Genomic DNA, 55812 nt, shown 5'->3' on the forward strand with positions numbered 1-55812 from the left:
GAGCCGGGGGGGACGGCCGCGACCGTGGCGCACACTGTCACGGCCTGGCCGCAGACGGACGGGTTGGGTGTGGCCGTCACAGCCGTGGTGGTGGCGGCCTCGTTGACGGTCACCGTGGCGGTGCCGACGGAGCCGAGGAAGCAGGTGTCCTCACCGTTGTAGGTGGCGGTGATCGTGCCCGAGGACAGCGTGCTCGTGGTGAAACATGCTTGTCCCGCGTCGAGGGTGATGGTCTGGTTGAGTCCGCCCGGTCCGGTGAAGGTGACCGTGCCGGTCGGCGTTCCCGATCCCGGAGGGGTCGCCGTCACGGTCGCGCACACGGTCACCGCCTCGCCGCACACCGACGGATCGGGCGTCACCGTCACCGTGGTCGACGTCGACGCTTCGTTCACCGTTACGTCGGCCGTGCCGGACGACGTCGCGGCGCAGGTGTCGCCGTTGTAGGTGGCGGTCACCGTTCCGGAGGTCAGCGTGGTGACGGCGGTGGTACAGGCCTGGCCCGCGCCGTTGAGGGCGACGGTCTGGTTGAGCCCGCCGGGTCCTGTGAAGGTCACCGTGCCGGTCGGTGTCCCCGATCCCGGTGCCTCGATGGTCACCGTGGCGCACACGGTCACCGATTCACCGCACACCGAAGGATCCGGGGTCACCGTCACGGCCGTGGCGGTCGTCGCCTGATTGACGGTCAGGGTGGTGAGACCTGAGCCGGATCCGTTGAAGTTGGAGTCACCGCCGTACGAGGCGGCGGCCAGATGGCTTCCCACCGTTAGGCCCGTCACGGTGACCTGGGCCTGGCCGGAGCCGTTCACGGGCGCCGTCAGGGCCGGTCCGTCGGCACTGATGATGAACGTGACCACGCCGGTCGGGGTGCCCGCTCCGGGCGGCACGGGGGTGACTTGCGCGGTGAGGGTGACGGCCTCGCCGCAGACCGACGGCTCGGGGCTGGAGGTCAACGTGGTGGTGGTCGACGCCGGTGTGACTTGCTGGGTGTCCGTCCCCTGGGAGGGGTCCAGATTTGCGTCGCCGCTGTAGTCCGCTGTGGCGTTGTGGGTTCCGGTGGTCGCGAACGAGGTGGTGAGGGTGGCCTGCCCGCCACCGTCCAGCCCTACGGTCACGGGTGCTCCGCCGTCGATGACGAAGTCGACGGTGCCGGTTGGCGTGAACGCTCCGGGCGGTACTGACTGGACGGTGGCGGTGAAGGTCACCGACTGACCGGTGACCGACGGATCGGGTGCCGATGTGAGTGTGGTGGTCGAACTGGCCATGTTGCGGCCCCTTTCAGGGATCCACAGATGGGGTGGGCCGACCCGCCCCCCGCGGAGCGGTCGCAGCACGGACCGCCCTCCCTGTCACAGGGAGTAGGTAACCCACGGGTCGATGTCAGCAGTAGGCATCGGCGCAGCCCCTTTGGGCCAGATGGATGGACGCGATGTCCCCCGGTTGGCGCAGCGCACATACGCGTGAAGGGCGCAGGGCGGTGTGATCCGCACGGCGCGCCCGCGCATCGCACCGTCACCCGATGGCACAGTGGCGTAGGGCGGGTACGGCTGTTGCAGTGTGCCCCGATCGGCTGAGGGCAACGGGTGGGCGCGTCAGGCCCATCACGCATAGTGATGGGGCGCCCGTTAAAAATTTGGTCATGCGCTCTGTGCGCGGTCGTCGTGCGGCCGTTCGCGCCCCCGTGTCGGCGCTGAACGCGGCCTCGTCGCGGATCATGTGGTGGCGAACGGCGGTTGGTGCAGGCCGCCGCGGGTGCCACGTACTGTAACCGCTTCCGCCTGAACGGCCACTTCTCTCGGCATATCGCGTCGCCCGGCGGTGAGGGAGGCTGCCAACGGCAGCCGCACGCCCCACCATTGCCTCTTCACCACCGGACCCGACCCTGCCCAGGAGTTCGAGTGGGCCCGAGTGGGGCGGGCAACGGCAGCGGGAAACCGGCCGGCCGTGAGGGGAGACGCCACGGGCCCGGCACTCGAGTGCCGGGCCCGTATTCGCAGTAGCGGGGACAGGATTTGAACCTGCGACCTCTGGGTTATGAGCCCAGCGAGCTACCGAGCTGCTCCACCCCGCGTCGGTGAACGCAACCCTACGCCATCCGCGGGGGTGCTCCCGACCATCGCCGCCCGATTGCCCCGCGCAGGCGCCTCCCCTTGCCGCGAGGCAGCCCGCCGACAGCCCCGCCGGGGAAGCGGGTGGCGCTTGAGGACTACCCCGGTGACTCCTCTCCCACGGGGACGACGGAACGCGATCCACTGCCTGGCGCCCGACGTGAGAACGCCTGCCCCCGCCTCCCACGACCACCACCGGCGCCCCCTGGCGCCGCTCCTCGCACTTGCCGGTAACTGCCGGTAAGTGATCAGGCTCACGGAGTCAATGCGTCCGCGTCCGGTTCGGGAGCGCTCCGGCGAGCAAGGATCACTATCAGCACCGGCGTTCGTCGGAGAGTGCCGCAACGTCAGGCGGAGTGTCAGCGGAAGTCAGGGAAGAGTCAGGGTGGGAAGAGTCAGGGGTGGGGCGTGAGAGGGTCTTGGTCGCCGCCGGCAGGCGCATCGCGGTGGGGGAGGCGGCCGTTGCCCGTGGCGGCCCTGGTCGCCGCACTGCTGGGATTGCTGCTCACGGGGTCGGTCACGTGGCCGGACAGGGCGGCCGCGCGAGAGGCTTCGGCCTACCCAATGGTTCTCGATGTGGATCTGACGCCCAATCCGGTGTGCACCGGACCGGTGCACGGGCGGCTGCATGTCTACTACCCCCAGGGCGTCGACGCGGGCGCCGCGGTGGAGTGGCGGGTGATGGCCGACGACCGGCGGCTGGCCAGTGGCAGCGTCGTCATGGAGGGGACCGTCGCGACGGCGCGGTTCACCGTGCCGCCCTCGCGGGTGCCCGCCCACGCCGTGGAGTTGAGGGTGGAGGCCAGGGTCGCGCACTCGTCCTCCGGCGGCGGGCCCGGCACCTACGGCAAGCCCTGGCGGGACCAGCTGAGCCGGGGCTGCGACCCCGTGCGGGTGGCGTCCGTCGGTGACTCGGTGGTCTGGGGCCAAGGGCTCGACCACGACCGCAAGTTCCCCTACCTCACCGGTGAACTCCTCGGCGAGGCCGCCGGACGAGGGCACGAGCACTTCGACTACTCCATATCCGGCGCGGTGCTCGACGCCCCGGAGCTCCCGGCGGGCAATGACGACTCCGCGTGCCTCGACCGCAGGGACACACAGGACCCGGACGGCGACGGCGAGATGGAGTTCGGCGAGGTCACCCAGCAGATGCCGGATGTGTTCTGCCAGTTGGAGCGGGCCGGGGCGCAGGCGCGCGCCGGAGGGTACGGCCTCGACCTGGTGGTCATCAATGGCTGCATCAACGACCTGGACCCGTTCCTCGGCATCCCCGTCGGTGTGACTCCGGGCTCCGAGGATCTGCCCAAAGCGGTCACCCGTGAGTGCTCGGGGATAGGCGCGGCACCCGAGAACCCGGCCAAGAATGTGCCCTGGTTCAGCGGAGCCAAGGTCGGATACGGCGGGCGCGGGATGCTGGACGCGATCGAGAAGGCGCACTCCCTGCCCGGCCGGCCGAAGGTCCTCGTCGCCGACTTCTACTACGCCCTGAGCCGCAGCAGTTCCCCGATCCTCGCCAGGACCTGCGCCGTCCCCGGGCTGGCCGGCCCCAGCCTCAGCAAGTGCAGGGGCGCTCTCGGCGGCGCCGCGGAGCGGTACGAGCAGTACACCCAACTCGCCGACGAGGCCTACCGGCAGGCCGCCCAGGCGGCCAACAAGGCGTCGGCGGACGGTCCCTACGCCGTTGCCGCAGACGGCCTGTTCACGCTCGACAACGCCGTCCTCGCCCCCGCTTCCAAGGTCTGGGCGAACCCGCTGGCCGACCAGGCGCACGAACTGCGCGAACACGCCTGCCCGGAGCTGAGCGCCACACCGGCCCAGTGCCTGTCCGCGGCGTTGGCCCATCCGGATGTCGAAGGGGCACGGCAGTATGCCGAGAGCTTTCTGCTGAACCCGCGGGTGCGCGAGTGGTTCGGACTTCCTGATACGGGGACCGGCATGACTTTGGAGACGCCGGAGGGAAGGCCGGGGAGCGGGACCGCGGTGCGGCTCGCCGTTGCCACGCCGGACGGACCGCCCGGCCCCGGCCACCGCTACCACTGGTACTTCGGTGACGGCACCTCTGTCGAGACGGCGGAGGCGAGCACGACGCATGCCTACTACCGCGAGGGCCCCTATCTGCCACGGGTCGTGGTCACCGAGGCCAAGGGCGGGCGCGCCCTGGTCGAGGCCGCGAAGCCGGTGACGGTCGGCGAGTCGCCCGCGGACTGACGGCCGGGCCCTGAGACGAGCGCCGCGTCGCCCACCCTCGCATGGGGCGGGCGACGCGGGCGCGGGCTCTCGATCCGGCAGGAGTCGCTGTGAGGAACTGCTGTCCGGAGCCGCTGTCCGGAGCCGCTGTGAGGAACTGCTGTGAGGAACTGCTGTGAGGAACTGCTGTGAGGGACTGGCGTCAGGAGGCGGGGAGCTTGCCGTGGTTGGCTCCGCGCCTGCGACGTGCCTTCCTCTTGCGCCTGCGCTTGGACGACATCACGTCACTCCTCTCGGTGCTCACAGCCATCGGTCGGCCATCGTTTTGATTTGCCCCATTTTATTCCATGAAGGCGTAGCATTCCCTTCGGTAGCCGTCGCCCGGCCGTCAGGGGTGCGGCAGGTTGCGCGGCGCCGCTGCAGCCGTGCTCCGGTCCGCCCTCCTGCGCCTGTTCCAACCAGGAAGCCCCTGTGTCTCTTGCTGTGAAAGGCAGGTCATGACTCGTCACGGCTCCTCGGCCGCGCGGTTCTCGCTGCGTGCGGCCGCCGCAATGGGCGCTCTCGTGCTGATCGGTTCCATCGGTGGAGCGACCGCGAGCGCGCAGGGCGCGGAAGGCGACGGCGAGGCGGCCGCGTCCTCGCCGTTCCCGGTTCCGGTCGAAGTGGGCAATGCCCGTCAGGTCGTCACCGTGAAGGCGACGGGTTCGTACGCCGTCGTCGCCGCCTGGCGCAAGCGCGGCTCGTCCTGGGCCAAGGACTTCTCGGCGAACGGGCGGGTCGGGGCCAAGGGAGTGGTCGACGGCGACATCCGCAAGCAGGGCACGTTCACCACGCCGGGTGGGACCTTCACCCTTACGGAGGGCTTCGGCGTCGTCTCGTCGAGCACGGCGATGCCCTACCACCGGGTGAACAAGGGGGACTGGTGGGTCGAGGACCCGCAGTCCAGGTTCTACAACTCGAGGCACTCCGACAAGGGCGCCGACTTCCCGCTCACGGAGAAGGGCGACCGCGGCAGCGAGCACCTCATCAACTACCCGGTGCAGTACGCCAAGGCGCTGGTCATCGACTTCAACCGGTGGCCGGCGGTGCCCGGCAGGGGCGCGGGCATCTTCCTGCACGTGAACGGCCGGGGGGCGACCGCGGGATGCGTCTCCGTTCCCCGCGCGACCATGGACAAGATCATGAAGTGGGCCGAGCCGGGGCGGCACCCGCGCATCGCTATCGCCTGACCCATCGCCTGACCGCCGCCTGACCGTGCCGGACGTCCTCCGGGGCGGAACCGGGCCCGGGTCCGGGTTCGAGTCCGGGTTCGAGTCCGGGTCCGGATCGACCGGATGAGGTACGTCACACCGGCCGGCAGTGAGAAATGCGGCATATCGCGCATTCCGCTTGCACTATTGCGCCAAATGCCTGATATGCCGGGATGGTTTACGCGCTTGATCTTGTGATGAGCCCCCGTGGCGGTTGGCTCCGCGGACTGACGCTTCCTCGGCCGTACCTGCCTTTGGTACACACGTCTGATTCGTCCCCGATCAGGAGAGCGCCGCGCCATGAGCCAGGACAGCGTCCCCACCAGCCACGTCTTCGAGATCGACCTCACGCTCGAGGAGGCTCGCCGACGGGCCGAGGTCGTGGCTGCCCTGGGCCCGGACTGGGACCCGCCGGCCGCCCTGCGGGCGGAGGAGGAGGCCCACCGCCTCCTGTACTCCGGGCTCGACGAGCGGCAGCAGGAGACGTTCGACATGCTCGTGGAGGCGGGAGTGCTGCCTCCTGAGGAGGGGAGCGGCCGTGCTGCCGCTTGATCCCTCCGCCGACATCGCGCGCAAGGCGTGGATCCCCTGCCCCCGCTGCCAGGACGACTCGGACTGCGGGACCTGCCTGGCGGGGCGCAACTGCCCGGACCACTGGCGCTACCTGCTGTCCAGCACGGCGAATGTCCTCCACGTCCAGTGTCCCGGCTGCACCCACCTGTGGTCCGAGAGGACGGCCTTCGGGACCGGCGGGGCGTGACCGGCCCCCGCCGGTCCCGACGGCCTCGGATCACCGTCCGGCCGCGGCCTTGAGCTTGTCCGCCTGCTTGGCCAGGATCTTCCGCGGCAACTCGGCGCGGTTGGTGCTGCGGATGTCGAAGGTGAGGAACATCGAGAGCGTCGAGCCGACCCGGGTGTGGATCGTCCTGACGGTGAAGGTCTCGCCGTCGCTGGTCGTCGTCATGTTCAGGAGCACCGATTCGTCCCCGAGGGCCGGTGCCTTCTCCGTGGTGACCTTCACGGTGCTGACGGTCCCGTCGGAGGTGTCCTTGGACGTGTACGAGGGGCAGGACTCGGCGGCGTCCTTGAGGTCGGCCATGGCCTTTTGGGCGTTGCCGCCCGAGTACGCCGCGATGCGGCTGAACAGCAGCGCGCTCGGCTTGGCGGACTGCGGGTAGTTCTGGTCCACGACGGCCGTCGGCCGGACGGAGTCCTTGCCCGCGCCCATGTCCTGGAGCGGCTGGCAGCGGGACGGCGTGGCGGTGGCCGTCGTGCCGAACAGGTCGTCGGCGCCCTTGGGCTTGACCACCTTGTAGCCCGCGGGAAGGTCCTGGGCGGTGAGTGCGGCGGCGGTGAGCTGTGCCTTGGTCAGCGCCGCCGCGGCCTTGCCGCCGCTGGACGCCGGGGCCGAAGCGGAGCCCTTGGAACGGCCTTTGCCCTTGCCCTCGGCCTTGCTGTCGTCGTCACCGCCGCACGCGGTGAGACCCAGCGCCATGACCGGGACGAGGGCAGCGCTGATGACGATGGGACGGGAAGCGAAACGCACGAACAACCCCTGATTTCGTTCGACTGACCGGATCACCTTAGGGGAGGGACACCGGCATGGACATGCCGGGGAGGCGAAAGGGATTCCGGGCAGGTCAGTAGCGGCGCACGGCGGCCTGCCGTGGATCGGGGGGCGGCACCGTGTTGGCCCGGAGCGGCAGCGCCATCAGCACCCCGAACACAAAACCGGCGACGTGCGCCACATAGGCGACGGTCCCGGCCGCCGAGACGCCGTACCCGGCCGAGTAGAACGCCTGGAGGACGAACCACAGCCCCAGCACCACCCACGCGGGCAGCCGCAGCGGGATGAAGAACAGGAAGGGCACCAGGACCCAGACCTTCACCCGCGGGTAGAGCACCAGGTAGGCGCCCAGGACGCCCGCGATCGCTCCGGACGCGCCGATGAGCGGGTCGCTGGAGTCGGGGTGGGCCAGCGCGAAGACGTACGCGGCCACGTATCCGCTCGCGAGGTAGAACAGCAGGTGGCGGACGTGGCCGAGCCGGTCCTCGATGTTGTTGCCGAAGATCCACAGGAACAGCATGTTGCCCAGCAGATGGAGCCAGCTGCCGTGCAGGAACATGGCGGTCAGCACCGACAGCGGCGGTGACTTCGTGTAGCCCGGCTGGCCGATCAGGCACCCGGCGGCGCCATTGGGGCCGACCGCGGCGTGCCCGGTGGGGACCAGTCGCGGCGGACGGTTGTTGATCAGCTCATCGGGGACCGCGCCCCAGTGCTCGAGGAATGCCTGGAGGTGGCACAGCTGCGCCAGGCTGCTGTCGCCCGTCACGGAGGTCGCGGCCACCGGCATCCGCAGGAACACCACGATGTTCGCCAGGATGAGCGCGTACGTGACCCAGGGAGTGCGCCGCACCGGGTTCACGTCGTGCACGGGAATGACCACGACAGCCCCCTGCCCGCCGGGGACACGGGCGAATCGGGCCGAACGGCGAACGCCGCTCAGAGGCGGATCCGGATCCGCCGTCCGGCCTTCACCCGGACGGCGGCCTCACCGCGCGCGGTGCAGTACCGCCTCCAGCACCTCGGTCAGCATCCGCTCGGGGTCCGCCGCCGCCCCCGGGGACCGCCAGGCGACGAACCCGTCGGGGCGCACCAGGACCGCGCCGTCTTCGCCCGTGCCGTGGATCTCGGACCAGTCGGCGCCGAGCTCGGGAACGAGGTCGAGGCCGTCGCCGACGCGGTAGCGGTCCAGCGGCACGGCCAGGCGGTCCGCGACCTGCCGGCCCGCGAGGTGCCAGGCCTGCCCGCCGGGGCCGCTGAGCAGGACGGGGGAGTTCTCGTAGAGGTCCAGCGTGGACATCCGCTCGCCGTCGCGGTGCACCCACATGTGCGGGGCCCGGCTGCCCGGCTCGGCGGTGACCCGGAAGCGCTCGGGCACCGTGGGGGTGCCGCGGTCCGCGCCGACGACCGAGCCGGAGGCGTACCGGTAGCCCAGGACCACGGGCATCATGTTGCGCTGCCTGCCGCTGCCCGAGGGAGCGTCGTATCCGGGGTGCCGGTGCTCGGCCGATCGTGCGGTGGCGCGGGCGCTCGTGGCCCTGGCCACGGGCTGCCGCTCCTCGCCGTACGTCTCGAGCAGCCCCGGGCCCGCCCAGCCCTCCAGGACGGCGGCGAGCTTCCACGCCAGGTTGTGCGCGTCCTGGATCCCGGTGTTCGAGCCGAACGCGCCCGTGGGGGACATCTCGTGGGCGGAGTCGCCGACGAGGAAGACCCTGCCCGCCGAGTACCGGTCCGCGACCCGCTCGGCCGCGTGCCACGGCGCCCTGCCGGTGACCTCCACCTCCATCTCGGGGGCTCCCACCGCGGCGCGGATGTGCCGTACGCACCGCTCGTCGGTGAAGTCCTCGAGCGTCTCCCCGCGGTCGGGGTGCCAGGGGATGTGGAAGACCCAGTGCTCGCGGTTGTCCACCGGCAGGAGCGTGCCCTCGCCCTCGGCGCCGGTCACGTAGCAGGCGATGAAGCGGCGGTCGCCGACCACGTCGGCCAGCCGCTTGGCCCGGAAGGTGACACTCACATTGTGGAAGAGGTCCCCCGGCCCGGACTGGCCGATGCCCAGACGCTCCCTCACGGGGCTGCGGGGACCGTCGGCGGCCACGAGGTAGTCGGCGCGCACCGTACGGCACTCCTCGGTGCGCCGGTCGCGCACCACGGCGGTCACCCCGTCGCCGTCCTGTTCGAACGACATCAGCTCGGTGCCGAAACGCAGATCGGCGCCGAGGTCGCGGGCACACCGCAGCAGGACGGGCTCGAGGTCGTTCTGGCTGCACAGGCACCAGCTCGAGGGGCTGATCCGGGCGAGCGAGCCACCCGGGTCGATCTCCTTGAACAGCCACTCCTGGTTGGTCCCGGACAGCGTCTCGGCCTGCAGGATGCCGTGGTTGTGGGCCAGGACGGAGGCCGCCCGGCGGATCCCCGGCTCGGCGCCCGCCACCCGGTACAGCTCCATCGTGCGCACGTTGTTCCCGCGTCCGCGAGGGTGGTGCGAGGTGCCCGAGTGCTTCTCGACCAGCAGGGGGCGGATGCCCAGGCGCCCGAGGAACAGCGCGGAGGACAGGCCCACGAGTGAGCCGCCCGTGATGAGGACCGGTACCCGGTCGTCGACCTTGGGGTTCATCGATTGCTCCAGCCCGTACGGGGATGCGGGGCGTGACCGGTCCCGCCAGGGACAGCGGCGGGACACGGTCAGCAACGTCCCCGATTCGCTCCTCTTTATCCACCTGTTCACCCATATGGACCGCAGCGCTCGCAGGCTTGGTGCGGCCGGGCCACGATCAGTGTCGGGCGTCGGTCCCGATACCGTCCCAGCCGCCCGTGCGGACAGGACCCGTGGAAAGCGGGACCCGGCCCGCGGGATCCGGGACCGGGTAGTCCCCGGCCCTACTGGGGCCCAGGGGCCGTTCGCCCCCGAAGGAGGAGTGAACATGACCACCCTGTCCGAGATGCAGCAGTCGTCCGCCTACACCTCCAGGCTCCGCGTCGTGCTGATGCTTGACGTCCAGGAGGGCAAGGAACAGCGCTTCCTCGACGTCTACGAGCAGCTGCGCCACAGCGTGGCCTCAGTGCCGGGCCATGTCAGCGACCAGCTGTGCCAGTCGATCGAGGATCCCTCCCAGTGGCTGATCACCAGCGAGTGGGAGAGCGCCGCGCCGTTCCTGTCCTGGGTGAACAGCCCGGAGCACCGCGAGATGGTCAAGCCCATGCACGGATGCGTCAGTGACACACGGTCGCTGAGGTACACCGTGCTTCGCGAGACCACCACGTCCCCGTCCCCCAACGGGAACGGGCACTCCACGGCCGCGCGCGATCCTCAGGCCTCCGGGCAGAAGGGGATGCCGACGGCCGCTCCGGCCCGCGACGGCCTCGTGCGGCACGCCCTGACCTTCACGGTCACGCCCGGCAGCGAGCAGAAGGTCGCCGAGATCCTGGCCGGGTACACCTCCCCGGCGGCACGGGTCGACGCCATCACCCGGCTGTACCGGACATCGCTGTTCATGCACGGCAACCGCGTCGTGCGGGCGGTCGAGGTCATCGGCGACCTCGGGGCCGCGCTGCGGTACGTCGCCATGCAGCCCGAGGTCAGGGCGGTCGAGGAGGCGGTGAACCCCTATCTGGAGGAGGACCGCGACCTGGGCAACCCCGAGTCCGCACGCGGGTTCTTCTTCCGGGCGTCGCTGCCGGCCCGGCACCACCAGTCGCAGGACGGCCCGCTGCCCGAGGACGTGGACCGGGTGGCCCTGCTGTACCCGGCGCGGCCGGGGTGCGGTGAGGCGGTCGCGCGTCTGCTGGCCCGTCAGGACCAGCTCGCGTCAACGGACCCGGCGTTCCCGTTCGCGAGCAGCACCATCTTCCAGAGTGACGACAACGTTGTCAGAATGGTCGATCTCCGTGCCCCCCTGGAGCAGGAGCCCGCCATGGCGGTCGGGGTCGGCGGACCGCGCAAGGCAGCCATGCTCGCCCGGCTCATCGACCTCGGCGAGGACGGGGACCTGACCAGCGAGGACGGGCTCCGGCGATTCCTCGGCGACTGGCGGATGACCCTCGTCACCGACCGCCGGGCGCTGGACTCCTGACCGCCCGTACGCCGGTCGCAGAGGCGGACCGCCGCAATGTCACTTGGAGGTGGCAACCATGACCACGCACTCCCCACGCATCGTGGACCTCGCCGAGACCCCGCCCAACCGCAGGCGCGGCGGCGACCTTCGCGCCATGCTCACCCCCACCGCCGTGGGGGCCACCAGCGGCTTCATGGGCCTGGCCATCGTGCCGCCCGGTGAGCGCATCGGCGAGCACTACCACCCGTACTCCGAGGAGTTCGTGTACGTGGTGTGCGGCCGGCTCGAGGTGGACCTGGACGGCGAACCCCACCCCCTGCGGCCCGAGCAGGGGCTGATGATCCCGCCCTACATGCGCCACCGCTTCCGCAACACGGGGCGGACCGAGGTCCGCATGGTCTTCCACCTCGGCCCGCTGGCCCCGCGCCCGGAGCTCGGCCACGTCGACACCGAGGACACCGCGCAGGCCGGGCCTCCCGAACCCGCGGGGGCGACGTCATGAGGCGCCGAATAGCCGTCACCGGCCTCGGGATCGTGGCCCCGGGGGGCGTGGGAACACGCGCCTTCTGGGACATGCTCACCGCCGGCCGGACAGCGACCCGCGGCATCACCCTCTTCGATCCGGCGGGCTTCCGCTCGAGGATCGCGGCCGAGGTCGACTTCGACCCCGCGGCCTGCGGCCTCGACGCCGAGCAGACCCGGCGCGCCGACCGGTATGTGCAGTTCGCCATGGTGGCCGCGGCCGAGGCCGTCGCCGACTCCGGCCTCGACCTCGACGTCAAGGACCCGTGGCGGATCGGGGTGTCCCTGGGCACGGCCGTCGGCGGGACCACCCGCCTGGAGCACGACTACACCGAGGTCAGCGACTCCGGTGAACGCTGGGACGTGGATCACCTGAAGGCGGGCCCCCACCTGCACCGGGCGTTCTCACCCAGCGCTCTGGCCTCCGAGGTGGCAGAGCTGACCGGCGCCCACGGCCCCGTGCAGACCGTCTCCACGGGCTGCACCTCCGGGCTCGACGCCATCGGGTACGCCTTCCAGGCCATCGAGGAGGACAAGGCCGACATCTTCATCGCCGGCGCCTCCGACTCCCCGATCTCCCCCATCACCGTGGCGTGCTTCGACGCCATCAAGGCGACCTCGCCGAACAACGACGACCCCGCCCATGCCTCCCGGCCCTTCGACGCCGACCGGGACGGATTCGTCATGGGAGAGGGCGGCGCGGTGCTCGTGCTGGAGGAACTGGAGCACGCCCGCAACCGAGGTGCCCGTATCTACTGCGAGATCGGCGGCTTCGCCACCTTCGGCAACGCCTACCACATGACCGGTCTGACCCGTGAGGGCCTGGAGATGTCCCATGCGATCGACCGTGCGCTGGAGCACGCCCGGGTCCACGGCAGCGACATCGACTACGTCAACGCGCACGGCTCCGGCACCCAGCAGAACGACCGCCACGAGACCGCGGCGGTCAAGCGGTCGCTGGGCGCCCACGCGTACGCCACCCCCATGAGCTCGATCAAGTCGATGGTGGGGCACTCGCTGGGCGCGATCGGAGCGATAGAGGTCGTGGCGTGCAGCCTGGCCCTGGCCGAGGGCGTGGTGCCGCCGACCGCGAACTACGAGACCCCGGACCCTGAGTGCGACCTCGACTACGTCCCGCGGACCGCCCGCTCCATGCGGCTGCGCAACGTCCTTTCGGTCGGCAGCGGGTTCGGCGGGTTCCAGTCCGCGGTCGTGCTCAGCCGCGCAGGCGGGAGTACACGATGAGTGCACACAAGCGCCGGCGTGCGGTCGTCACGGGTCTCGGCGTGATCGCGCCGAACGGTGTCGGCACGGACGCCTTCTGGAAGGCGACCAAGGAGGGGATCGGCGTCCTGGACCTGATCTCCCGCGAAGGGTGCCGGCACCTGCCGCTGCGGGTCGCCGGAGAGGTCCGGGGATTCGATCCCACGACGATGGTCGAGGAGCGCTTCGTCGTCCAGACCGACCGGTTCACGCACTTCGCCATGGCGGCGGCCGGACTCGCGCTCAAGGACGCCGAGTTCGACATCGCAGACCGCTCCGCGTTCGGCGTGGGCGTGGTCACCGCGTCCGGTTCCGGCGGTGGCGAGTTCGGCCAGCGGGAACTTCAGCGCCTGTGGGGACAGGGACCTTCCTTCGTCGGCCCCTACCAGTCCATCGCCTGGTTCTACGCCGCCAGCACCGGCCAGATCTCCATCCGCGGCGGCTTCAAGGGCCCCTGCGGTGTCGTGTGCAGTGACGAGGCCGGCGGCCTGGACGCCCTCGCCCACGCCTGCCGCGGCATCAGGGGCGGGACCCACGCCGTCGTCGTGGGCTCCGCCGAAGCGCCCCTTGCCCCCTACTCCATGGTCTGCCAGCTCGGCTACCCCGAGGTGAGCCTCGCCGACGACCCGGAACGGGCCTACCTGCCGTTCACCGCCGACGCCCGCGGATTCGTCCCGGCCGAGGGCGGCGCGATGCTCATGGTCGAGGAGGAGTCGGCCGCCCGGCGCCGAGGCGCCAGGGACCGGGCCCTCCTGGCCGGACACGCCGCCACCTTCACCGGCACCTCCGGCTGGGAGAAGTCCCGTCAGGGGCTCGCCCACGCGATCCGAGGCGCCCTGGAGGAGGCGCGGTGCGCACCCGAGGAGATCGACGTGGTCTTCGCCGACGCCCTCGGCGTGCCCGAGGCGGACCGCGCCGAGGCGCTGGCCATCGCCGACGCGCTGGGCCCCCACGCCGCCCGCGTCCCGGTGACCGCGCCCAAGGCCGGCATCGGCCGGGCGTACTGCGGCGCACCCATGCTGGACTGCGCCGCCGCCGTGCTCGCCATGGAACACGACGTCGTCCCGCCCACGCCGAACGTCACCGAGGTCTGCTACGACCTCGACCTCGTGACCGGCTGCGCCCGCTCCGCCGAACTGCGCACCGCCCTGGTGCTCAGTCGAGGGCTGATGGGCTCCAACTCCGCGCTGGTGCTGCGCCGCGGCACCGCCGAGCCTTCGTGACCGACCGCTCCGGGGCCGGTGACGGCACCGGCCCGGTCGTCCAGTAGAAGGAGTAATCGCCATGAGCAGTCAACTGACCTTCAGCGAGCTGGCCTCGCTGATGAAGAGCTGCGCCGGCCTCACGGTCGACCCGAAGGACCTGGAGAAGCGGCCCGACTGCGCCTTCGCCGAGTACAACCTCGACTCGCTCGGCCTGCTGGGCATCGTGAGCGAGCTCGAGAAGCGCTACGGCAAGCCGATCCCGGCCGGCCCCGAGACGTGCAAGACGCCGGGTGAGTTCGTCGAGGCCATCAATGCCTCGCTGATGGCAGGAGCGTGAGATGTCCGGACACACCGAGAACGAGATCGTCATCGCCGCGCCGCTGGACCTGGTCTGGGACATGACCAACGACCTCGAGGGCTGGCCCGAACTGTTCAGCGAGTACGCCTCCGTGGAGATCCTCAAACGTGAGGGCGACCGGACGACGTTCCGTCTGACCATGCACCCGGACGACAACGGCAAGGTGTGGAGCTGGGTGTCCGAGCGCGAGGCCGTGCGCGACATGCTCACCGTGTGGGCCCGCCGCGTCGAGCCGGGGCCCTTCGAGTACATGGACATCAAGTGGGAGTACGAGGAGGTCCCGGAGGGCACCAGGATGCGCTGGGTCCAGGACTTCCGGATGCGCCCGGAGGCGCCGGTCGACACCGACGGCATGACCGTGCACATCAACCGCAACTCCAAGGTCCAGATGGAGCTCATCCGGGACAAGGTCGAGCAGCGGGCACGCGAGGGCGGCCAGCGTAGGAGCCCGGCCGTACCCAACTGACCCGTCCCCGTCAGGCCCCGACCAGGAAGGTAGGTGGCGTATGCACCGCGCTCTGATCGTCGCCCGTATGAAACCGCAGTCCACGGACGACATCGCCGAGATCTTCGCGGCCTCCGATCGCGGCGAGCTGCCGCACCTGATCGGGGTCACGGGCCGCAGCCTGTTCCACTTCGGCGACGACCTGTATCTGCACCTGATCGAGGCGGACCAGCCGCCCGGTCCCGCGGTGGCGAGGCTGGCCCGCCACCCGGAGTTCCAGGAGGTCAGCGACAGGCTGTCCGCATATGTGCGGGCCTACGACCCGCAGACGTGGCGGGAGCCGAAGGACGCCATGGCCCGTGAGTTCTACCGGTGGGAGCGCGACGGGGCGTGACTCGCGGCCCTTGCTCGGCCCTGGCAGGCACGACGCGGGGCACGGCGTGGGCCACGCACGGCGCACGCGAGACGGCCGCCGCCGGCACCCGGGAGGGTGCCGGCGGCGGCCGTCCCAGTCGTTGTCCTTTGTCTCAGCCGTTTCTCGGGGGACAGCGTCGGTGTGCTCGCCGTCAGTGGTCGTTGTCCGGGGGGACCATGCTGTCGAACGCGTGCAGGTAGGCATTGACGGGACGTACGTCGCCGACCAGCAGACCCGCCTGGGTCATCCGGGTGATCAGACTCTCCTTGGAGTGCTTCCTGCCCCCGACGTTGAGGAGCAGCAGCAGATCCATGGCCGTGGTGAACTTCATCGACGGGCTGTCGTCGACGAGGTTCTCGATGACCACGACCCGGGCGCCCGGGCGAGCGGCCGCCACCACGTTGTTGAGTGTCCTGCGTGTGCTGTCGTCGTCCCACTCCAGGACGTTCTTGATGACGTACATGTCGGCATGGACGGGAACCTTGTCGCGGCAGTCGCCGGGGACGAGGTGGACCCGTGGGGCGAGCGGCCCGCCGTCCCGCAGTCTGGGATCCGCGTTCGCCACCACCTTGGGCAGGTCGAGCAGGGATCCGCGCAGCGTGGGGTACTTCTCCAGAAGGCCGGCGAGTACATGGCCCTGGCCGCCCCCGATGTCGACGACGGTCGAGACTCCCGTGAGGTCGAGGAACTCGGCGATGTCCAGCGCGGACTGCATGCTCGACTGGGTCATGGCCTTGTCGAACACCCGGGCGGACTCGATGGCGTCGTCGTGGAGGTAGTCGAAGAAGTCCTTGCCGTACAGGTCGTGGAAGACATGCGTACCGGCCCGGACCGCCTCGTCCAGGCGCGGCCAGGCGTCCCAGGTCCACGGCTCCGTGCACCACAGGGTGATGTAGCGCAGGCTGTCGGGGGTGTCCTCGGCGAGCAGCCGGGACATCTCCGTGTGCGTGTACCGGTCGTCCTCGGTCATGGCGAAGACCCCGTAGCAGGTCAGGGCACGCATCAGGCGGTCCAGTGACCGCGGATCGCTGTTCACCGCCGCCGCCAGTTCCTTGGCGGTCGCGGGGGTCTCGCCGAGGGCGTCGGCGACTCCGAGCCTGGCCGCGGCGCGCAGGGCCGCCGCGCCCGCGGCACCGAACACCAGCTCACGCAGCCGCATCGCCGCCTGCATGGAAGGGATGGGTGTGGTGGTCATGGCGCCACCTTTCTCCTGGTGAAGTGTTGCCGTGCCGGCGCGGACCGGGAGCGTTCACGCCCCTCGCGCATTGCCAATCGGGTCAGCACTGGCCGGCCTCCTTGGAGACCCAGCACAGGTTTCCGCCGAAGGTGTTGCCGGTCCCCGTGTCCAGGTGGGCGATGTCGACGGGACCATTGCCCAGGACGACGTTGTCCTTGACGCTGTTGCCGACGTTGACCGGGCCCACGAAGCTGTGGAAGAGCACGATGCCGCCGGACAGGGGGGATTCACCGACGTTGCCGCGCACCCGGTTCGCCGTCACGACGGAGTCCTCGGCGCCGGTGAGGAGGATTCCGGTGCCCTGGATGTAGTCCAGGCGGGGGGTCTTCGGGCAGAACTTGTTGTTCGCGATCACCTGGTTGCGTCGGATGGTGATCTTGCCGGAGGCGGGCTTGTTCTCGTCGCTCACCACGAACATGCCGCCGCAGTTGCCCGTCATCAGGTTGTGCTCGACCGTGGCGTTCCTGGCCCGGCGGATCACGACGCCGATCCGGTTGCCCGACAGGCGGTTGCCCCTGATCACGGCGCCCTTGGTGTCGATGGCCCCGCCCTCGTGCGCGATCGAGTTCGCGATGAAGATGCCCGCCTGGCCGTTGTCGCGCGCGATGTTGCCACGCAGGTCGGGGCGGGTCGACTTCTCCTGGCTGAAGCCGTAGTAGCCGTTGTCGCGCATCACCACGTCGCTGACGCGCATCCGGTCGGTCTCCGAGCCGGCGATCCCGTTCCTCTCGAAGCCGGAGACGGTCAGGGACTCGACGGCCGCACGGCTGACGTCGGCCTTGTCCGTGCCGGTGACGCAGATACCGTTGCCGCCCTTCGCGCAGGCGTTCGCGGACGCGAGCGGTGAGTCCTTCGGCGGCGGGGAGACCACGGTCTTCGGGCCGGACCCGCGCAGGGTCACCCGGGAAACGGTGATCTCGACGCTCTCCCGGTAGGTGCCGGGCAGCACCACCACCGTGTCTCCGGGCTTCGCGGCATCGACCGCTTTCTGGATCGATTCCCCCGGGTGGACCACATGGCGCTGCGCGGCGGCGTGGGCCGGTGGCGCGGCGCCCAGGCTCAGCAGCACTACTGCGGTGGCGCCCGCGAGGCACGGAAGCTGACGTGGCGGCATGTGCCGTTACCTGCCTTCCCAAGAAGCCGGCGCAGCGCTCGCTCGAGCGGTCGGCCGGATCGGAGTCCCTCGGCGGTACTCTGCGCAACGTGTCGGCTGCGAGCCGTGGCCGCCGACTTGAAGCTATGGGCGATCACCACCTCCCGCCACTTGTGATCCGCCGCTCGATGGATACGCACCACACGTTCGAAAAGCGGTTACGCGTTCGGGTGAGTCGCATCGAGTGGGGCCCGCACCGGGTGATGATTGAAGTGCTGCGCGCACCGCACAGCCGCTCTGATCGGGGCCCGTCATCCGGCCACCGCGCCGTCCCTGCGCCGCACCCCGGAAGGAACGGTGGAGTTCGAGCTCTGCACCGACACCCTCGCCGACGCGCAGGACTGCCTGCGTATGGGCGGCAGGTCGCAGGGGCCACGGGGTGGCGGGGTGAGCCGTACGGGGGTGGTGTCCCGAGTCCTGAGTCCTGAGTCCTGAGTCCTGAGTCCTGAGTCCTGAGTCCTGAGTCCTGGTCCGGGCCTCGTCGCGCCTACAGCGCCGACCGGTCGGCGTACATCCGGGCGATGACGTCCTCGATGGCCGGTTCCCGGACCGAGAGGTCGACCAGGGGGTATTCGGCGGCGATCTCGGCGACGAGCGGCGCGGCGCTCGCGGACGCGGGAAAGGCGAGCCACTGGCGGGGGCCCTCCACCCGGACGGCCCGCGCTCCCTCGACCTCGATGGGCGGCAGTTCCCTCTCCAGGTCCACCACCAGGGTCCTCTCGCTGCCGCCGTCGGCGTGCAGGGCGTCGAGCCCTCCGTCGTGGACGAGCCGTCCGTGGTCGATCACCATGACCCGTTCGCAGAGCTGCTCGATGTCGGTCAGGTCATGGGTGGTGAGGAGGACGGTCGTGCCCAGCTCCTCGTTGACCGTCCGCAGGAACTCCCGGACCTTCGCCTTGCTGACCACGTCGAGACCGATGGTCGGCTCGTCGAGATAGAGCACCTCGGGGTCGTGCAGCAGGGCCGCCGCGATGTCGCCGCGCATCCGCTGGCCCAGGGACAGCTGCCGGACCGGTACGTCCATCAGCGGCCCGAGGTCGAGCAGTTCGGTGCAGTGGTCCAGGTTCTGCCGGTAGCGGGCGTCGGGGATACGGTACATACGGCGCATCAGGTGGTAGCTGTCCCGCAGCGGCAGGTCCCACCAGAGTGTGGTGCGCTGTCCGAACACGACACCGATACGGCGGGCCAGCCTTGTGCGCTCGCGGGCCGGGTCGAGTCCGGCGACGGTCAGCCGTCCCGAGGTGGGGACGAGGATGCCGGTGAGCATCTTGATGGTGGTGGACTTCCCGGCTCCGTTGGGCCCGATGTACCCGACCATCTCACCGCGCGCCACGGAGAAGCTGATGCCGTCGACCGCCCGTACCTCGTGCTTGGTCCTGCGCAGCACACCCGCCTTGCGGCGCACGGTGAACGACTTGACCAGTCCGTCCAGCTCGATGAAGCCGCCCCGGGCGGCCGTGGCCCCGGCGCAGGCCGCTCGTCCGGCGGTCGCGGATGGCTCGGACGGGGTGGACGGTGTGGACGGCTCGGCGGTACCGGAGGACTCGATGGACACTTCAGCTCCCTGTGCTTCTGTAGCCGCGAAGCCCGGCGCGCCACGCCAGCGCCGCGACGGCGCAGGACAGAGCCGCCGCGACCGGTGACGCGAAGTCCATCAGCCGCGGCAGGGCGAGCGGATCGGGCCGGCCGAGGATGTACAGCGCGGGCATCCAGTTGACGAAGGCGAGCGGGACGAGGAAGGTCGCCCCCCGTACGAGGTCCTTGGCGAAGACCGTGGGTGGGAACTGCGTGAGGGTGTTCCCGCCGTAGATGAAGGCGTTCTGCACCTCGGCCGCGTCCGAGGCCCAGAACTGGAATGCCGCGCCCAGCACGAACAGCGACCCGAAGATCGCCGTACCGGACAGGATCATCAGCGGCACCATCAGCACCCGCCCGACGGTCCAGTCCACCTCGATGACGGTGAACGACCACCCCAGTACCACCGCGGTCTGCGAGATCCTGCCCACCCGCCGCAGCGCGAAACGGTCGGCCGCGACCTGCGCGAACACCGGGACCGGCCGGACCAGCAGGGTGTCGAACGAGCCGTCGCGCACCCGCTGTCCGAGCTTGTCGGTGTTGCCGATCAGCAGGTCCGCCAGCCCCAGGGCGACCCCTGACGTGCCGTAGAGGAACGCCACCTCGCCCAGGCTGAAGCCCCCGAGGTGCGGTGTGTGCGCGAACATCAGCATGATGGCGGCGAAGTCCAGCCCGGAGCCGAGGAACTGGCCGATCGTGAGCATGATGAACGAGGCCCGGTAGGCCATCGTCGAGCGCACCCACATCCAGGCGATGATCAGATAGGCGCGCACCCCGTCGGCCAGACGCGAGCCCTCGACGGCCCGTAGGTCCTCAGCCACCCTGGACCACCACCTTCCTGGTGGCGAACATCCCCACCAGCCGCCCGGCCGCCAGCAACGCCGCCGCCCATCCCGCCTGGAAGGCCAGCGCTTGGGCGAGGCCGCCGCCGGTGTGCCTGCCCAGCAGCACGTCCACCGGGATCTGCAGCATCGCCGACCAGGGCAGCACCCGGGCCACATCCCCGAGCCGGCCGGGGAACAGCGCCAGCGGCAGCAGCATCCCCGAGAAGAAGATGCCCGCCAGCGCGGTGATCTGCTGGATCCCACTGGCGTCCAACAGCCAGAAGCTCGTGAGCGCCACGAGATAGCGGATCGCGAAGCTCACCACCACGCCCAGCGCCACCGACAGCAGGAAGAACAGCCAGGTGACGGGGGAGTCCGGAAGCGTCAGCGGGAAGAAGAACGCGGCCGCCGCCGTCGGGGCGACACCCCTGCCCAGCAGGTGGAAGGCAGCCCGCCCCAGATCGCTCGCCAGCCACCACAGCTGGAGGTCGGCCGGGCGGTACAGGTCGATGGCCACGTCACCCTTGCGGATGCGCTCGGCGAGTTCCTGCTCGAATCCGCCGCCCAGGATCGAGGACGCCGCGAGCAGTGACTGTCCCATCCAGACAAAGGTGACCGCCTGCGCCACCCCGTAGCCGCCCAGGTGCGGCCGCTCGTCCCACAGGGCCATGTACGTGTAGGCCATCACAAAGCCGAAGACGGTGTTGGTGAACACTCCGGCGGCGGTCGCGACCCGGTACGTCGCGTAGCGGCGAAAGCCCAGCGCCGCCACGACCGCGTACAGCCCCATGAGCCCTCCCCCTCGCCCGCCGGACCCCCGATGCGCCTCTTCGGCGAAAACCGCAGAAGCCTAGCGACCGGCGGCTGGGTGCGGCGAGAGGTTTTCCGCGATGTGCGCGGCGCCGTTCAGCCCGCGTGGAGGCCGTAGACGCGGCGTGCGGTGTCGGCGCAGATGAGCCGTGCCACCCGCCCGGCGTCCTCCGGCGACCAGGCGTCCTGTTCCACCCATCCGGACAGCAGCCGGGCGAGTGCGTCCCTGAACACCCGAGCCCCCACGAGATACAGCTCGGGGAGACCGATCGCGTCGGTGGAGAAGAGCACCTTGCCGAACGGTGCCAGCTCCAGCATCTCGGCCAGGACCGCCACCGCCCGGGCCCCGGTGTAGCCGAGCGCCAGACCCACATCGGCGTACACATGCGGGAAGACATGAGCCAGATAGGCGGCCGACCGGTGGTACGGGTAGCCGTGCAGCAGGATCACCGAGCACCCGGTGGAGCGCACCTCATGGAGGAAGTCGGTCAGCAGGAGGGGATCGCACCGGTGCAGGCGCAGGTCGGGATCGCCGAAGCCGGTGTGCACCTGGAGCGGCAGCCCGGTCTCGGCGGCGGACCACATCAGATGGCTCAGCAGGACGGGATCGCTCACCCTGCGGGCCCGGTCCGTGCTGCCACGCTCGGCGAGCCAGCGCTCGGCCGCCTCGTGCACATCCCTCGGATGCGGAGGGCCGGGCGGCAGGTCGAGGCCGTAGCGGTAGGCGGCCACCGACTTGAAGCCCGCGGCGGTGGTGGTGGCGGCCTCGATCGCGTCGCCGAGGTCGGCGAGGAGGTCCCGGGCGCTCGGCGAGGTGTCGGCGGTCCGCTCCGCCAGTTGCTCCAGTCGTACGATGTCGCGCGCCGGCGCGCCGGCGAGCGTTTCGAGTTTCTGCCGAGGGGTGAGATCCGCCGCCGGCCCGGTGTCGACGAGGAAGCGTGCGATTCCGCTGGCCCTCAGCAGCCGCCTGGTGCTCTCCTCCCAGCCGAGTTCACGTCGGCGGGCGAGGTACCGCTCGGGCGGGCAGTGCGGCTCCAGCCCCAGTGGCTCCGGACACCAGCGGCGCACCGCGAAGCCGAGCTGGCTGTCGAAGAAGGTCGTGCCCGGCGCTGCGGGGACGTCCGACTCCGTCAGATACGACTCGAACGCCTCCGGATCGAGGTCGCGACGGGCCACACCGTGACAGTGATGGTCCACCAGGGAGGGAAACTCCGGTAGGAAGGGGAGCTCCGGAAGGGCCACCTTCAGTACCGCCCCCGCGTGGCGGCCGCGACCTCTTGCGGCGGGACGTCCTCGAAGAGCTCGGCCTCCGCCCGGCGCACGGCGGCGACGGCCTCGAACAGGGGCTCGCCGAGCGCTTCGCGCAGCACCGCCGAACGTTCGAAATGCTGGGACGACTCCTGCGGGGAGGTGGGCAGCCGGGGGTGAGCCCCCTGCTCGGCGGGGTCGCCGCTCACGGGCTCGGGCAGGCGCAGGGAGTCGTCGATCCCGGCCAGCCCGGCGGCGATGACCGAGCCGACCACGAGATAGGGGTTGGCCGCTCCGTCGAAGCACTTGACCTCGGCGTTGGCCGCTGCGGGGTCCTGCGGCGACCCCGTGATGAACCGCAGCGCCGCCTCCCGGTTCTCCAGCCCCCAGCACTGGAACGCTCCAGCCCACCGGGAAGGCTCCAGCCGCAGATGGCTGGCGGGGGAGGGTGCGCCGATCGCGAGGAGCGCGGGGAGTTCCCTGAGCACTCCGGCCAGAAACGCCTCGCAGGTCGAGGCCATGCCGAACGGTCCGTCACCGCCCTGGCACAGGTTCCGGTCCTCCTGCCACGGGCTCAGATGCAGATGGCGCCCGTTGCCGACGGCTCCCGGTTCCACGACGGGAGCGAACAGCGCCACCAGACCGTGCCGTGCGGAGACGGCCCGGATGGTCTCGCGGACGAGTACGGCCAGATCCGCCGCGCCGACCGGATCGGCGGCCGCCGTGGACACCTCGAACTGGCCCCGCGCGTACTCCGGATGGAGCTGAAGGACATCGACCTGCTCGGCGAGGAGGGCGTCGCGCACCTCGCCGAGGTAGGCGGACAGCTCGACCAGGCGGGCCATTCCGTAGGCCGGACCGGTGCCGGGACAGCGCAGGTCCGGCCCCTCGGTGTCGGCGCGGGCGACCACCCACTCCGTCTCGAACCCCATCCGCAGCCGAAGGCCCCGCGCCGCCGCCCGTTCGGTCATCCGCGCGGCGAACAGGCGCTGGCACACGGGATACGGCTCGTCCGTCTGGTAGCACCGGTCCACCGGCGCCCACGCCCACCCCGGCTGCGCCGCCAGCACCGTCAGCCGGTCGAGATCCGGGAACAGCCGCAGATCCCCGTCGGGGCCGCCGACATGACGGCTCGTCGTCATGGAGTCGTCCACGAGGTACACATCGAAGACCGGGGACATCCCGACACCCCACCGTGCGGTGTGTGCCAGCCGTCCGGTCGGAACAGTCTTCACCCGGGTGATTCCGGCGTTGTCCACCCAGGTGAGCGCGATGCCGTGGACGCCCTCGGCGGTGAGCCGGTCGGCCTCCGCGGCGGCCCGCCGCTCCGCCTGATCCCGCATCCGCGCCTTCGCCTGCGCCTGCAAGGCCCCACCTCCGCCGCACGGGGCGACTCCGGAACGCCATAAGGACAGCGCCGAGTGTAGCGAAGCGGCGGCAGGCGCTACGGAAGCACACCCCCGGCGCATCACCCGGGGATCAGCCCGCCGACGGCTGCGGAGGGTGAGCCGGTGCCGCCGCCGGGGTGTCGGGAGGAAGGGCGAGGCTCCTGGCGAGCAGCGAGACCAGGGCACCACGACGGACCACCAGCGCCCACAGCAGCACTGCCGCGATGAGCGGTCCCGCGATCCAGCCCGTCAGATGGACCAGCGCTCCCGCGGTGAGGGCGGCGACGAGCGCCGCGCCCACCGAGCCGAGGACGAGCCCGGTCACGGCCAGCGGCCCCGGACCGTCCACTCCGGCCTCGTCCAGCCCCTGTTGGTGAAAGCGGCTCATCACGGTGAGCATCAGCGGGATCATGACGACGCCCATCCCGTAGAGGGTCAGGGCGACCGGCGAGGTGAGCCAGTCGCGCACATGCTCCGGCCCGGATCGCAGCGCCCAGTGCTCGAAGCCGGCCTTGTCGCGCGAGAAGAAGCGCTGGTAGCCACGCCCGTCCCAGCCGTGCACCAGGATGAAGAACATGCCGAAGTAACCTGCCATCATCTGCAGCAGTGCCCAGCGCACATGTCCGCGGCGGATCAGCCACTGCGTGACGAGGAAGCCGACGAGGCCCTGTGTGGTGTTGGTGGCGGCGAACGCGGCCACCAGCCACGCGGGCATCGAGGCGTCACCGACCTGCATGGTCTCCCAGCTGGGGAACCCCCACAGCAGCCAGACGCCGCTCGGCGCGAAGACGGCGGCGCAGAAGAGCACGGCGCCGCACAGGTAGGGGTTGGCCAGCAGAGCCCCGGGCCCCTCCTCCGCGTCGGCTGCCATTCCTTTGGTGGTGCCCTTGGCGGTGCCCTTGGTGGTGCTCTCGGCGATGGCCTCGGCGATGCCCTGGGCCGTGCCCTTGGCGCTCAGTGCCGCTCGCCGACCGATCTGATGGGCCGCCGCGACGGCGAATCCCGCGCCGATCCCGTACGCCCAGAACACGTCCACCTGGACCATCTCGTCGCCTCCCAGAAAGAGCTGAATGACGTGTCATTCTGTTTTCGTGCGATGCTCGGAGGCAAGGGATGCGGCAGATGTGGAATGCCGTGTTCCGTTGGTGAGCGGGCCGCCGCTCCCCCGACCGGCCGGGGGAGCGGGCTCCCTATACTTCGCACATCTGCCGTATCTGCCGACGGGACGAGAGAAGGCCCAGTTCATGGCCCGGGAGGACCTGGTCGAACAGCGGCGGCGTGACATCACGCTGGCGGCGTTCAAGGTGTTCGCGCAGCGGGGCTACCACGAGACGGGGATCGCCGACATCGCCCGCGAACTCGGCGTGGGGCACGGGACGTTCTACCGGTACTTCGCCAACAAGCGCGACATCGTCGCCCGAGTGGTGGACATGGCCGTCGAGCGGATCGCCGAGGTGGTGGCTTCGGAGAGCCCGGAACTGGCGCAGACGGTCGAGGAGTACCGGGCGCAGGTCGAGCGCATCGGCCGGGCGCTGTTCGACCTGTTCATCGACGACCCTCAGCTCGCCCGGATCTTCTTCTTCGAGTCCGCGGGCGTGGACCGCGAGTTGAGCGAGCACATGCTGGAGACGAACGAGGTCTTCGGTGCCGTGACCGAACGCTACCTGGAGAACGGTGTCTCGAAGGGCTTCCTGCGGGCGGACCTGGACATCCCCGTCACCGCGCGGGCGATCAACGGCATGATCTTCGCGGGTGCGCTGGCCGCGTTCCGCTCGGGCAGTCCCGCTTCCGTCCGGGACCGGTGGTCGAGGGCCGTGGCCGATCTCATCATCGGCGGCGCCCGAGCCTGAAGGCGTCGGCGCACGGCTCGGATGCGGTTCGGATGCTTTTCGAGTGCGGTTCGAGGCGCGGCCGAGCGGGGCGTGGCTACGTGAGAGCCGGACGGATCGACTCCGCCACGAGGTGACTCCGCGTGGCCGCCCCCGACAACTGGAGCAAGGGATGCCCCTTCGAACCGTTGCCCGGTTACGTGGACGGGCCGCAGTGCTCTTCGGCTACACGGCGAGCCGGGACAGGCACCCCCTGGTCGCCGTGGCCATGGTGGTGCCGATAGCGGTGCTCTTCGGCCTGATCTTCGGCGGCTGGCAGGAGGTCACCTCCCAGGCGTCGTTCATCGCCCGGGTGATGGGGCGGTGACGTCTCACGCGCCGACCTCTCGCGCGCCGACCTCTCGCGCGGTGACCGTTCATGCCCAGGGCAGCTCGGATCGGTGGGCCCAGTAGGCGGTGGGCGGTTCGGCGGATCCGGCCAGCCGGGCCAGTTGGTCCTCGGTGAGCCGCACCCGCGTTGCCTGAAGGTTCGAGGCCAGTTGCTCGGTGGTGGCCGCGCCGGACAGGACGGTGTGGGCCCAGGGCTGGTGGAGCGCGGCGGCGAGTGCCACCGCGTCCGGGGAGACCTGTGTCTCGTGGGCGACCGCGGCGAATGCGGTGCCGGGATCCCCTTGCACCAGCCTGCCGTTGGCCAGGGCCTCCTTGACGATGACCCTGCGGCCCGCGGCGTGCGCCTCGGCGAGGGCGTCGCCCGCGGAGGGCTCCAGCACATTCCAGGTCGTCTGCACACTGAGGATCAGGGGTTCGCCGTCGACCTCCAGTTCCAGGGCGGCGCGGATCGCGTCGGCCTGGCGGGGGCCGCTGGTGGACATGCCCACGGTCACCCCGTCGGCGGCGAGCGCGGCGAGTCGGCGCTGGAGGGCGGTGTCGGAGAACAGGGGACTGTCGGGAGTGACGGAGTGGACCTGGTACAGGCTCAGCCAGTTGCCGAGCAGACGGCGTGTCTGCTCCAGCTGCCGCTCGAATGCCTCGGTGCTGTGCTCCTTGACCTCATGGGTCTCGGCGTCCATCGCCCAGTCGGCGGTGTAGGTGTAGCCCCATTTGCTGCTCACGGTGAGGTCGTGGATGTCGTCGCGCCCGTTGAGCCAGTCCGCGAGGAACTCCTCCGCGCGCCCGTAGGAGCGGGCGGTGTCGATGGAGCGGATGCCCCATGAGTACGCGGAGTCGAGCAGCTCATGGGTGATGCGGCGCATCGTGTCCACCGAGCGCTCGGCCGGCAGGTCGCGGTCGCGGCCGACGTTGATGTAGGCGGGGCGGCCCACCGCGGCCAGGCCCAGGCCGATGCGTGCGGTTCCCGGGTCCGGTTGTGTGGCCATGTTCGGGCTGGACCTTCCGATGAGGGGGCGGGACGGCTCGACGGTACTGCGCCCATGGCGCGGACACCGGCAGACCGGCCGCGCCACCCCGCCCCTCGGGTCAGTTCTGCGCAATGCCCGGGATCTCCGCGCCGTCAACCGTCTCGGGCTTCCCGGCAGCCACCGGCGGCTCCACGACGGCCTCGAGCGCTGTTACGGCTGCCTCCGGGGCCACGGCGGGCTCCGCCTGATCCACTACGGCTGCCTCCGGCGTCACGGCGGGCTCCGCCTGCTCCACGGCCTTGCCCCGTGTGGGGGCGGCGGCAGCGGCAGAATCGTTCCCTCCCGCACGCTCGAAGAAGCGCAGCAGCTCCACCGGGAACGGCATCACGAGCGTCGAGTTCTTCTCCGCCGCGACCTCCACCACCGTCTGCAGCAGGCGCAACTGCAACGCGCCGGGGGTGTCGGCCATGATGGCCGAGGCGTCCGCGAGCTTCGCCGCCGCCTGGAACTCACCGTCCGCCGTGATCACTCGAGCACGCCGCTCACGCTCCGCCTCCGCCTGCCGCGACATCGACCGCTTCATCGAGTCGGGAAGCTGAACGTCCTTGATCTCCACACGCTCGATCTCGATGCCCCAGCCCACGGCTGGGCTGTCGATCATCAGCTCCAGCCCTTTGTGCAACTCCTCGCGGTTGGAGAGCAGATCGTCCAGCTCGCTCTTGCCGATGATCGACCGCAGGGACGTCTGAGCCACCTGCTCGACGGCGAACACGTAGTTCTGCACCTCGATGGCGGCCTTGAGCGGGTCCACCACGCGGAAGTACACCACCGCGTCCACCTGGACCGAGACATTGTCGCGGGTGATGCCCTCCTGCGTCGGCACGGGCATCGTGACGATCTGGACATTGACCTTCTTGAGCCGGTCCACGAGGGGTACCAGGAGGGTCAGGCCGGGCTCGCGCGGTGTCGGACGGGCCCGGCCGAAGCGGAAGACGACCCCGCGCTCGATCTGGTTGACCACGCGCACCCCGCCCAGGAGCATCCAGCCCGCGAGGGCCCCCAGGATTCCGATCAGTACATACCCCGCCATGCCGTGCCCCGTCCCGTGCTCGCTCGACGAGTGGATCGCCCGGGCGCTCACCGCTGTTCGGCCGCCTCCGCGCGCATCCACAGAAACGGCTCGCACGCTACGCCGCAAACGCGCAAAGGCGTGGTCAAAGTTCTGCGGACCAGTGCGCGGGGGACGAGGCCGTTCGCATCTCGGGCGTGTGGGGGAGGGCGACGGTGGTGAAGGTCATCATCGACCCCAGCACCCCGGCCAGCGCGGCGGCGGCCGAGGCGACGGCGATACGAGTGCCTCGCCGACCGTCCTCTCGTCCGGCCGGTCGCGGCGCCGGTCCCGGCTGCCGGCGCGGCTGCCGGCGCGGCTGACGGTGCCGGTGCCGGGCCTCACCGGCCGAGCCGAATCCCTCCGCCACGGACTCCAGCACGCGGGCGCAGGCACCGGCGTCCGGGCGGTCGTCCGGGTCCATCGCCGTCATCTGCTCCAGCATCGCGGCCAGCTCGGCGGGCAGCGCCTGAGGAATGCGAGGGGAGCGGTGCAGACGGGCGACCGCGGCCTCCACGGGAATCCCCGAGTACTCGATCCGTGCCGTCAGGCACTCCAGCAGAACGAGACCGAGGGCGTAGACGTCGGCGGACGGCTGGGCCGCCTGGCCGAGGATCTGCTCGGGAGCGAGATAGGGGGCGGTGCCGACGAGTTCGCCGGGGCCGGTCACGGCTGTGGCGTCCACCGTGCGGGAGATGCCGAAGTCCGTGATGTAAGGGCGGCCCTCGCCGTCGAGCAGGATGTTCGACGGCTTGATGTCGCGGTGCACGACGCCTTCGGTGTGCACATACGCGAGGGTGCGGGCCAGGTGGGCACCGAGACGCGACACCTCGTGCGGGGTGAGGGCCCTCTCGCAGATGCGGTGGCGCAGGGTGGGGCCGTCCACCAGCTGCATGACCAGGTACGCGAGGCCCTCGTGGCGCCCGGCGTCGTACACGGTCACCACGCCGGGGTGGTGCAGACCGGCGAGCAGGACGGCCTCGCCGATGAACCGGTCGCCCGGGTGGTCCTCGGCCCCCGTCCGGAAACCCTTGACCGCCACGGTGCGGCCGAGGCGCAGATCCGTCGCGCGGTGGACATCGGCCGCCCCGCCGTAGCCGATCAGTGCCTCCAGGCGGTACCGATCGGCCAGAACGTCGCCGATCGAAACAGTCGCTCCGTACACCTGCTGGACCGTCATCTGCACTCCCCGCGGACGCCGCCGCGCCCGGCCTCGGGCCCGGACCCGTACAGGCCGCGCCTACCCGGCGGTCGGCCATACATCCATACGCAATCGCGGGCCCGTTTGTTCGCCGGACGACAGCCCGGTTCAGGAGTGGCAGACGACCTGGATCGGGCCCGCCGCGTGGTGGGCGTAGGTGCTCCTGCCACCGGTCCAGTCGCGGCCGCGGTCGAGCAGCACCACGGCCATACGGCCATGCCTCACCGGCCATGTGCCGACGTGCACGACACGGCCGCGGTTGGCCACCTGATCGACCTCGAACCCGTCGTCCTTGGCGGGATCCCCGTTGAGCACCACGTAGTGTGTGGGGCTCCCCGCGACATCACCGCCGTCGTGGCTGCTGGGGATGTACACCGAGACGGAGCAGTCCTTGGCCCTGCCGCCCACGTGCCACCACCAGAAGACCCGGCCGGAGTGGTCGTAGGTGGAACTGCCCGACATCGGGACGGCCGTGAAGCTGCCGTCGCAGGTCCCGCCCCGGAAACCGCCGCGGCTGGCGGTGTACCAGCCGCGGTGGTCGTCGCTGTAGCGGCCGCGCTCGTAGTACCCGACGCCGTCGGAGTCCGCACAGCCAGGGCCGGCCCATGCCGCGTAGACAACGTTGTCCTCGGGACGGGGCGCGGGCGGCTTCGGCCTGTTCTTCGAGGGGTGGGGCCGGGGCTTGGCGGGCCGGGATTCATGGGCGGGTTGCGCGCCGGTCCGGGAAGCGGAATTCGGCTTCAATTCGATCGGGTCGGGGGGAGAGAAGACCGGTGGGAGTTCGGGGGTCCTATTGACACTCTCTTCATAACGTGCTTCTGCGGTGTCGTCGGAAGTCCAGGCACGGACGGACGCCACTCCCGTTCCGCACAGCAGCAGTCCCACCGCCATGAAGGAGGCGGCCTTCCAAGTGCCGGGAACGCACGTCCAGCGGCGGTGCGCCATTTCCCTGACAGTTGGTGAGAAAGCGGAATCACCCACCGGGGAGGTCGGCTTGGGCGGCCCGGCGTACATTCGATCGAACTCCGCCAGGTCGTGAATGGTCGAAGTCCACGGACTGACCACGTCCACCGCCGAGCCGGTGCCGGACCCGCGGTCGGGCGCGGCGGCTTCCCGGCCCTGGTCCTTCGGGTCGTTCGCTCCCGTGCCGCCCGCCGACTGCCTCATGGCGAACAGGACCCGGTGGGACGCCTTGGGCTTCGCGTGGTGCGCGGGGCGGTCCTCGTCGCAGGTGCAGGCCCTTCCCTCAGCCATGTTTCCCCGGCATGCACGGAAGTGCTGACCCATCATTGCCTTTCCTTCCTTGTGCAGTCCGGTGATGGGTGCACAGTGGCCCGGCACGCCATCCCCGTTGATGCGGCCCCCACTATGCATGACGGACATCACACGAGACAGGTGTTACCGCGGGTTGGATTTACAGGAACGAAGCGGGCCGGTGCGAGGAGGGCCGACCTGAACATCACGTGCCGACCGGTCGGTTCGGCTCCGTAGTCGGGCGACTACGGTCCGGAGCAGCCGAACTCCCGATCGGCTCGGGGGATTCCGGGCATGGCCGCCCCGGATACCGGCCGAGCGGCCAACAGCGGTGGCCCTTTTGCGAATTGAGGCCGTGGGCGGGGTTCGCAATGGCGAGACGCATTTGGTAGCCGATGCTGAACTCCCTGCGTTCTTATGGTAATAGTTTGCGCCATGTGTTAAGGCGCGGAAGGGGAGGTCGTGTCCACAGACCGCAGATGGGAACAGCGGCAGGCAACTCAGCGGCGGCGCGACGAACTCCTGGCCGCGGCCGACCGTGTGGTACTGCGTGAAGGTCCGGGGGCCTCGATGAATGCCATAGCCGCGGAAGCGGGCATCTCGAAGCCGATCTTCTACCGCCACTTCGGCGGCAAGGGCGCCCTGTACCGGGCCATCGCCCAACGGCACACCGACGCCGTGCTGGACAAGTGCCGCACGGCACTCGACTCGGTGTGGGACCGCCGCGACTGCGTCGAGGCCACCCTCGACGCCTATCTGACCGCGATCGAGGCGCACCCCCAGATGTACCGCTTCCTCATGCACCCGGAGGAGGCGGAAGGCGACGCGGACTCACTCGCCGTCGACCACTCGCATGTCGCCCCGCTCCTGCATCTGCTCGGGGAGGAACTCGCCGTCGTGATCTCGGAACGCCTCGAACTGGGCCGGGACGGCGAACTGGTGGGCCGGGTCTGGGGCCATGGCATCGTCGGCATGATGCACGCGGCGGGCGACTGGTGGCTGGTGCAGCGCCCCTGCGAGCGCGCGGACCTGGTCAGGCACCTCGCGGATCTGCTCTGGGGGCAGTTGAAGCTCATCGAGGACAAGGCCCGCGGGGTGTAGGCGTCAGGCCGTGTTGCCCGGGCGGCGATCGGCGGGCGGCGCGCAGGCCGCCGTACCACCCGGCCCCGTTGGCGATTGTGAGGAACGGCCTCGCCGTCGGGCCGGACACGGCGTTCGGCAAACCTCACCGCGGTCGTGCGGAAGGCCCAGCCGCCGTCGTGGACGAGTAGTCGTGGACGAGTATTGGTCGAATTCGCACAGTGCCATCATGCCGCGCTCCGCGACGCACCCGCCTGCGGGTCCTTGGTGGGGACGGGCAACTGGTTGAACCCGTAGTAGACGGCCAGCACCCCGTGCACCGCGAGAGTGAGCGGAGCGGACACGAACGACAGCCCGACGGTGATCGGGTACACGACCGACCCCAGGGCGAACCGCAGACGGGTGGCCCGGGCGCCGGGAACGTCCACGCGCTCGTCGAAGAGGTGCCCGGTCCGGGTGACCCACCACCACAGCGCCTGGAACGTCGCCGCGTGCGCCACCATGAAGCCGCTGTAGACCGCTGCCGCGACATGCGAGGCCTTGTCCTCGCGCAGGTACTCGGCCAGCAGCGCCGTCGGCCACGGCAGTGCGGCCACCACCATCAGGAGAAGGAGGTTGATGAAGAGCAGCCCTCGGTCGACCCTCGCGATGAATCCGAAGACGGTGTGGTGGTTGGCCCACATGATGCCGATGACGATGAAGGACACGGCATACGCGGCGTACGAGGGCCACTGGTGCCCGAGCGCCGCCCACAGGTCGTCACCCGCGCCCGGGGGGACCTTGATCTCCAGGACGAGCAGCGTGATCGCGATGGCGAAAACCCCGTCGCTGAACGCCTCGACCCGGCCGGAATCACTCATGCTCTCCCCCTGAGATGTGCTGCCGGGCGGCATCGTGCCACAGCGGCACGGCCGGGGCGTGACACGACGCGGGAATGTGCTCGTTCGCCCCGGGAATTGGTTGGACAGATGTAACCGTTGTAGTTGTAGAAGGAAGTGTGGGAGTGGGAGTCGGCGTAAGGAGCCTCGAGTGACTCAGCTCGGCGCGGGGCGGCGGATGCTCGTCCTGGCGATCTGCTGTATGAGCCTGTTCATCGTCGGGCTCGACAACACGATCGTGAACATCGCGCTCCCGGACATCCAGCGCGATCTGCATGCCTCCGTCTCCGGGCTTCAGTGGACCATCGACGCCTACACCGTCGTCCTGGCCGGCCTGCTGATGCTGTCCGGATCGACGGGCGACCGAGTCGGCCGCCGCCGAACCTTCCAAACGGGGCTGGCGCTGTTCACCCTGGGCTCGCTGCTGTGCAGCCTCGCCCCGACCCTGAGCTGGCTCATCGCCGCCAGGGCCCTGCAGGCCGTGGGCGGCTCCATGCTCAATCCGGTCGCGATGTCGATCATCACCAACACCTTCACCGATCCACGGGAGCGGGCTCGCGCGATAGGTGTCTGGGGCGGGGTCATCGGTATCAGCATGGCGCTCGGGCCGATCCTCGGCGGCGCCCTGGTCGGCGCCGTCGGCTGGCAGGCGATCTTCTGGATCAACATCCCGGTGGGCATCGCCGCACTGGTCCTGGCCGGCCGCTTCGTCCCCGAGTCCCGCGCGCCCCACCCGCGACGCCCCGACCCCGTCGGTCAGGTGCTGGTCATGGTGATCCTGGTGTCCCTCACCTACGGAATCATCGGTGGCCCCGAGGCCGGATGGGCATCGTCCCGGACACTCGGGTGCTTCGCCCTCTCGGCCGCCGCCGTGGCCGCTCTGGTGTTCTACGAGCCCCGGCGCGCCGAACCGCTGATCGACCTGCGGTTCTTCCGCAGCGTCCCCTTCTCCGGCGCCACGCTCATAGCGGTGTGCGGCTTCGCCTCGCTGGCGGGCTTCCTTCTCCTCAACACCATCTATCTTCAGGACGTCCGAGGGCTCTCGGCCCTGCACGCCGGTCTCTACACGCTGCCGATGGCGGCGCTGACGCTGGTGTGCGCGCCCCTGTCCGGACGGATCGTCGGAGCCCGCGGTCCGCGCATTCCCCTGCTGGTCGCCGGTGTGGCGATGTCCTCCAGTGCGCTGCTCCTGACCGGGCTCTCCGCCGGCACTCCCATCTCCCGGCTGATGGCCGCCTATGTGCTGTTCGGCCTCGGCTTCGGCATGCTCAACGCGCCGATCACCAACACCGCTGTCTCCGGGATGCCCCGGGCGCAGGCGGGAGTGGCCGCGGCCATCGCCTCGACCAGCCGCCAGGTCGGCGGATCGCTGGGAGTCGCGGTGATCGGCTCGGCTGTCATCTCCTCGGTCCATGGCCCGCTGAGCACCGGATTCGCCGAGGCCAGCCGGGTCGGGTGGTGGATCGGTGTCGGATGCGGCGCCGCCGTGCTCCTGCTCGGTATCGTCACCACCGGCCGCTGGGCCAGGAGCACGGCGACCGATGCGGTCGCGCGGCTTTCCTCCGCATCTGCCAGGACACCGGTGAGCACCTCATGACGACACCACAGCCCATCACGGACGCCACCCGGGAAGCGGTCGACCGGATCTGGGCCGGGATGCGTTCCCTGGTGCTGAGCGACGACCGCCGGGGCGAGGTCAGTGAGGCGCTCGGCATGAGCTTCATCCGCAGCAAGGCCCTGCGCCGTCTGGTGGGCGGACCGCTGACCATGCGCGAACTCACCGAGAGGCTGTCGACCGACAAGCCGTACACCACTCTCGTCGTGGACGATCTGGAGCGGCGCGGACTGGTCGTCCGCAGCGTCCACCCCGACGACCGCCGCAGCAGGGTCGTCACCATCACCGAGGAGGGGGCGGCTGCCGCCGCCCGGGCCGAGGAGATCCTGGCTCGTCCGCCGGAGGCGATGCGGAGCCTGGCTCCGGAGGAGTTGGAGGCGCTCGACCGCATGGTGGGGAAGCTCGCCGAGGCGGCGCGGACCGCCGAGGGCACTCAAGGTGCTGGGGCCGCGCGAGCCTCGGGCGCCGGCCAGCGGCCGGGTACGGGCTGACCCCCGTCCGCCAGACCCTGTCCTTCACGGACGGGGACCAGTTGCCGCCCCACACCGACGGGGTCACCGAGGCCCGTGACCACCGGCGACAGTTTCCATCCGCTTCCCGAACGGGGCGCGCGGAGGCGCATGAGCCGCCCCGCACCGTGGCCGCCATGCACGACGAGCTGCCCCGGCATGTGGGGGGACCGGCTCCATGACGACGCGGCCCTGCCGCTGATCCGCAAGCCGCATTCGGTGGGGGCTCTGGTACGAGCCCCGTCACCCGTCTAGCGCACGGCCTGGACAGGCCGCACGGCCCGGAGCGGCTGCGCGGGCCGTACCGGCTGGACCGCCTGGGCGGGCCGTGCCGCCTGGGCGGGCTGGGCCGCCGACCGGGGACGGCGGGCGCTGTTGCCGTCGAGGAGCGCGTCGGTGACGAGCCGCACACCGCGGGCGATGTGGTTCAGCTGCTCCAGCTCGATGGCGTACAGGCGGATGGTGTTCTCGATGACCGTGTCGGAGGTGCCCATGGCCCGAAGTTCGGACCGGGCGGTCTGCATTCCCACGCGCAGGGCCCGGATCTCGTACTGGACCTGGAGCAGGGCGTGCCGGGCGAGGACGGAGTGGTGACGGGTGATCGTCGCGTAGCCCGAGTAGCGGGCCGGAAGGAGTTCCCGGAGCCACCGCGTGGCGGTGCGCTCCCAGTCGCGGGTCCCCGGGGCCTTGACCTGGCAAGGCCAGTCGGGACCGGTGTGGGAGAGGGTGAACGACATCTTGGTGGCCTCCGGGCCGGGTTGGGATCGGGTGCCGGCCCGCCGACAGGGGTGTGTGCGGCTCGGCCGTGGACCTGCGGCCGCTCCGCGGTGCGGCTTCGGGTGAGCGGGCTGCTTTTTATGGCGGCCCCGGCCTAGGGGAGAAGCCGGGGCCGCCAACGGCGTCCGAGGGTGACGGCTCGCCGCTTGAAACACCCCGGAACGATACGAGGAGGCTGTATCGTTCCCGGGCGTTCGATCAGGTGGGTCGTGGAGACCCGACGCGGTACTCGGCTCGCACACGAGTGCCGTGAGGCGGGGTGCTGATGTCCACCGAATGCGCCAGCGCGCGGACGATGTCGAGGCCCCGGCCGCATTCCCCTTCCTCGGGTCGCTCGAGCGCGGCGCGCGGCGGGCCGCCGTAGTCGGTGACCTGGATCTGCAGAGTGGGGCCCGACAGGACCAGGGTGACGGTCATGTCGTGGCGGCCGTGCCGGGCCGCGTTGGCGGCCAGCTCCCCCACGATCAGGACCGTGCGGTCCTGGTCGTCCTCGTCCATCCGCCAAGCGTCCAGGCAGGCGGCCGTGTGATGCCGGACGGTGGAGACATGGCGTTCGTGCGCCGGGAGCGTGATGGCCGCGTGACGCCGCATCGCCGGGGGCGCGTGACGGCGGTCGGTGAGCGGCACGGCCGGTGAGGTCAGAAGCGTGGTGTCCGAACGCCGCACCGGAGCCTGCCATGTCCCTTGGCCTGCGCCGCGCAAGGGGAGGAGGGGCTTGCTGTACATGGTGCGGATCGTCGGCTTCCGTGGGTGCGGACAGGCATCTGACGTGTGACTTCGGAGGTCTCCGGGGCCATCGCCGTCAGTATTTACACATTCTCTCTACCAATCAAGAGTATGAAAGGATTCATTCGTGTTCGGTTGGCGACCGTTATCTTCCGCTTGTGAGGGGGCTCTTGTAAGGGAGCTCTTGCGAGGGAGTTCTAAACCCGGCACGGCGAACGCGGCCCGTGAAGCGGGGTCGCCGAACAAGCGCGGACGGCGCGAAGCACGCTCAGGGGCGGGGAAGGCCGGTCCGCCGGAGGGGTCAGTCTCCCTGGAAGAAGTGGTGCTGCTCGGCCAACTGCTCGTAGGCCTCGAGCCGCGCCTGTGTGCGCTCGGGAACGGCGTCGGCCATCGCCTGCAGGAGCGTGGCGGCCAGCACCACCGGCGCGGCATAGGAGTCGAACACCAGCCGGGAACCGGTGCCGGTCGTGAACACCACATCGGCCTCGTCGGCCAGCGGCCCCAGCGGAACATCGGTGATGAGGGCGACCCGCAGTCCCACCGAGTGGGCGGTCCGCATCGCGTCCAGGGTTTCGTTGGCGTACCGGGGCATGGCGAAGGCGAGCACCCAGGTGCCGCCCGCTTCCCGTGACTGGAGCAGGGCGTCGTTCGCGATGCTGCCGCCGCGGGTCAGCACCCGCACATCCGGGTGGACCCGCTTGGCGGCGTAGGAGAAGTACTCCGCCAAGGACTCCGAGATCCGCAGGCCCAGCACGGTCAGGGGCACCGAGTGGGCCAGCTCGCGGCCGACCTCCAGCACGGTGGAGGGGTCGCCGAGCGCTCGGCGCAGGCTCTCCAGGTTCTCGATCTCGGCGTCGACGGCCGCCTGCAGCTCATTGCGCCGGATCTCCTCGTGCGTGTCCGGGGAACTGGCGACGGCGCTCAGCGCGATGGGGTGCAGGGCCTCTCGAAGGGCGGGGAATCCACTGAATCCCAGGGCGGCGGCGAAGCGTGTGACCGAGGGCTGGCTCACCCCGACACGCTCCGCCAGATCGGTGATCGACAGGAACGCCGCCTCGGTGAGGTGGTCCAGCAGGTACTGGGCGATGCGCCGCTGGGTGGGGGAGAGCCGATGGCCGTCGAACAGCGCGAGCAGCCGGGCCGTGGGAGGAGCCTCCGCTTCGTGGTGCCCCTTCCCCGCGTCGTCGGCAGCAGCCCGCTTGCCTGCTTGCGGCCCCGGTGCCACGACCACCCCTTCCTTCCTGCTCACGCTTCAACATATCCCAACACCGCGGCAGTGGTCCGAACCAGCGCGAGGTCGCCGCGCGGGAGCGCCGAGCGCGGTGTGGGCGGGCTTGAGCCCGATCCTGCACGGCCGATGGGTCCATGTACATGACTTCCTGAGCATTGTCCGCCAGGCCCCGAGCGCCGCGAGCGGTGAGCGCGGTGACGACAGCGGCCCACGGTCCGTCAGATGATCTCGATCGAACGGCGGCTCCGTCAAAGGGCATTGATCGCGCCGGGCTCGACCGGGGCGGTACGCGGGGCGGAACTCGCTGTCCGATGCGGTGCGGCGGCGTGCGGAACGACCGGGCGGGGTCAGGCCGACTGAATCGCGCTTCCCGGAGGAGACTGCCGACGCGCGGGGGAGGTCTCGTCGACGGCGGCCCGGAAACCGACCAGTCCCTCGACGAGTGCCCTGCGCGCGGAGGGCCGCATCCGGGAGATGGCGGCGAGCATCGCCTCCTCGCGACGGGCCCGCAGATCCGCGAGATGGCTCCTGCCCCGCTTGGTGAGCCGTAGTTCCAGCTCCCGCCGGCTGAGCGGGCTGGCGGCGCGTTCGATGAGGCCCAGCGCCTGGAGACGGTCGCACAGGCGGCTGACCGACGAGGGGGCCGATCCCAGCATCTCGCCCAGGGTGCGCAGGTTGATGCCCTCGTCGCGGTCCAGGATGTGCATCACCCGCAGCTGGGAAGTGGACACCGGCGCCGGTGAGGCGGCTTCGCGGCCCTGTTCCCACAGCACCTCGAGCAGCTCGATGACCTCGCAGGCGGCCTGTGACGCCCGGGATGCCTGGGATATCCGGGATGCCTGGGAAGGCGATGACCGCTGGTGAGAGGATGCCCGACTCACGCCCATGACTGTGCACTCCGATCAGCCGTGTCAGCCCGAGCCTCGCGACGTCGTGCGTGCGGCACGGACGCGGCACCGGCTCGGCGATTTCGCGGCGACCGCTGCCGACGTGCTCATGGCGGACTACGCGATGACCATACTCCAGCCGGGTGGACCTTCCTCCTCATAAGGGTGAGCCAGGGCTTGCCGCCGCGCCGGAGGGTAGGGGTGCCGGTATGAACAGGTCGAACGCCGGTGCGTCGGACAGCGACGAGTTGATCGCACGGATCGCGTCCGCGGTCCGCGAGGGGGACGACGCGCAGATCCGGCAGCACCTCGAACGATTCGCGAGGATCGCCGACACCGAATCCCTGCTCGCCCTGTACACGGAGCTGTCCTGGGACCTGCTGCCCCGGCCGCGTTCCATGGTGCCCAGGGCCCGCCGCCCATGTGAGTGACCGAAGGCGGCGATGAGCGAAGGGCCGCAGTGAGCGAAGGACCGCAGTGAGCGAAAGGCCGTGAGCGACCCGACCCGGCGACCCGACCCGGTGGGGTGACGCGGCCGCGTGACCCGGCGGCGGGGGCGGCACCCTGCCGCCGCGCCCCGCCCCCCGGGCCCGCCCCCGCCTCCCCCGGCTCACGGGTGCGAGTTCCCGCCGACGCCTACTGCTCGCGCATCCCCCAGGGCGAGCCGTACTCCGTCAGCAGGTCGAGGAACGGCCCGGGCGGCAGTGCCTCCGGCCCGAGCACCCCGCTGCCGGACCAGGCCCCCGAGGCCACCAGTTCGAGTGCGACCACCGGGTTGACGGCCGTCTGCCAGACCACCGCCTGGGAGCCGTACTCGCCCATCGACCACTGGTTGTCGACCACGTGGTAGAGGTACACCTCGCGCTCTCGGCCGTCCTTGGTGCCCTTCACCCAGGTCCCGGCGCAGGTCTTGCCGTGCATTCGGTCGCCGAGGGTGGCGGGGTCCGGCAGGCAGGCGGCGACCACATCGCGGGGGCAGACCCGGGCCGGGCCGGACTCACCGGCCACGGTGACCGGGTCGGTGCGGTCGAGTCCGAGCCTGTGCAGCGTCTTGAGGACCTCGATGAACTCGTTGCCCAGCCCGTACTTGAAGGTGACCCGCTTCGCGTCGACCCAGCGTGGAACGAGGAGCACCTCCTCGTGCTCGACATTGACGCACTCGACTGGGCCGATGCCCTCGGGGAAGTCGAAGACCTCCGGCTCGCTGAACGGGTCGGTGGTGTACCAGCCGCGGCCGGCCTCGTAGACCACGGGAGGGTTCAGGCACTCCTCGATGGTGGTCCAGATGCTGAACGACGGGGCGAAGTCGTAGCCGTCGACGGTCAGATCGGCGCCGTCGCGGATGCCGACCTCCTCGATCTCGTCGAAGAGTTCGTCGGCCGCGTACCGGGCGAACACGTCCGACAGGCCCGGCTCGACGCCCATGCCGACCAGGGCCAGGCGCCCTGCCTTCTCCCACTCGTCCGCCCGCTCGAACTGGGCGTCGCCGAGCTTGACTCCGGTCTTCTCGTAGGGGTGCTCCGGGTGCGGACAGGACAGCGACATGGCCATGTCGAGGTAGTGCGTGCCCGCCGCGTGGGCCGCGGTGAACAGTGGCAGCACGAAGCGGGGGTCGGTCGCGTTGAGCAGGACGTCGCAGCGGTGCTCGGCCAGCAGTGCTGTCACGGCCGCCTCGTCCGAGGCGTCGACCTGAGCGGCGGTGAAGCGGTCCGCGTCGCCACCGAGGGCGGCGACGGCCGCCTCGGCGCGAGCGGGATCGTAGTCGGCGACCACCATGTGATCGAAGAACGGACGGCGGGCCGCGATCCTGGTGATCGCCGTGCCCACTCCTCCTGCCCCCACCAGCAGGATCCGCATAAGAATGCACTCCTTCAGCGCCTGTCGGCGGCCCCGGGGACCGGGAGATGGATCCGTTCCCGACTGGTCCTTGTCCGACCCCGGCAGGCTGGGATGTGATAGTGGCAGGGACGGTATCAGTCGATCCAGCGCTTGGGAACGACTGTTTTTCTCTTGCTGATGGAATCTGTGCAACGGATTCCGTAGGTGGGACGGCCGTTGCCGAAGATCGTCCGAGACCACGGAGGCCGGGCGTGCGCCTCCCCCGGCCTCCCCGCCCCCGGCAGGTGACGGGTGTCCACCGCACAGCCTCTACTCTGATCCCCATGAACGCAGGGGGGCCTGGCAGACGGGTGATCGACGGCCGCTTCGAGTTGCTCGGGCGGCTCGGCAGCGGCGGCATGGGAACGGTGTGGCGCGCCCGCGACACCATGCTGGACCGGGAGGTGGCGCTGAAGGAGGTACGCCCTCCGGACCCGGCGATGCTCGCCGCAGACCCGACGGCCGCGCGCACCCTCCGAGAGCGCGTCCTGCGCGAGGCCCGGGCGCTCGCCCGGCTCGGCCACCCCAATGTGGTGACCATCCACCACATCGTGGACGCGCCGGATGTGCCCCACCCGTGGATCGTCATGGAGCTGGTGGTCGGCACCTCGCTGCACGAACGCCTGGCCCAGGGCCCTCTGTGGCCCAACGAGGCCGCCAGGATCGGCCGTGACGTCCTGTCCGCGCTGCGGGCCGCGCACGAGGCGGGCATCCACCACCGCGACGTGAAGCCGGCGAACGTCCTGCTGAGGGCGAATGGCTCAGCGGTGCTCACGGATTTCGGCATCGCCGGGCTTCGGGAGTCGACCAGCCTGACGGCGACCGGTGAGCTGATCGGCTCGCCCGAGTACATCGCCCCCGAACGCATCCGCGGCGACGAGGGCAATCCCGCCTCCGACCTGTGGTCCCTGGGGATGATGCTCTACGTGGCCGTGGAGGGGCGCCATCCGCTGAGGAGGGCGACGAGTCTCGCCACTCTCGCCGCCGTGCTGGACGAGCCCCTTCCCCCGCCGATGCGCTCGGGCCCGCTGACGCCCGTCCTGTCCGCGACTTTGGTGCGGGACCCCGCGGCGCGGCCGGACGCCGCGACGTTGGACCGTATGCTCGTGAACGCCGAGCGGGGTCCGCAGGACGCGATGCCCCGCCCCGAGCCGGTGGAACTCGACGGTCAATGGCCGCCGCCTCCCCGGACGGGCCCACGGGCCACACACGACGTACGGGACGCACGAGCGGGCGGCGCCCGTACGGCTGTGATCGCCTCCGTCGTCGGTGTGGCGGTCGTGTCGGGGATCGTGACCGCGGTGCTGGCCTTCGCGCCCTTCGGGCACGGGACCGACAAGGATGCCGCCGGTCCCGCCCCCGGCACCCACCGGTCGGCCACGAGCAAGCCCGGCCCCAAGGCGTCCAAGAAGGAGACCGGGGAATCGCGGTCGCCCACGAGCCCCGCCCCACCCGCTGACACCACCCCCTCCACCGTCTCCGGGAGCCTGCTGTCCCCGGCTCACATTCGGTCGGTGGTCAAGAGCCTGAGTCCGCTCATGGGCGGCACGCGGGTCACCGACTTCACCGTCTATCCGCAGTACGCGATCGCCTCCGCGCCCACCAAGGCCGACAAGAACCTGTACGACAGATTCGAGTACCGCGACTCCGCGGCCTCCCGCAGCGGCCCCGGGGGCACCCTCGTCTTCGGCAAGGAGACGGTGGACCTGGACTCGGTGGACTGGGACGTGCTCCCCGCCCTGCTGCGCAAGGCCGACAAGGAACTGGGCGTGCCCCACCCGACCAGCCGCTACATCATCGTGGACCCCGGCCACCTCGGCGAGGCACCGGCGCTGCGCGTCTACGTCTCGGACGAGTACGGCGGCGGCTACCTGGCCGCGAGCCTCAAGGGCGAGGTGCGCCGGATGTACCCCCGGGGCGGCTGAGGCTCCCCGGGCGCGAAGCCCAGCCCCCCAGCCCCAAGACCCAGCCCAAGCCCTCAGCCCAAGTCCCCACCTCCCCAGCCCGAGCCTCCACCTCCCCAGGCCGAGCCCCAAGCCCTCAAGCCCCGGGCCCGGCGGGTGCGCTCATGACGCCGTCCAGCCGCTCCAGCGCCGGACCGAGACCTCCACCACCGGCCCCTCGGGGGGCCGGTCGGCGTACTGGGCCGGGTACTTCGCCGCCAGTAGGGCCGCATGGCGCGCCGACACCGGGGATTCGTCCCCGGGCGGCAGCACCCTCGCCTCGCCGTCGGCCCGCGCCCACCACAGGCGGTCCCAGTCCTCCTCGTAGTGGTCCGCCAGAAGGCAGACGGACGGGTTGGCGGCGATATTGGCGAGCCGTCTCAACCGCCTTGTCCGCTTGGGTTTGTGGTCCACCGCCAGGACGAGCGTGTCCCCGTCCAGGGCGAAGACCACCGGTACCAGGTGCGGGTGGGCGGACGGGTCGGCGGTCGCCAGCCGGGCGATGCGCGCGGCCGCGAACCACTCCCGGGCCCGCGTACTCGTCACGGTCGGCATCTCGGCTCTGGGTCCTTTTCGGCGGGAGCCTGCGGCGGTCGGGAGGGTCCGCGGGCCCGGCTCAGCGGAACGGGGCGGCGACCTCGGCCAGTCGGTCCAGGTACTTCACCGTCTCCTGCTCTCCCATCGTCGGAAGGTAGAGCAGGACCCGTTCGAGTTATCGGATCCCGCTGGGGCACCAGGGCGATACCGGTCCCGAGCAGGACCCGTTCGGTCGTGGCGGCGATGGCGCTCAGCGCCACGAAGGGGCCGAGGGTGCGGTAGTACATCCGCGGCAGCTCACCGCCGCCGGGGCAGGGCGTGCGGCGGTCCACCGGGACATGGGCGTGCTCGGCGACGAACAGCGAGTCGAACGAGCGCTCCTCCAGCGCTCTCCCGAGGGGCACGGGCCTGATGCCCTCGTCGGTGGTGAGCGTCGAGATTCCGAATTTCACAGCGGCTCCATGAGCGGAGTGGACGCGGGAATCGTGCGGTGTCGGCTGCTGCCTACCCGCACTCGGTCCTCTCCTGCCCCTGACCCGCCCTCACAGCAACCCGGCCGCTGCGGAAATTCACTCGCCTTCCACGGCCGCCACCGGGGAGCCTGGTGCCCGCATGGGATCTGGCGCACACATTCGGGGGATCCAGTGAACGTCCTGCTGTCCGGAATCGTCGGCTCGACCGCCTACGGACTCGCCCACGAGGGCTCCGACATCGACCGTCTCGGCGTCTTCGCCGCGCCCACGCACGCATTCCACGGTCTGCACCGGCCTCCGGAGTCCCATGTCACCACGGTGCCCGACAGCACCCTGCACGAGGCCGCCAAGTGGTGCCGGCTCGCTCTCGGCGGCAATCCGACGGTGATGGAGCTGGTCTGGCTGCCCGAGGACCTCTACGAGATGCGGACCGCCTTCGGCGACGAGCTCATAGGCTTGCGCCGCTCACTGCTCGGGCGCGGGAGGGTGAGGAACGCCTACTTCGGCTACGCGACCCAGCAGTTCCGCAAGCTCCAGTCCCGGCGCAGCGGCGCGTCCTCACCCGAGGTGAGGGGCCGTATGGAGAAGCACGCCCGGCATCTGATCCGCCTGCTCGAGCAGGGGCAGGAACTGCACAGCACCGGTGAGCTGACCATCCGGCTGCCCGACCCGGAACGGGTGCGGGACCTCGGTGCCTGGATCGCGGACCGGCCGGAACGGGCGGAGGACTTCCTGAGCCGAGCTGAGCACCTGTTCGACCAGCCGGGTGTGCTGCCCGAGCAGCCGGACGAGCGGCCGGCGCAGGACTGGCTCCTGCGGGTCCGGGCCGCGTACTACACCCCGGAGCCCGTCGGTGAGGCGGTGCGTTCGGCCTGACGCCCGGCCCCTGGCCGGCGCGATCCCCCCGGCCGGACGCCGCGGGCGGTTCGAGACCGTGACCGGCGAGCCCTACGGAGGAAAGGGCTGCTCCGCCCAGATCGTCTTGCCCTCCCCGGTGTAGCGGGTGCCCCAACGGCCCGCGCACTGGGCCACGATGAACAGGCCGCGCCCGCCCTCGTCGGTGCTGCGGGCGTGCCGCAGGTGGGGTGAGGTGTTGCTGCCGTCGGAGACCTCGCAGATCAGTGCCCGGTCGCGGATGAGGCGCAGTTGGATCGGTCCGCTGCCGTAGCGGATGGAGTTGGTGACGAGTTCGCTGACGATGAGCTCGGTGGTGAACGACATGTCGTCCAGCCCCCACTCGTGCAGCTGCCGATTGGCCAGCCGACGGCTGTGGGCCACGGCGGCGGGGTCGGAGGGCAGCTCCCAGGAGGCCACGTCGTCGCTGCTGAGAGCCCGGGTGCGGGCAACGAGGAAGGCGACGTCGTCGCGCGGGCGGTCCGGCAGCAGTGTGCGGACCATGGTGTCGCAGATCTCCTCCAGCGGGCGGTCGGGGTGCGCCAGGGCGAAGCACAGCCGCTCGAAGCCGACGTCGACGTCCTGGTCGCGCGCCTCGATCAGCCCGTCCGTGTAGAACGCGATGACGGTGTCCTCCTCGAGGTCGATCTCGGCACTCTCGAAGGGCAGACCGCCGAGCCCGAGCGGCGGACCCGCGGGGATGTCGGGGAACTCCACCGGGGTGCGCAGATGGGCTATCGCCGGGCTGGGATGGCCCGCGCGGGCGATCGTCGCCTTGCGGGTGATGGGGTCGTACACGGCGTAGACGCAGGTCGCGCCGATCACCCCGGCGCCGTCCGCGGTCCCGCCCCAGGCGTCGTCCGCCTCCTCGGCGAGCCGGATGACCAGGTCGTCGAGGTGGGTCAGCAGTTCGTCCGGAGGCAGGTCGAGGTCGGCGAGCGTATGGACGGCGGTGCGCAGCCGGCCCATGGTGGCGGCGGCGTGGATGCCATGGCCCACCACGTCCCCGACGACCAGCGCCACCCGGGCCCCGGACAGCGGGATGACGTCGAACCAGTCACCGCCGACGCCCGCTTGGACATCCGCCGGCAGATAGCGCGAGGCGGCGTGGACGGCGTTCTGCTTGGGCAGGTCGTGGGGGAGGAGGCTCCGCTGGAGGGTGAGCGCGGCGCTGTGTTCGCGGGCGAAGCGCCGGGCGTTGTCGATGCAGACGGCGGCGCGGGCGACCAGTTCCTCCACGAGCAGGAGGTCGTCCTCGTCGAAGGGCTCCGGGTTCTTCCAGCGGGCGAGAGTCGCCATGCCCATGGTGACGCCGCGGGCCTGAAGGGGTGCCACGATCGCCGAGTGGATGCCGAACCCGCGCATCTTCTCCGCCCGCGCGGGGTCCTCCTCGAGCCATGGCGCGGACAGGTCCACGGCGGCGTCCAGGATCAGCCTGCCGCTCGTCAGGCAGATCGCGGGCGGTGATCCCGGTGGGTAGTTGGTGCGCTCACCGGTCCGGACGACGGCCTCGGGCACATCCTCCGCGATGGACCGGTGCGCCGACCGCCGCAGCACCTGCGACTCGTGCACGGGCCCCGGGAGGATCTCCTGCGCGTTCACCACCGCGTCCAGCAGGTCGACCGAGACGAAGTCGGCGACCCGGGGCACCAGCACATCGGCCAGTTCCCCGGAGGTCCGACCGAGGTCCAGGGTGCTGCCGATACGACCGCTCGCCTCGTTCACCAGCGCCAGCCGCTGCCTGGCCCGGTGGTGGCTGGTGACGTCGAGGACCGTGTGGCACACCCCGAGGACGCGCCCCGAGGGGTCCTGGAGGCGGAACGAGGAGCTGGAGCGGACACGGTCGCGGTGGGCCCCGGGATCGGTGTGCGTGAGACCGATCTGCTCGAAGGCGACGAGCGGCTCGCCCGTCTCCAGCACCCGCTGGGCCTCCTGCTCGATCGCGGCCCCGTCGTGGCCCGGCACGGTGTCGCCGAGCCTGCGCCCGAGCAGGGCGTTCGCCGAAGTGCCCTCGAGCCGTTCCAGAGCGGGATTGACCAGCAGGTACCTCATCCGGGAATCGACGACCGCCATACCGATCGGCGACTGGGTGAACAGGCCCCGGAACACCGCCTGATCGCGTTCCCACTCACGCACTTTCCGGATCTCGCTGACGGCGACCAGCCAACTGGAGCCCTCGGAGCTCTCCCACAGCGGGCTCGCCTGGACCGCGACATCCACGGTGTGCCCGTCGCGATGGGCCACGAGCGCCCTGGCGGACCAGCCGTCCTCGACGCGCTGCCGGTCCGACAGGGCGGAGTCCGCATCTTTGCCGGGCGGCAGGAGCGCCGTGACGGACCGCCCCAGTACCTCGTCCGCGCTGTGGCCGAGAAGCTCCTGGGCGGCGCGGCTCCACCGCTCGATCACACCGCCCTCGTCGACCACCACCACGGCCGCGTGCGGCACCGCGAACGGACCGCTGGTGTTTCGGCCTGTCGCCGCCCTGGGTGTGCTCATCGTGTCCGTCCCATCGAGATCGGCGCGCCCCCGCGCAACCCTCTCTTTGTATATTCCCCCCGATGCGATCTGCGGGGCTACAGGTGAAGCCGCCCCGCTCGGTTCTTCCCGCGAGGCGTGGGGCAGCAGGGGGCGCGAGGAGCGCGCCGGCCACCGGCCCCGGTCGCCGTGGGTGACGGATGCCGCGCTCATGGTCACGGCGTCGGCAGATGGAGCCGCCGTTGAAGGTGCTGAAGGTGTTGAAGTGTTCAAGGCGAGCGGACACGGCGGCGGCCGCCGGTACGGCTCCGCGATGGGACCGTACCGGCGGCCGGCGAAGTGCCCGGTGGGCCCGTCGCACTCGGGCGCACTGGATGTGCTCGGTGTACGTGGAGTGCCCGCTGTGCCTAGTGGTACGCCGACTTGCTGAACGCCGCCAGGCCGTTGGCCCACAGGCGGTTGACACGGCTGGACTCCGTCGCGTTCGGATACGGGTTGGTGCAGGACGGCCCGGGGCCGCCACCCGACATCAACTCGCTGCACGGGCCGGAGTAGTGGTCCGGAAGGCCGAGCACGTGGCCCGTCTCGTGAGCGGTGACGCGAGTGGAGTCGTACTGCTGGTTCTGCCGGTAGTCCAGGAAGATGTAGCCGCTTCCGTGGCCGTCGGTGCTCGCGTACGAGCCGCGGGAGTCGTTCCCCTCGTAGTACCGGAAATCCGCGATGGACGAGTTGCCCGCCGCCAACTTGACGTTGGACACCGAGCCATTCCAGATCCGGGCGCTCCTGGCTATCTGCGCCGAGAAAGTGGGCGCCCGCCCGGCGTCGTAGTACACGGTGACCGCCGCGGTGGCGCTGGGGTGCGCGGCCTGCCGTGCCTTGACGGACTTCATCACGGCTTCGAAGAACGCCTTGTTGCCCGCCTTCTCGGCTGCCGAGCCGATGTACCGCGAGGCGGTGACGCCGCCGTCCGGCGCCTGCTGGGCCACGGCGGCCGAGGCGGGCAGAGCGGTCAACGCCGCGGTGAGCCCGGCGCCCAGAGCGGCCGAGAGCAACATCCTGGAGCGAATCATGCGGCCTCCTTCTCCCCAGGGGAAAGCCACTTGATGACATGTGAGGCAGTGGCATTCCCTGGACGAAACTGCTGGTGCCGCAGAGTCTGCGAGATTTTCGCGCCGGGCGGACGATGTCAACTGGCGATAACACCGTCCAATCGGTCGGCGAATTGCCCGCTTCGATTGAGTGATGGTGTTCACGCGGTGTTCGCGTGCTTTTATGCGTCTGGTGGAAAAGCGGAACCCGCCGTTATGCTCCCGCCGTGGACCTCGAGGTGAGGCACCTTCGTGTGCTCTGCACGATCGCCGACGCAGGCAGCGTGCGGAAGGCCGCGGCGCAATTGGGGATGACCCAGCCGTCTCTGACGACTCAGCTTCGGCGAATCGAGAACGCCATCGGCGGGCTGCTGTTCACCCGTGGTCAGGCCGGGTGCCAGCCGACGCCGTTGGGGCGATCGGTGCTCTCGCGGGCGCGCTCGATCGTGGCCGACATGAGCACCCTGGTGACCGAGGCGAAGGAAGCCGCGGTCAGCACGGGAGGCGCGCGGCTGAGGGTCGGCAGTATCGGCAGCCGGGCGGTGCCCGGGTGGCTGCGCAGGCTTCACGCCCGGCTCCCGGAAACGGATACGACGATCCATGTCGATGTGTCGGTGTCCATGCTCCTCCACATGGTGGCGATGAATCAGCTGGACGTCGCCTTCGTGTACGAGGTCGAGGGCTTTCCGCTGCGGCTTCCTCCCGGGGTGCGACAGCGTGTCCTGGTCGAGAGGGAGCCCCAGTTCATCGCCATGTCGGCCACCCACGTGGCCGCCGAGCGGCCGCTGGTGAGGCTGTGCGACCTGGCCGGCGACAAATGGATGGTCGACCCGACCGCCGACGACGAGTGCGCCGCGGTGCGCCGGGCGTTCACGGCCGTGGGGCGCACCCCCCGTCTGGTGCACGTACGGGACAACACGACGGCAGCGGAGCTGGTGGCCTCCGCGGAGGCGGTGTGCCCCTGCCAGCCGACGTCCCGGCCTCGCGCCGGCACGGTCATCCGGCCGCTCGAGGACGACCCCCTGACCGTGCGCCTCTCCGTCGTGTCGGGGCCCCGGATCGCCGAGGCGGGCGAGACCGACGCCGTCTACGCCGATCTCCAGGACGCGTACTTGGAACTGGCCTGGGCGAACCCCGCCTACCGGGAATGGCTCATGCGCAACGACAGCGGACTGCTCCTCGCGGGCGGCTGAGGCGCTGCCGCAGGCGGACGTCACGCGGCGGACGTTACTGGGGGGACGTCAGTCGGCGTGCGGCAGCGGGCGCCAGGCGATCGGGGTCGACAGCACCATCGCCGACGAGGTCTCGCCGTAGTAGGCCAGCCTCTCCAGCACCCGCTCCAGTTCCATGACCGACGAGGTCACGACCTTGGCCATCGAGCAGATGTCGCCGGTCAGGCGCGAGACCTCGACCACTTCGGGCAGGTCCTCCAGCAGTTCGGGGTGCACGGTGATGCACTTGGCCCCGTAGCACTTCATCCTCACCTGGGCCACGACGGGCAGGCCGGCCGCCACGGGATCGATCCTGGCCTGGTAGCCGGTGATCACGCCCGCGTCCTCCAGGCGGCGGACCCGCTGGGCCACCGTGGGCGCGGACAGGTGCACCCTGCGGGCGAGCTCGTTGTAGGACAGCCGGGCGTCGCTCTGCAGCGCGTCCAGCAGGGCCCAGTCGACGGCGTCCAGAATGATTCTCACGATCGTAAAGGTAGCCCACGATCCTGATTGCGTTCGTAAAAGATCACGCCGTCTGTTTTCTGCACCGGCCCTTCGGATTCGCGGTTCCGCTTTGCACAATGGCGCCTGCGCTCGATGTTGGAGGTGATCGCAGGTGACGGCCGACCCGTACCTCAGCTGCCCCGTCATGGCCGATGCGGCCGAACCCAGGCTCGACTTCGGCGGCACCACGCCGTACGAGGACTATGTCCACGCCTCCGTGCTGCACTCGCTTCAAAAGACCGTGACCAAGGACCCACGGGAGATGTCCTTCCTGGTCATCACCCAGGTGATGGAGCTGTACTTCACCCTGCTCGTCTTCGAATGGCGGCACACACAGGAGCGGCTCCGCGACGACGACGTGCCCGGCGCCCTGGACGCCCTGCGGCGCAGTGCGGCCCATCTCCAGGCGCTGCGGGCGGCATGGCTGCCGCTGGCCCGGATGACCCCGCGTGAGTTCAACTCCTTCCGCGACGCGCTGGGGGAGGGGTCGGGCTTCCAGTCGGGGGCCTTCCGGCACATGGAGTTCCTGCTCGGGGAGAAGTCCGCCTCGCTGCTCGTTCCGCACCGCTCGGTGCCCGCGCTGCACGCCGAGCTCGAGGAGGCGCTGTCCGCGCCGAGTGTGTACGACGACGTGCTGGCCCTGCTCGCACGCCGGGGACACCCCGTTCCGGCGGAGCTGCTGTCGCGCGACCTCACCCAGCCGTACCGGCCCAGCGCCGAGGTGGAGCAGGTGTGGGCCGCCATCTACTGCGGCGAGCCCGGTGAGCTCAGCGACCTCGGTGAGGCGCTGACGGATGTGGCCGAGCAGTTCACGCGCTGGCGCCACGACCATCTGATCGCCACCCGGCGGGCGATGGGCGCCAAGACCGGCACCGGCGGCTCGGCCGGTGTGTCCTGGTTGGAGAAGCGTGCCCGCCGCGATGTGTTCCCCGAGCTGTGGACCGCCCGCTCCTACGTGTGACCCCTACATGTGAAAGGCACCCCATGGCCATCGCCCCGAGCGCGAACGACCTGATCACACGGGCCGCGAAGCTGGACGCCGAGGACCCGCTGGCGCATCTGCGGGCCGAGTTCGACCTCGACCCGGACGTGGTCTACCTCGACGGCAACTCCCTGGGCGCCCCCCCGCGCCGGGTCGCCGCGAGGATGGACGACGTCGTCCGGCGCCAGTGGGGCGGGCGTCTGATCAGGTCCTGGTCGGAGGGGTGGTGGACAGCCCCTGAGCGGGTCGGCGAGAAAATCGCCCCTCTGGTCGGTGCCGCCCCCGGCCAGGTGGTGGTCGCCGACTCCACCAGCGCCAACATCTTCAAGGCACTCGTCGCCGCCGTCCGCCTCGCCCCCGAGGGACGGCGGGAGATCGTCGTGGACGCGGCCACCTTCCCGACCGACGGATACATCGCCCACTCCGTCGCCGAGATCACGGGCGTGCGGCTGCGCACCGCGACGGTCGACCGTCTCGAGGCCGTGCTCGGCGAGCGGACCGCCGTGGTGCTGCTGAACCACGTCGACTACCGGACCGGCCGGCTGCACGACATGGCCGCGATCACCGCACGCGTCCACGCCGCCGGGGCGCGGATGGCCTGGGACCTGTGCCACAGCGTGGGCGTCCTGCCGATCGGGCTGGACGCACTCGGGGTCGACTTCGCCGTGGGCTGCACCTACAAGTTCCTCAACGGGGGACCGGGAGCCCCCGCGTTCCTCTATGTGCCCTCGGCGCTCCAGGACGGGTTCGACCAGCCCCTGTCCGGCTGGGGCGGCCACCGTGACCCCTTCGCCATGGACCCCGAGTACCAGCCCGCGTCCGGCATCACCCGGGCCCGGTGCGGCACCCCCGACATCCTGTCCCTGCTCGCCCTGGAGGCCGCCCTGGAGGTCTGGGACGGCGTGGATCTGGCCCAGGTGCGGGCCAAGGGCCTTTCCCTGACCGGATTCTTCACCGAATGCGTCGACACCGTGCTGCCGCCCGGGACCGCCGAGGTCCTCACCCCTCGGGGGACCGACCGGGGCCACCAGGTCAGCCTGCGCCACCCCCGTGCCCGGGAGGCGATGGCCGAGCTGATCGACCGCCAGGTCATCGGGGACTTCCGGGCACCCGATGTGCTGCGCTTCGGCTTCGCTCCCCTCTACGTCGGCCACACCGACGCCGCGCACGCCGCTCTCGCCCTGGCCGACGTCCTCGCCAAGGAGTGACTTCGCCCCGATCGGCGCCCCGGAGGGCGGGCGACGCGGCGGCCCGGCCTGGGAGTTGTCCGCCGTCGAGATGGACATCACATACCGACTAGTCGGTCGCGCCCTTCCCTCGGACCCTCGGCGGCGCATAGCGTCGGCGGAGGACGACAATGCCACCGCGAGAGTGGGAGAAGCAGTGCGCGCGATTTTGATCACGGAGTTCGGCGGGCCCGAGGTACTGCGTCTGGTGGACCTGCCGGACCCGGAGCCCGGGCCGGGCGAAATGCTCGTCGAGGTGTCGGCCGCCGGGGTCAACTACGCGGACACCCATCTGGTGGAGAACTCCTACCTCTCCGCCGCGACCCTTCCGATGATTCCCGGTGCCGAGGTGGTGGGCCGCACTCCCGACGGCCGCCGCGTCGTCGCCCTCGTGGACAACGGCGGCTACGCCGAGAAGACCGCCGTCCGGGAGGAGCAGGCCCACGAGATCCCCGAGGGCGTCAGTGACGGCCAGGCGCTCGCCCTGGTGGTGCAAGGGGTGACGGCGTGGCACCTGCTGCGTACCTCGGCCCGGCTCGTCGAGGGCGAGTCCGTGGTGGTGCACGCGGCCGCGGGCGGCACCGGTTCGCTCGCCGTCCAGCTCGCCAAGTCGCTGGGAGCGGGCAGGGTGATCGCCACCGCCTCCTCCAAGGAGAAGCGGGACCTCGCGCTGGAACTCGGCGCCGATGTCGCCGTGGAGGCCGATGCCGAGGGGATGAAGGAGCGGCTGGTCGAGGCCAACGGCGGCCGCAAGGTCGACGTCGTGCTGGAGATGACCGGCGGCCCCGTCTTCGACGCCTCGCTGGCCGCGCTCGCCCCGTTCGGCCGGCTGGTGACGTACGGCATGGCCTCGAGGGTCCCCCCGCAGCCCGTGGAGGCGGCGAAGCTGATGGGCCGCTCGCAGGCCGTCGTCGGCTTCTGGCTGATGCACTGCCTGAGCCGCCCCGGGATGTACCGCGAGCCCTTGGCGGAGCTGCTGGCGATGACGGCGGACGGTCGCCTGAAACCGCAGGTCGGCGGCGTTCACCCGCTCTCCGGGGCCGCAAGCGCGCACGAGGATCTGCGGGCCCGCCGCACCTTCGGAAAGCTGTTGCTGGATCCGTCGCGCTGACCGGGCGGTGAGCGAGGGGTGATCAGGCTGCGAGGCGGGCTGGGCGGGCGCGGTCGGTACCCTGACCGGGCACGCGAGACGGTCCCGCCTTCCGGTGGGGCGGTCCACCGGGGGAAGGAGCACCCAGTCATGCCACGTGCGACCGCCCGTCGCCCGGCAGCCGCCGCGGATCCGCAGGGTGTGGTGCCGCGGCGGCTGCTGACGGTGGCCACCCGGCTGTTCGCCCGCAAGGGCTACGACCGCACCACCGTGCAGGAGATCGTGGACGCGGCGGAGGTGACCAAGGGCGCGATGTACCACTACTTCGCGTCCAAGGACGACCTGCTGCACGAGATCTACGCCCGTGTCCTGCGGATGCAGATGGAACGTCTGGAGTCCTTCGCCGACCAGGACGCTCCGGTGGAGGAGCGGCTTCGGGCCGCGTCGGCCGACGTCGTGGTGACCAGTATCGCCAACCTCGACGACAGCAGGATCTTCTTCCAGTCGATGCACCAGCTGAGCCCGGCCAAGCAGAAGGCGGTACGGGCCGAGCGGCGCCGCTACCACGAGCGGTTCCGCCTTCTGGTGGAGGAGGGCCAGCGTTCCGGGGTGTTCCGTGACGACACCCCGGCGGAGCTGGTGGTGGACTTCTTCTTCGGATCGGTGCACCACCTCGCCACCTGGTACCGCCGCGGTGGTCCGCTGGGCCCGCAGCAGGTGGCCGACAGCTTCGCCGACCTGCTGCTGACGTCCCTGCGGCACCAGAAGTGAGCTGAACCGCTCCGCTCCGGTCCGCCCCGACCCGGACCGGAGGCCCCAACGATCAACGACACATACCGACCATACCGACCAGCCGGTACGGCCAGTGCGGCGAGGAGGACTCGAGTGAAGGCATGGCAGGTGCGACAGACGGGCGAGCCCGGCGATGTGATGGGACTCGCGGAGGTGCCGGAGCCGCAGGCGGGGCCCGGCCAGATGCTGGTACGCGTGCGGGCGGCCACGGTGAACTTCCCCGACGCGCTGCTGTGCCGGGGCCAGTACCAGTTCAAGCCGGAGCTGCCGTTCACCCCCGGAGTGGAACTGTGCGGTGAGGTCGTCGCGCTCGGTGAGGCGGTCACCGGTGCGGCTGTCGGCGACCGGGTGATCGGCTCCCCGGAGCTGCCGGGCGGTGCCTTCGCCGAGCTGGCCCTCATGGACGCCGATCGCGTCCACCCCGCGCCGAGGGAGCTGGACGACGCCGAGTCGGCCGCCCTGTGGATCGGCTACCAGACCGGCTGGTTCGGTCTCCACCGCCGCGCTGCCCTGCGGGCGGGGGAGACCCTGCTGGTGCACGCCGCCGCGGGCGGCGTGGGCAGTGCCGCCGTCCAACTGGGCAAGGCGGCCGGGGCACGCGTGATCGCGGTGGTCGGCGGTCCGGAGAAGGCGGACGTGGCCCGGTCCCTGGGCGCGGACGTCGTCGTGGACCGGCGCGCCGACGACTTCGTCCCGGTGGTCAAGGAGTTCACCGAGGGCCGGGGCGCCGACGTCGTCTACGACCCGGTCGGCGGCGACACCTATGCCCGCTCGGCCAAGTGCGTCGCGTTCGAGGGCCGGATCCTCGTGGTCGGCTTCGCGGGCGGCGCGATACCCAGCCCGGCCCTCAACCACGCGCTGGTGAAGAACTACTCCATCGTGGGCCTGCACTGGGGTCTGTACCAGGCACACGACCCGGCGGCGGTGCGGCAGGCGCACGAGGAGCTGACCGGACTCGCCGCGAAGGGGGTCGTGAAGCCGCTGGTGAGCGAGCGGGTGCCGCTCGTCGGGGCGGCGGACGCGGTGCAGCGGGTCGCCGACGGGCTGACCGCGGGCCGTATCGCCGTGATGCCGTGACGCCGGTCCGACCGGACCGCCGTGGACCGCCGTGGAACGCCGCCGGCGGTGGTCCGCTAGTCGGCGCCGCGGGCTCCGCCGTGCCAGCGGATCGCCGCGGCGCCCGCGAAGTCCCCGGCGTGGGCGAATCCCCCCAGGACCACCAGGTCGCCGTCTCCGACCTGGCCGGTGCGGACGGCATGGTCCAAGGTGATGGGGATCGCCGCGCCGAAGAGGTTGCCGCATCTGTCGAAGGTGTGGAGATGGCGCTCGGGCGCCAGGCGCAGTGCCTCCCGCCAGTTCCGCAGAAACGTGCGGTTGGGCTGGTTGGTGATGAACGCGTCGATCTCCGAGGTGGCCACCCCGAGCCGGTCGCACAGGTCCATGACCACCTCCGGGACGAGGCGGTTGCCGCGCGCCAGCACCTTGGCCACGGAGGCCTCGGTGAAGCCGATCCGCAGTTGGGACTCGCCCGGTTCCCAGTATTTCCGCCCGTCGTCGAGCAGTGTGGTCATGTCGCCGGCGTACTCACCGATGTGCCGTGTCTCCACGTCCAGCACCGGGGAGTCGGCCGACGTGGTCACATAGCCCACGCCGCAGCCGTCTCCCGGAATCGCGGCCTGGGCGAGCCTGCGCACCTCGGACTGGGTGAACACCTGGCCCGCGGCGCTCTGCGCGTTGCAGATCAGCGCCGTCCGCGCGTCCGTGGTGGTGAGGATCTGCCGGGCCAGCTTCAGCATGTGGACGAATGACGCACAGCCGGCGTTGGCCACGTCGATCAGCCACTCCGGCTTCAGTCCCAGACGGCGGGCGACCTCCGTACCGACGCCGAAGAACGGGGAGTCCGGCAGCTGGCTGTGCACCAGCAGGACGTCCACCCGGCGGATCTCGTCCCTTCCGTGCCGTTCGATCAGCGGCCGCACCGCACGCTCGATCATGTCCGTGTTGGTCTCGTCGGCGGCCACGTGGTGGCGCAGCGGCGGCACCTTGAACATCGGATGGTCACGGAGCTTTTCCTCCGCCCCCGGGAACTTGGTGTAGAACTCCGCGGGCACGGGCTCCCCGGGCAGATACCCGGCGACATCGGTGAGGCTGACCGCGGTCACCGCGCCGTCCCCCTCGTCACCGCCGCCGGGGGCACGCACACCGGCAGTCCCTTGCGGTGGCGGTGCTCCAGGATCGCCTTGAGGTTGGCCATCTCCACGGTGTGCCCGGCGTAGAACAGGTCCCAGTAGTCGCCCACCCAGGGCCGGTCGGCGCGCGGCGCCAGATCGGGCCGCGGGTTGCTGTCGTAGTAGGGGTGCCGGCAGTTGGTCCAGGTGATCACCGAGCCCGGCCTGTCGAGCACGAGCGACGCGGGGACGACCCTCATCAGGTAGATCATCCACAGCGTCTCGCCCTGGTCCCAGGAACAGTGGTAGTCGACGGTCATGGCCTCGGCGCCGGCGACCACCTTGCAGTAGATCCTCGTGTCGTTCTCCAGCCGGTCGTAGCCGACCCACAGACCCGGGGTGCCGCTCGGAGCGAACCCCCGCAGGCTGCACGTCCACTCCTCCAGGTGGTGGCCCTGGCGCAGATACTCGAAGGCCTGCTCCGGCGGGCAGTCGAC

Annotated in this window: 54 protein-coding genes, 1 tRNA gene and 1 pseudogene (1 of these 56 only partly in view); 25 read left to right on the forward strand and 31 right to left on the reverse strand. The window is 70.7% G+C overall.

What is annotated here, in order from left to right:
• Nucleotides 1–1262: Ig-like domain-containing protein (locus IEY86_RS16895; protein WP_189132548.1), on the reverse strand; the 1262-nt coding region annotated here is incomplete at its 3' end.
• 732 nt (nt 1263–1994) lie between these two features.
• Nucleotides 1995–2068 (reverse strand) — tRNA-Met (locus IEY86_RS16900).
• 505 nt (nt 2069–2573) lie between these two features.
• Between IEY86_RS16900 and IEY86_RS16905 the strand changes: the two genes are divergently transcribed.
• Entirely contained in the window at nt 2574–4313 is a 1740-nt protein-coding gene (locus IEY86_RS16905; protein ID WP_229698529.1) for a PKD domain-containing protein, read from the forward strand.
• A 181-nt stretch (nt 4314–4494) separates the two neighbouring features.
• On the opposite strand, the gene IEY86_RS38625 is transcribed toward IEY86_RS16905, so the two are convergent.
• Entirely contained in the window at nt 4495–4602 is a 108-nt protein-coding gene (locus tag IEY86_RS38625; RefSeq protein ID WP_506016877.1) for a hypothetical protein, read from the reverse strand.
• Between the two features lie 187 nt (nt 4603–4789).
• On the opposite strand from IEY86_RS38625, the gene IEY86_RS16910 reads away from it, so the two are divergent.
• The 3 genes from IEY86_RS16910 to IEY86_RS16920 all read left to right on the forward strand — a co-directional run bounded on the left by IEY86_RS16910 (nt 4790) and on the right by IEY86_RS16920 (nt 6302).
• On the forward strand, nt 4790–5521 hold the full coding sequence (locus IEY86_RS16910) for a L,D-transpeptidase family protein (RefSeq protein WP_189132549.1): 732 nt from the start codon (nt 4790–4792) through the stop codon (nt 5519–5521).
• Between the two features lie 321 nt (nt 5522–5842).
• Complete coding sequence (locus tag IEY86_RS16915; protein ID WP_189132550.1) at nt 5843–6094, forward strand: DUF6400 family protein; 252 nt, start codon at nt 5843–5845, stop codon at nt 6092–6094.
• Nucleotides 6081–6302 (forward strand): hypothetical protein, encoded by a 222-nt coding sequence (locus tag IEY86_RS16920; RefSeq protein ID WP_189132551.1) that lies wholly within the window; start codon nt 6081–6083, stop codon nt 6300–6302. The genes IEY86_RS16915 and IEY86_RS16920 overlap by 14 nt, the downstream gene beginning before the upstream one ends.
• Nucleotides 6303–6332: 30 nt before the next feature.
• Here IEY86_RS16920 and IEY86_RS16925 read toward each other — a convergent pair whose 3' ends face one another.
• The 3 genes from IEY86_RS16925 to IEY86_RS16935 form a co-directional block, all read right to left on the reverse strand.
• On the reverse strand, nt 6333–7088 hold the full coding sequence (locus IEY86_RS16925; RefSeq protein WP_189132552.1) for a hypothetical protein: 756 nt from the start codon (nt 7086–7088) through the stop codon (nt 6333–6335).
• Nucleotides 7089–7182: 94 nt separating this feature from the next.
• Nucleotides 7183–7989, reverse strand: coding sequence for a rhomboid family intramembrane serine protease (locus IEY86_RS16930; protein WP_229698501.1), 807 nt, complete (start codon nt 7987–7989; stop codon nt 7183–7185).
• A 105-nt stretch (nt 7990–8094) separates the two neighbouring features.
• Nucleotides 8095–9720 carry an FAD-dependent oxidoreductase gene (locus IEY86_RS16935; RefSeq protein WP_189132553.1) on the reverse strand — a complete coding sequence of 542 codons (1626 nt, stop codon included), beginning with the start codon at nt 9718–9720 and terminating at the stop codon, nt 8095–8097.
• 307 nt (nt 9721–10027) lie between these two features.
• On the opposite strand from IEY86_RS16935, the gene IEY86_RS16940 reads away from it, so the two are divergent.
• The 7 genes from IEY86_RS16940 (at nt 10028) to IEY86_RS16970 (ending at nt 15345) form a co-directional block, all read left to right on the forward strand.
• Complete coding sequence (locus IEY86_RS16940; RefSeq protein ID WP_189132554.1) at nt 10028–11176, forward strand: SchA/CurD-like domain-containing protein; 1149 nt, start codon at nt 10028–10030, stop codon at nt 11174–11176.
• Nucleotides 11177–11234: 58 nt separating this feature from the next.
• Nucleotides 11235–11660: a cupin domain-containing protein gene (locus IEY86_RS16945; protein WP_189132555.1), complete on the forward strand. Its 426-nt coding sequence runs from the start codon at nt 11235–11237 to the stop codon at nt 11658–11660.
• Nucleotides 11657–12925, forward strand: a complete 1269-nt coding sequence (locus IEY86_RS16950) for a beta-ketoacyl-[acyl-carrier-protein] synthase family protein (protein ID WP_189132556.1) — start codon at nt 11657–11659, stop codon at nt 12923–12925. Before IEY86_RS16945 ends, IEY86_RS16950 begins: the two co-directional genes overlap by 4 nt.
• A complete protein-coding gene (locus IEY86_RS16955; RefSeq protein WP_189132557.1) occupies nt 12922–14166 on the forward strand; it encodes a ketosynthase chain-length factor in 1245 nt (414 codons plus the stop codon). The genes IEY86_RS16950 and IEY86_RS16955 overlap by 4 nt, the downstream gene beginning before the upstream one ends.
• A gap of 61 nt (nt 14167–14227) precedes the next feature.
• Complete coding sequence (locus IEY86_RS16960; RefSeq protein ID WP_189132558.1) at nt 14228–14485, forward strand: acyl carrier protein; 258 nt, start codon at nt 14228–14230, stop codon at nt 14483–14485.
• A 1-nt stretch (nt 14486) separates the two neighbouring features.
• On the forward strand, nt 14487–14972 hold the full coding sequence (locus IEY86_RS16965; RefSeq protein ID WP_189132559.1) for an SRPBCC family protein: 486 nt from the start codon (nt 14487–14489) through the stop codon (nt 14970–14972).
• Nucleotides 14973–15012: 40 nt separating this feature from the next.
• Nucleotides 15013–15345, forward strand: a complete 333-nt coding sequence (locus IEY86_RS16970; protein WP_189132560.1) for a TcmI family type II polyketide cyclase — start codon at nt 15013–15015, stop codon at nt 15343–15345.
• 172 nt (nt 15346–15517) lie between these two features.
• On the opposite strand, the gene IEY86_RS16975 is transcribed toward IEY86_RS16970, so the two are convergent.
• The 8 genes from IEY86_RS16975 to IEY86_RS17010 all read right to left on the reverse strand — a co-directional run bounded on the left by IEY86_RS16975 (nt 15518) and on the right by IEY86_RS17010 (nt 24646).
• A complete protein-coding gene (locus IEY86_RS16975; protein WP_229698502.1) occupies nt 15518–16561 on the reverse strand; it encodes a methyltransferase in 1044 nt (347 codons plus the stop codon).
• An 82-nt stretch (nt 16562–16643) separates the two neighbouring features.
• On the reverse strand, nt 16644–17717 hold the full coding sequence (locus IEY86_RS16980) for a right-handed parallel beta-helix repeat-containing protein (RefSeq protein ID WP_189132561.1): 1074 nt from the start codon (nt 17715–17717) through the stop codon (nt 16644–16646).
• A gap of 526 nt (nt 17718–18243) precedes the next feature.
• Nucleotides 18244–19194, reverse strand: a complete 951-nt coding sequence (locus IEY86_RS16985) for an ABC transporter ATP-binding protein (RefSeq protein WP_229698530.1) — start codon at nt 19192–19194, stop codon at nt 18244–18246.
• 118 nt (nt 19195–19312) lie between these two features.
• Nucleotides 19313–20077 (reverse strand): ABC transporter permease, encoded by a 765-nt coding sequence (locus IEY86_RS16990; protein WP_189132726.1) that lies wholly within the window; start codon nt 20075–20077, stop codon nt 19313–19315.
• Nucleotides 20078–20144: 67 nt separating this feature from the next.
• Nucleotides 20145–20945 carry an ABC transporter permease gene (locus IEY86_RS16995; RefSeq protein ID WP_189132562.1) on the reverse strand — a complete coding sequence of 267 codons (801 nt, stop codon included), beginning with the start codon at nt 20943–20945 and terminating at the stop codon, nt 20145–20147.
• A 116-nt stretch (nt 20946–21061) separates the two neighbouring features.
• Nucleotides 21062–22213 carry an amidohydrolase family protein gene (locus IEY86_RS17000; RefSeq protein ID WP_373287047.1) on the reverse strand — a complete coding sequence of 384 codons (1152 nt, stop codon included), beginning with the start codon at nt 22211–22213 and terminating at the stop codon, nt 21062–21064.
• A complete protein-coding gene (locus tag IEY86_RS17005; RefSeq protein ID WP_189132727.1) occupies nt 22210–23556 on the reverse strand; it encodes a type I glutamate--ammonia ligase in 1347 nt (448 codons plus the stop codon). The genes IEY86_RS17000 and IEY86_RS17005 overlap by 4 nt, the downstream gene beginning before the upstream one ends.
• Nucleotides 23557–23692: 136 nt before the next feature.
• The gene (locus IEY86_RS17010) at nt 23693–24646 is read right to left on the reverse strand and encodes a hypothetical protein (protein WP_189132564.1); all 954 of its coding nucleotides are present in this window, start codon (nt 24644–24646) and stop codon (nt 23693–23695) included.
• Between the two features lie 199 nt (nt 24647–24845).
• On the opposite strand from IEY86_RS17010, the gene IEY86_RS17015 reads away from it, so the two are divergent.
• Nucleotides 24846–25451 carry a TetR/AcrR family transcriptional regulator gene (locus IEY86_RS17015; RefSeq protein WP_189132565.1) on the forward strand — a complete coding sequence of 202 codons (606 nt, stop codon included), beginning with the start codon at nt 24846–24848 and terminating at the stop codon, nt 25449–25451.
• A gap of 151 nt (nt 25452–25602) precedes the next feature.
• Nucleotides 25603–25797, forward strand: coding sequence for a hypothetical protein (locus tag IEY86_RS17020; protein ID WP_189132566.1), 195 nt, complete (start codon nt 25603–25605; stop codon nt 25795–25797).
• Between the two features lie 49 nt (nt 25798–25846).
• Here the strand turns inward: IEY86_RS17020 and IEY86_RS17025 are convergent, their stop codons facing one another.
• The 4 genes from IEY86_RS17025 to IEY86_RS17040 all read right to left on the reverse strand — a co-directional run bounded on the left by IEY86_RS17025 (nt 25847) and on the right by IEY86_RS17040 (nt 30351).
• Nucleotides 25847–26806 carry an aldo/keto reductase gene (locus IEY86_RS17025; protein ID WP_189132567.1) on the reverse strand — a complete coding sequence of 320 codons (960 nt, stop codon included), beginning with the start codon at nt 26804–26806 and terminating at the stop codon, nt 25847–25849.
• Nucleotides 26807–26906: 100 nt separating this feature from the next.
• Nucleotides 26907–27878 carry an SPFH domain-containing protein gene (locus IEY86_RS17030; RefSeq protein ID WP_189132568.1) on the reverse strand — a complete coding sequence of 324 codons (972 nt, stop codon included), beginning with the start codon at nt 27876–27878 and terminating at the stop codon, nt 26907–26909.
• 124 nt (nt 27879–28002) lie between these two features.
• Nucleotides 28003–29076: a serine/threonine-protein kinase gene (locus tag IEY86_RS17035; RefSeq protein WP_229698504.1), complete on the reverse strand. Its 1074-nt coding sequence runs from the start codon at nt 29074–29076 to the stop codon at nt 28003–28005.
• A gap of 129 nt (nt 29077–29205) precedes the next feature.
• Nucleotides 29206–30351, reverse strand: coding sequence for a hypothetical protein (locus IEY86_RS17040; protein WP_189132569.1), 1146 nt, complete (start codon nt 30349–30351; stop codon nt 29206–29208).
• Between the two features lie 462 nt (nt 30352–30813).
• On the opposite strand from IEY86_RS17040, the gene IEY86_RS17045 reads away from it, so the two are divergent.
• Nucleotides 30814–31452: a TetR/AcrR family transcriptional regulator gene (locus IEY86_RS17045; protein WP_189132570.1), complete on the forward strand. Its 639-nt coding sequence runs from the start codon at nt 30814–30816 to the stop codon at nt 31450–31452.
• Nucleotides 31453–31658: 206 nt separating this feature from the next.
• Here the strand turns inward: IEY86_RS17045 and IEY86_RS17050 are convergent, their stop codons facing one another.
• Complete coding sequence (locus tag IEY86_RS17050) at nt 31659–32291, reverse strand: TMEM175 family protein (RefSeq protein WP_189132571.1); 633 nt, start codon at nt 32289–32291, stop codon at nt 31659–31661.
• A 169-nt stretch (nt 32292–32460) separates the two neighbouring features.
• Between IEY86_RS17050 and IEY86_RS17055 the strand changes: the two genes are divergently transcribed.
• Nucleotides 32461–33906, forward strand: coding sequence for an MFS transporter (locus IEY86_RS17055; RefSeq protein ID WP_373287043.1), 1446 nt, complete (start codon nt 32461–32463; stop codon nt 33904–33906).
• The gene (locus tag IEY86_RS17060; RefSeq protein WP_189132572.1) at nt 33903–34415 is read left to right on the forward strand and encodes a MarR family winged helix-turn-helix transcriptional regulator; all 513 of its coding nucleotides are present in this window, start codon (nt 33903–33905) and stop codon (nt 34413–34415) included. The genes IEY86_RS17055 and IEY86_RS17060 overlap by 4 nt, the downstream gene beginning before the upstream one ends.
• Nucleotides 34416–34684: 269 nt before the next feature.
• Here IEY86_RS17060 and IEY86_RS17065 read toward each other — a convergent pair whose 3' ends face one another.
• From IEY86_RS17065 to IEY86_RS17080, 4 genes are all read right to left on the reverse strand, one after another.
• Entirely contained in the window at nt 34685–35170 is a 486-nt protein-coding gene (locus IEY86_RS17065; protein ID WP_229698505.1) for a hypothetical protein, read from the reverse strand.
• Nucleotides 35171–35408: 238 nt separating this feature from the next.
• Complete coding sequence (locus IEY86_RS17070; RefSeq protein ID WP_229698506.1) at nt 35409–35936, reverse strand: ATP-binding protein; 528 nt, start codon at nt 35934–35936, stop codon at nt 35409–35411.
• A gap of 301 nt (nt 35937–36237) precedes the next feature.
• On the reverse strand, nt 36238–37161 hold the full coding sequence (locus tag IEY86_RS17075; RefSeq protein ID WP_189132731.1) for a MurR/RpiR family transcriptional regulator: 924 nt from the start codon (nt 37159–37161) through the stop codon (nt 36238–36240).
• A gap of 353 nt (nt 37162–37514) precedes the next feature.
• The gene (locus IEY86_RS17080; protein WP_189132573.1) at nt 37515–38054 is read right to left on the reverse strand and encodes a MarR family winged helix-turn-helix transcriptional regulator; all 540 of its coding nucleotides are present in this window, start codon (nt 38052–38054) and stop codon (nt 37515–37517) included.
• Between the two features lie 209 nt (nt 38055–38263).
• Here IEY86_RS17080 and IEY86_RS17085 point away from each other — a divergent pair, with 209 nt between their 5' ends.
• Nucleotides 38264–38485 (forward strand): hypothetical protein, encoded by a 222-nt coding sequence (locus IEY86_RS17085; RefSeq protein ID WP_189132574.1) that lies wholly within the window; start codon nt 38264–38266, stop codon nt 38483–38485.
• 205 nt (nt 38486–38690) lie between these two features.
• Here the strand turns inward: IEY86_RS17085 and IEY86_RS17090 are convergent, their stop codons facing one another.
• Nucleotides 38691–39911 (reverse strand): saccharopine dehydrogenase family protein, encoded by a 1221-nt coding sequence (locus IEY86_RS17090; RefSeq protein ID WP_189132575.1) that lies wholly within the window; start codon nt 39909–39911, stop codon nt 38691–38693.
• A gap of 305 nt (nt 39912–40216) precedes the next feature.
• Here IEY86_RS17090 and IEY86_RS17095 point away from each other — a divergent pair, with 305 nt between their 5' ends.
• The gene (locus tag IEY86_RS17095) at nt 40217–41857 is read left to right on the forward strand and encodes a serine/threonine-protein kinase (protein ID WP_189132576.1); all 1641 of its coding nucleotides are present in this window, start codon (nt 40217–40219) and stop codon (nt 41855–41857) included.
• Nucleotides 41858–41998: 141 nt separating this feature from the next.
• On the opposite strand, the gene IEY86_RS17100 is transcribed toward IEY86_RS17095, so the two are convergent.
• The gene (locus IEY86_RS17100) at nt 41999–42430 is read right to left on the reverse strand and encodes a TIGR03668 family PPOX class F420-dependent oxidoreductase (protein WP_189132577.1); all 432 of its coding nucleotides are present in this window, start codon (nt 42428–42430) and stop codon (nt 41999–42001) included.
• A gap of 158 nt (nt 42431–42588) precedes the next feature.
• Nucleotides 42589–42864: pseudogene (locus IEY86_RS36515) on the reverse strand (LLM class flavin-dependent oxidoreductase); the annotation flags it as partial.
• Between the two features lie 9 nt (nt 42865–42873).
• Between IEY86_RS36515 and IEY86_RS17110 the strand changes: the two are divergent.
• Nucleotides 42874–43761 (forward strand): nucleotidyltransferase domain-containing protein, encoded by an 888-nt coding sequence (locus IEY86_RS17110; protein ID WP_189132579.1) that lies wholly within the window; start codon nt 42874–42876, stop codon nt 43759–43761.
• A 72-nt stretch (nt 43762–43833) separates the two neighbouring features.
• Here the strand turns inward: IEY86_RS17110 and IEY86_RS17115 are convergent, their stop codons facing one another.
• Both IEY86_RS17115 and snpA read right to left on the reverse strand, forming a co-directional pair.
• Nucleotides 43834–46275, reverse strand: a complete 2442-nt coding sequence (locus tag IEY86_RS17115) for a SpoIIE family protein phosphatase (protein WP_189132580.1) — start codon at nt 46273–46275, stop codon at nt 43834–43836.
• A gap of 386 nt (nt 46276–46661) precedes the next feature.
• A complete protein-coding gene (gene snpA / locus IEY86_RS17120; RefSeq protein WP_189132581.1) occupies nt 46662–47324 on the reverse strand; it encodes a snapalysin in 663 nt (220 codons plus the stop codon).
• Nucleotides 47325–47569: 245 nt separating this feature from the next.
• Here snpA and IEY86_RS17125 point away from each other — a divergent pair, with 245 nt between their 5' ends.
• On the forward strand, nt 47570–48535 hold the full coding sequence (locus IEY86_RS17125) for a LysR family transcriptional regulator (protein WP_229698509.1): 966 nt from the start codon (nt 47570–47572) through the stop codon (nt 48533–48535).
• A 48-nt stretch (nt 48536–48583) separates the two neighbouring features.
• On the opposite strand, the gene IEY86_RS17130 is transcribed toward IEY86_RS17125, so the two are convergent.
• Nucleotides 48584–49036: an Lrp/AsnC family transcriptional regulator gene (locus IEY86_RS17130; RefSeq protein ID WP_229698510.1), complete on the reverse strand. Its 453-nt coding sequence runs from the start codon at nt 49034–49036 to the stop codon at nt 48584–48586.
• Between the two features lie 166 nt (nt 49037–49202).
• Between IEY86_RS17130 and IEY86_RS17135 the strand changes: the two genes are divergently transcribed.
• From IEY86_RS17135 to IEY86_RS17155, 5 genes are all read left to right on the forward strand, one after another.
• Nucleotides 49203–50018 carry a tryptophan 2,3-dioxygenase gene (locus tag IEY86_RS17135; RefSeq protein WP_189132734.1) on the forward strand — a complete coding sequence of 272 codons (816 nt, stop codon included), beginning with the start codon at nt 49203–49205 and terminating at the stop codon, nt 50016–50018.
• A 23-nt stretch (nt 50019–50041) separates the two neighbouring features.
• On the forward strand, nt 50042–51247 hold the full coding sequence (gene kynU / locus IEY86_RS17140) for a kynureninase (RefSeq protein WP_189132582.1): 1206 nt from the start codon (nt 50042–50044) through the stop codon (nt 51245–51247).
• A 175-nt stretch (nt 51248–51422) separates the two neighbouring features.
• Nucleotides 51423–52376, forward strand: coding sequence for a quinone oxidoreductase family protein (locus tag IEY86_RS17145; protein WP_189132583.1), 954 nt, complete (start codon nt 51423–51425; stop codon nt 52374–52376).
• Between the two features lie 129 nt (nt 52377–52505).
• Nucleotides 52506–53126, forward strand: coding sequence for a TetR/AcrR family transcriptional regulator (locus tag IEY86_RS17150; protein ID WP_189132584.1), 621 nt, complete (start codon nt 52506–52508; stop codon nt 53124–53126).
• A gap of 114 nt (nt 53127–53240) precedes the next feature.
• On the forward strand, nt 53241–54224 hold the full coding sequence (locus IEY86_RS17155; protein WP_189132585.1) for an NADPH:quinone oxidoreductase family protein: 984 nt from the start codon (nt 53241–53243) through the stop codon (nt 54222–54224).
• A gap of 56 nt (nt 54225–54280) precedes the next feature.
• On the opposite strand, the gene IEY86_RS17160 is transcribed toward IEY86_RS17155, so the two are convergent.
• Nucleotides 54281–55348: a 3-oxoacyl-ACP synthase III family protein gene (locus IEY86_RS17160; protein ID WP_229698511.1), complete on the reverse strand. Its 1068-nt coding sequence runs from the start codon at nt 55346–55348 to the stop codon at nt 54281–54283.
• On the reverse strand, nt 55306–55812 hold the 3' portion of the coding sequence (locus IEY86_RS17165; RefSeq protein ID WP_189132586.1) for an SRPBCC family protein. Its footprint extends 156 nt past the window's final position; only the last 507 of its 663 coding nucleotides appear in the window; its start codon lies off the right edge, out of view — the gene reads right to left on this strand; the stop codon is at nt 55306–55308. Before IEY86_RS17165 ends, IEY86_RS17160 begins: the two co-directional genes overlap by 43 nt.

Origin of the sequence: Wenjunlia tyrosinilytica (assembly GCF_014646055.1) — a bacterium.
In the GTDB taxonomy this organism is placed as follows: Bacteria; Actinomycetota; Actinomycetes; order Streptomycetales; family Streptomycetaceae; genus Wenjunlia; species Wenjunlia tyrosinilytica.

What these genes read in the sequence shown, in the direction of transcription:
- IEY86_RS17080 (WP_189132573.1), bottom strand. Translation starts at nt 38,054, where the DNA reads ATGGGCGTGAGTCGGGCATCCTCTCACCAGCGGTCATCGCCTTCCCAG.
- IEY86_RS16940 (WP_189132554.1), top strand. Translation starts at nt 10,028, where the DNA reads ATGACCACCCTGTCCGAGATGCAGCAGTCGTCCGCCTACACCTCCAGG.
- IEY86_RS16990 (WP_189132726.1), bottom strand. Translation starts at nt 20,077, where the DNA reads ATGTGGGTGCGCTCGACGATGGCCTACCGGGCCTCGTTCATCATGCTC.
- IEY86_RS16960 (WP_189132558.1), top strand. Translation starts at nt 14,228, where the DNA reads ATGAGCAGTCAACTGACCTTCAGCGAGCTGGCCTCGCTGATGAAGAGC.
- IEY86_RS16995 (WP_189132562.1), bottom strand. Translation starts at nt 20,945, where the DNA reads ATGGGGCTGTACGCGGTCGTGGCGGCGCTGGGCTTTCGCCGCTACGCG.
- IEY86_RS17110 (WP_189132579.1), top strand. Translation starts at nt 42,874, where the DNA reads ATGAGCGGAGTGGACGCGGGAATCGTGCGGTGTCGGCTGCTGCCTACC.
- IEY86_RS16970 (WP_189132560.1), top strand. Translation starts at nt 15,013, where the DNA reads ATGCACCGCGCTCTGATCGTCGCCCGTATGAAACCGCAGTCCACGGAC.
- IEY86_RS17135 (WP_189132734.1), top strand. Translation starts at nt 49,203, where the DNA reads ATGGCCGATGCGGCCGAACCCAGGCTCGACTTCGGCGGCACCACGCCG.
- IEY86_RS17085 (WP_189132574.1), top strand. Translation starts at nt 38,264, where the DNA reads ATGAACAGGTCGAACGCCGGTGCGTCGGACAGCGACGAGTTGATCGCA.
- IEY86_RS17065 (WP_229698505.1), bottom strand. Translation starts at nt 35,170, where the DNA reads ATGTCGTTCACCCTCTCCCACACCGGTCCCGACTGGCCTTGCCAGGTC.
- IEY86_RS16935 (WP_189132553.1), bottom strand. Translation starts at nt 9,720, where the DNA reads ATGAACCCCAAGGTCGACGACCGGGTACCGGTCCTCATCACGGGCGGC.
- IEY86_RS17070 (WP_229698506.1), bottom strand. Translation starts at nt 35,936, where the DNA reads ATGTACAGCAAGCCCCTCCTCCCCTTGCGCGGCGCAGGCCAAGGGACA.
- IEY86_RS16980 (WP_189132561.1), bottom strand. Translation starts at nt 17,717, where the DNA reads ATGCCGCCACGTCAGCTTCCGTGCCTCGCGGGCGCCACCGCAGTAGTG.
- IEY86_RS16955 (WP_189132557.1), top strand. Translation starts at nt 12,922, where the DNA reads ATGAGTGCACACAAGCGCCGGCGTGCGGTCGTCACGGGTCTCGGCGTG.
- IEY86_RS17100 (WP_189132577.1), bottom strand. Translation starts at nt 42,430, where the DNA reads ATGCCGACCGTGACGAGTACGCGGGCCCGGGAGTGGTTCGCGGCCGCG.
- IEY86_RS16910 (WP_189132549.1), top strand. Translation starts at nt 4,790, where the DNA reads ATGACTCGTCACGGCTCCTCGGCCGCGCGGTTCTCGCTGCGTGCGGCC.
- IEY86_RS17095 (WP_189132576.1), top strand. Translation starts at nt 40,217, where the DNA reads ATGAACGCAGGGGGGCCTGGCAGACGGGTGATCGACGGCCGCTTCGAG.
- IEY86_RS16950 (WP_189132556.1), top strand. Translation starts at nt 11,657, where the DNA reads ATGAGGCGCCGAATAGCCGTCACCGGCCTCGGGATCGTGGCCCCGGGG.
- IEY86_RS17030 (WP_189132568.1), bottom strand. Translation starts at nt 27,878, where the DNA reads ATGGCGGGGTATGTACTGATCGGAATCCTGGGGGCCCTCGCGGGCTGG.
- IEY86_RS16965 (WP_189132559.1), top strand. Translation starts at nt 14,487, where the DNA reads ATGTCCGGACACACCGAGAACGAGATCGTCATCGCCGCGCCGCTGGAC.
- IEY86_RS17025 (WP_189132567.1), bottom strand. Translation starts at nt 26,806, where the DNA reads ATGGCCACACAACCGGACCCGGGAACCGCACGCATCGGCCTGGGCCTG.
- IEY86_RS17020 (WP_189132566.1), top strand. Translation starts at nt 25,603, where the DNA reads ATGCCCCTTCGAACCGTTGCCCGGTTACGTGGACGGGCCGCAGTGCTC.
- IEY86_RS38625 (WP_506016877.1), bottom strand. Translation starts at nt 4,602, where the DNA reads ATGGCTGTGAGCACCGAGAGGAGTGACGTGATGTCGTCCAAGCGCAGG.
- IEY86_RS17040 (WP_189132569.1), bottom strand. Translation starts at nt 30,351, where the DNA reads ATGGCTGAGGGAAGGGCCTGCACCTGCGACGAGGACCGCCCCGCGCAC.
- IEY86_RS16915 (WP_189132550.1), top strand. Translation starts at nt 5,843, where the DNA reads ATGAGCCAGGACAGCGTCCCCACCAGCCACGTCTTCGAGATCGACCTC.
- kynU (WP_189132582.1), top strand. Translation starts at nt 50,042, where the DNA reads ATGGCCATCGCCCCGAGCGCGAACGACCTGATCACACGGGCCGCGAAG.
- IEY86_RS17050 (WP_189132571.1), bottom strand. Translation starts at nt 32,291, where the DNA reads ATGAGTGATTCCGGCCGGGTCGAGGCGTTCAGCGACGGGGTTTTCGCC.
- IEY86_RS17150 (WP_189132584.1), top strand. Translation starts at nt 52,506, where the DNA reads ATGCCACGTGCGACCGCCCGTCGCCCGGCAGCCGCCGCGGATCCGCAG.
- IEY86_RS17035 (WP_229698504.1), bottom strand. Translation starts at nt 29,076, where the DNA reads ATGACGGTCCAGCAGGTGTACGGAGCGACTGTTTCGATCGGCGACGTT.
- IEY86_RS16975 (WP_229698502.1), bottom strand. Translation starts at nt 16,561, where the DNA reads ATGACCACCACACCCATCCCTTCCATGCAGGCGGCGATGCGGCTGCGT.
- IEY86_RS17090 (WP_189132575.1), bottom strand. Translation starts at nt 39,911, where the DNA reads ATGCGGATCCTGCTGGTGGGGGCAGGAGGAGTGGGCACGGCGATCACC.
- IEY86_RS17015 (WP_189132565.1), top strand. Translation starts at nt 24,846, where the DNA reads ATGGCCCGGGAGGACCTGGTCGAACAGCGGCGGCGTGACATCACGCTG.
- IEY86_RS17115 (WP_189132580.1), bottom strand. Translation starts at nt 46,275, where the DNA reads ATGAGCACACCCAGGGCGGCGACAGGCCGAAACACCAGCGGTCCGTTC.
- IEY86_RS17005 (WP_189132727.1), bottom strand. Translation starts at nt 23,556, where the DNA reads ATGCGGGATCAGGCGGAGCGGCGGGCCGCCGCGGAGGCCGACCGGCTC.
- snpA (WP_189132581.1), bottom strand. Translation starts at nt 47,324, where the DNA reads ATGATTCGCTCCAGGATGTTGCTCTCGGCCGCTCTGGGCGCCGGGCTC.
- IEY86_RS17010 (WP_189132564.1), bottom strand. Translation starts at nt 24,646, where the DNA reads ATGGTCCAGGTGGACGTGTTCTGGGCGTACGGGATCGGCGCGGGATTC.
- IEY86_RS16945 (WP_189132555.1), top strand. Translation starts at nt 11,235, where the DNA reads ATGACCACGCACTCCCCACGCATCGTGGACCTCGCCGAGACCCCGCCC.
- IEY86_RS17060 (WP_189132572.1), top strand. Translation starts at nt 33,903, where the DNA reads ATGACGACACCACAGCCCATCACGGACGCCACCCGGGAAGCGGTCGAC.